This is a genomic window from Chryseobacterium herbae, assembly GCF_025154075.1.
GTDB classification, from domain to species: domain Bacteria; phylum Bacteroidota; class Bacteroidia; order Flavobacteriales; family Weeksellaceae; genus Chryseobacterium; species Chryseobacterium herbae.
The window spans coordinates 786,705-827,231 of record NZ_JAOAMU010000001.1; the positions used below are offsets into that span (position 1 = coordinate 786,705).

Consider the following 40,527-nt stretch of genomic DNA (forward strand, 5'->3'; position numbering starts at 1 on the left):
ACGGCCGGCTCTCATTCTATATTAACCTATGAACCAACGGACAAACTTTCTTTTGCTGTAACCGTTAATGGAGAAAATTTAGCCCACAATGATTTATACGTTGGAATTTTAAATCAATTGTATGGAAGAGATTATCAATATCCGTCATTTGATACAAAATCCGATGCTGAACTGGAAAAATATGCCGGAGAATATGAAACAAAAGAAATCCCGATTCCATTGACTATATTTCCCAAAGACGGAACCTTATATGCACAGGGAAAAGGACAACCTGAATTCCCGCTGGAAAATATTGAAAAAAATAAATACAGGTTTGAACAAGCCGGCATTGTCATTCTCTTTATCCTGGAAAGCAAGCAGATGCAATTGACTCAGAATGGAAAGACTTATTTACTAAATAAAAAATAGGTGCTATTTTTTTATTGAACCATTAAGTTTCTTTAAGTTTTTAAGAATAGTAAGCCGAGCTTCGCTTTAAGTATTGTCCTCAAAAAATCGTTTGATTGCATCTTAATTTTTCTTAATCTCTTCATTGCTCTTAATGGTTTACAATAATTAAGATTTAAAATTTGCCATAAAAAAATCCTTAGATTCATCGTCTAAGGATTTTATATGTAAAACAGTATAGTTTTCTTTTAACATTCAGGAACATTAACTGCAATGGCAAGTCCTCCTTCTGAGGTTTCCTTGAAACGATCACTCATCGATAAAGCTGTTTCCCACATAGTCTGAATCACTTCATCCAGGCTTACTTTTGCTTTTGCCGGATCACTTTCCAGAGCAATATTCGCTGCTGTGATTGCTTTCATCGCGCCCATTGTATTTCTTTCAATACATGGGATCTGTACAAGGCCTTTGATGGGGTCACAGGTCAATCCAAGGTGATGTTCCATCGCAATTTCTGCCGCCATCATAACCTGTCCTATACTTCCGCCTAAGATTTCCGTCAGTCCTGCTGCGGCCATCGCTGATGAAACGCCGATCTCTGCCTGACATCCACCCATTGCAGCAGAAATCGTAGCATTTTTCTTGAACAGGGTTCCGATCTCTCCGGCAACCAGTAAAAATCTTACGATATCATCTTCGCTGGTACATTCTGTAAATGCCTGTGAATACATTAAAACCGCAGGAATAACACCACTGGCTCCATTGGTAGGTGCCGTGATAATTCTTCCGAAACTCGCGTTTTCTTCATTTACCGCCAGGGCAAAACACGCAATCCATTTATTGATATTAGTGAAATTTTCTTCTGCATCAACAACTTGTTGAAACCATTCGTCGATATTTTTATAGATCTTATCTCCTAGAAGCTTCCGGTTGATTCCCGCAGCCCTTCTCGTCACGTTCAGGCCTCCGGGAAGGATCCCTTCTTTATTAACGCCTTTGTAGATGCATTCTTTAATATTCTTCCAGATATTCAGCGCTTGCTGTCTGGTTTCTTCCGGGGTTCTCCAGCTTTCTTCATTGATCATGATCAGATCTGAAAACCTCTTAAGCCCTAATTTATCACAGTATTTTACAATATCCGAACCGTGATGGCAAGGATACAATGTTCGTACACAATGTTTTTCTATTGAATTTTTTTCCTGACTTGCTATAAAACCACCGCCTACAGAATAAAAATCCTGAACAAGCTTAGTTCCGTCTTCGAAAACAGCCTTAAAGATCATTCCGTTGGGATGAAAATCAAGCGATTTTTGCATATTTAAAACCAAGTGATAGCCGTAGACAAAAGGAATTTCTTTTTCTCCACCCAGATTGATGATCTGGTCTTTTTTGATTTTCTCTATTTTTTCATCAATTTTTGAAGTATTGATTGTGGTAAAATCTTCACCATTTAATCCAAGCATTCCGGCAATATCCGTTCCGTGTCCGATTCCCGTTTTCGCTAAAGAACCGAAAAATTCAAGGAAAACCTCCTTCACTTCCGCGATGGATCTTTCCCTTTTTATAATTCTGATAAATGCAGCAGCTGCATTCCATGGTCCCATCGTGTGCGAACTGGACGGGCCTATTCCTACTTTAATAATCTCAAAAACCGATATTGATTCCATAGATAATTCTTCATTTTCCTCTTACAACAAAGATACGCGATAAATCCCAATAAAAGCATCCCCGGATCTTAGAATTAATAACACTTCACAAATCATGAGATGCCTTTGTAATAGGTATTTTTGTAAATTAGCAGATAGAGTGTTGTCTCCTCAACCTGTCACCTAAATTTCTCTCCTTTTAATCACTTCGAATGGAAACATTAATTAAGAATATTGTACAGCATGTCAGGTTAAGTCCGGAAGAAATTGCCATTTTTAAAAGCTTCTGGACAGAAAAAACATTGGAAAAAGGCGAATTTCTTTTAAGAAACGGAGAAGTATGCCGGTATGACAGCTATATTGTTTCAGGTGTTTTAAAAGCCTTTTGCATCAATTCAGACAATGGAAATGAAGAGATCCTTTTTTTAGCTATTGACCATTGGTGGGCAACTGATATCTCCAGTTTTTCTAAACAACAAGCTTCTATTTACAATATACAGGCTGTAGAAAAAACAAGTCTTTTACAGATCAGCCATCAGTCTTTTCAAAAAATGCTGCACGAAATTCCTTCCCTGGAAAGATATTTCAGGATTATTTTAGAAAGCTATCTGGGAACTCTTGAGAAGAGGATTGTATTCAACAATATGTACAAAGCTGAACAGAAGTATTATGATTTCCTTGATACTTACCCGGATATTGTCACCAGAGTTCCTCAATATTTAATTGCCTCCTATTTAGGCGTGTCAGCCGAATTTATAAGCCGAATCCGGAAAAAAAATAAATCCTCTTGAACTAGATCAATTTTTAAGAAATGAATAATCAGGAATTTTGTTGTTATACAATTTACAATAATGAAAGTATTGATTATCAACGCCAGTGTAAGAAATGAAAGATCTTACAGCCGAAAACTCACCCAGCTTTTTGTTGAAAACTGGAAAACCAAATATCCTCTGGATGTATTTACGTACCGGGAAACAGGTATTGACCCTATTCCAAACATTAACGAAGCCTGGATTGCAGGAGCATTTAAAAAGCCGGCAGACAGAACAGAAGAAAACCAAAAGGCATTAGAGATAAGCAATGAGCTGGTCCAGGAGCTCAAAGAACATGATATTTATGTCATAGGAACTCCAATGTACAACTGGAATATTCCAAGTGGTTTAAAAGCATATATAGACCAAGTGATGCGGATCAATGAAACCTGGAAATTCAGGTCAGGAGTTCCCGATGGTGACTATGTCGGTTTGCTCGAAAACAAAAAAGCATTTATACTATCTGCCCGAGGTGATACCGGATATGGAGAAAATGAAAAAAACGGGCATATCAATTTTCAAACATCTTATTTGAAACACATTTTCGGAATTATGGGGGTCAAAGACATTCGTATTTTCTCATTGGATAATGAAGAATTTGGAGGTGAAATCTTTGAAAAGTCAAAGAATACTATTTTCAGCGCCATCCAATCTATTGAGTAAGATCGGTAAAAAATCCTTTTAATTTTGAGTATTTCAACAGGGCATGGCTTCAATATAACCTTGCCCTGTTTTTCTTTTAGTCATCATCATTTAAAGCTCTCCTGATGCTGGGAAAGATCGAGTCCCATATCTTCAGATTCTTCGGAAACCCGAAGTGTGATGATGGAATCTGTAATTTTATATAAAAGCAGCGAACCAAAGAACGTAAAAACAGAAACAAGAGCCAAAGCCGCCATATGATGACCAAAAACACCTATTCCACCATGAAGGAGGCTGGCATTTTCACCATGGGCGAAAATAGCGGTTAGAATCATTCCCATAATCCCTCCTACTCCATGGCAGGCAAAAACATCAAGGGTATCATCTATTTTCTTCAGGGCTTTCCAGTTCATCATCATATTAGAAACAATAGCAGCTGCAAATCCTATAAAAAGACTTTCCGGAATGGTGACAAAGCCACAACCTGGCGTAATGGCGACCAAACCAACAACAGCTCCGATACACGCTCCTAATGCAGAAACACTTCTTCCATTGATCCTGTCGAAAAAGATCCAGGTCATCATCGCGGAAGCAGAAGCAATCGTGGTGGTTCCGAAAGCCATGGCTGCAGAGGCATTCGCGCTTAAAGCAGATCCGGCGTTGAACCCGAACCAACCGAACCACAACATTCCGGTTCCCAATAGGACATAAGGAATATTGGAAGGCTCATGGTGAGGTTTTTTTCTGTTTCCAAGAACCAAAGCTCCCGCCAAAGCGGCAAATCCGGCGCTCATATGAACTACGGTTCCGCCTGCAAAGTCTTTTATCCCAAAATATTTATTTAAAAGTCCATCCGGATGCCACACCATATGGCAGAGCGGTGTATAGATAAAAATACTGAAAAGCACCATGAACAGAAGATAAGAGATGAAGCGGACGCGTTCGGCAAAAGAACCGGTAATAAGCGCCGGCGTGATCACCGCAAACTTCATCTGAAAAAGGGCAAAAAGCACAAAAGGAATGGTAGAAGCCATCATTTTGTGAGGCAGGACACCTACACGGCTGAAAAATGGATAGCTCAAAGGATTTCCTACGATTCCGTAGTGCACACCATTGATCTCAAAGCCTAAAGAATCCCCAAATGATAAAGAAAACCCGACAACCACCCATAAAATAGAAATAACTCCGAGTGCAATAAAGCTCTGCAGCATCGTGGAGATTACATTTTTCCTGCCGACCATTCCTCCGTAAAAGAACGACAGTCCGGGTGTCATCAACAATACGAGGCCTGCCGCAGCCAGAATCCATGCTACGTCAGCTCCTACAATTTTATCTTCGCTAAGAAATTCTCCAGTGTTGGGAAAATCAACGATTGGGCTCCAAAAGAGTCCACCGAATGCGACAAGGGTAATGACCGAGAATGAAACGATCCATTTTAAACCAATTTTCATAAAATTCATGTTTAACCCCATCAAAATTAAACATAAATTTTATAAAAACACATGATTTTAAATTTTAACCCCTAAAAAAACAACACTAATTGTTACTTTTAACAAATTAAACAAACACCTCCTTCAATATTTTGGATACTTCTTTAGATTTTGTAGCCGGAAATAGATGAGTACCTCCTTTAATCACATAATCCGGTTTTGAATATTTGATAGGAAAAACAATATCCTTATCGCCTAATATCTGAATCACGTCCGGGATTTCTTCAAATTTCCATTCGGAAACCTTTTCTACAGACCATTTCAGATAGTATGGATCTCTGACCCTGAAGTACTGAAGGATTTTTGGATTCTTTGGATCGAACAGTTTTCTGACTACAGAATATACATTAGCCGCTTTGTCATTAAACATGCCTACAGGAAATATTCTCGGAATTTTCGTGATTTCCCCGGTCTTTATAAATTTAGATTTTTCTTTATCTGATTTGATGCTCCCCATGATGACCACCTTCTGGGCCGGTTTCAGCTTATTAATCTCCTGCACCATGATCCCACCAAAAGAATATCCCAGCAGGCTGAAAGGTTCGGATACGTCTACTTTCTCCGCCATTCTTTCGACGTAGGAATAAAACGGCTCATTTTTCTCGGGGATGAGCCAGTCTATAAAAATCAATTCACAGTTCTCGGGGAATTCCAGTCTTTCCAGTACTTTAAAGTCTGCTCCGAGACCGCTTACTACATAAATTTTCATAGGACTAATTTAGGAAAAACATGGTAAAAGATGCAGATTAAATTTAAGCTGTGTATTAAGTGTATTTTTTTTAACGCAAAGAAAAACAAATAATTGATTTTAATTATTTTAAAATAAGATAAACAAAGGCGTTTCACTTATTTCCGAAATACGATTTTTAGAATAAATTAAAGCTCTAAAATTCCTGATGTTTTGTTTTACTTTTGTTAAATGAAATGTCTTTGTTTATCTTTATTCGTTCTGTTTCATTTCAAAAAGCCTTTGTTTATCATTGCGATTATTAAATATTTAAAACGATATCAAATAATGTATGGGCATAAAAAATGGGCAGTTTATAAAAACTACCCATTGTATTATTAGATCGTATATTTTACTTATTTCTTTTTCTTCACAGGAACTCTGTTGTCGTTATCCAGTTTTTCCGTAGAAATTCTGAACTGGAAGTCCATTTCGTCCTTGATGAAATAATCTTTCAGAGAAGACTGGTAGAATACTTTAAAGTCTCTTCTGTTTAATGAGAACTTCGCAGATTCAATGACTACTGTAAACTGAGTAACATAAGCGTTCGCAGGGAAAGTGATCGTTTTTCTTACTCCTTTGATCGTAATATCTCCGTATATCGTAGAATTGTACTCACTGTTTGCTAAAGGAATAATTTTAGTCAAGTGGAATTTCGCGATAGGGAATTTTTTAACTTCAAAGAAATTGGTACTTTTCAATTCGTTGGTAAGCTTGATCTGATCTTCTTCGGAAACGTCTCCCGCCATCATGCTTCTCATATCTATAACAAACTCTCCGTCTACAAGGACTGTTTTGTCAAAATTGAATTTTCCACTTTTCAGCTTTACCGTCCCTGAATGCGAAGAAGCCTCAGTTTTTACGACTTTATACCCCCACCACCTGATCTCTGATGAAGTCACTTTTGAAACCTTATCAAATTTCTTCTGTGCAGAAACAAATGATATGCTCGCACACACCATAGCAAACAATAGTAATCTTTTCATTCTTTTTTATTTACAATTCAACAAAAATAAAAAAAAGTGTAGAACTTCTACACTTTTAACAATCTTTTTTTGATTAAATTATTTAGCAGTCACCTTAACAAGCATTTCGATGTCATCTTTCACAAAAACATCCTGCATGGTAGACTTGTAAGCCACATCAAATTTCTGTCTGTCGAAAGAGAATTTTTCAGAAACCAAACTTACTACTCCTTTGCTGTATGCAATTTTCGCAGGGAAAGTAATTGCGTTTGTTTTTCCTTTAACAGTAAGGTTTCCTGTTACTAAAGAGTTATAGATCTTATCGCTGTTTTTCTTTACAGAAGTAATTTTGAAAGAAGCAGTAGGGAATTTTTCAACTTCAAAGAAGTCACCGTTCTTAAGGTGTCCGTTCAGTTTCTGCTGATAATCTCCGGAAAGGTCAGTTGCGCTGATAGAAGTCATATCCAATACGAAGCTTCCTCCTACAAGATCATTTCCTTTCATGATCATGTCTCCAGATTTTACGTTTACAGTACCTTCATGAGAACTTGCCTCAGATTTTGCTACTTTGTACCCCCACCAGTGAACATCAGATGCCACTACTTTCTTAGACTGTCCGAATGCCAAACCGCTGGCAACAACTGCTAATAAGAATATTTTTTTCATTTTAAATAAAGTTATTTACTTGTTTAACGGTGCAAATATAGTCTACTTATCTGATAGATTTCATTGATGTATATCAATTAAAACAATTATTTTTATGAATAATATCATTCCATAAAAAAACTCCGAAAGTTTCGGAGTTTTGTATTTTAATTTTGATAGTAAGCGGTGTACAGGGCGGCACCTTTTAATGCCGTGTGATTCTGTTTGATGAGATAGATCGGCGTGTTTTTAAGCATTTCCTCCATCTTATCACTGATCTTGAACTTATCATAGAACTTCCCTTTATCGATATACTCTCTGATGGTCTGTGGAATATCTCCTGAGATCAGCAATCCTCCTGTCGCCTTAAGTTTCAGCGTAAGGTTGTTGGCTTCTCTTGCCAGGAATTCAATGAAAGTATCCAAAGCGATTCTGCAAATCATGACCTCTTCTTCTACCGCAGCTTTGTACAATTCCTGAACGAAATTCGGTCCTGCCAAACGTTCTGCCAGCCATTCCGGTTCCGGATGTCTTTTTACGTCTCTTAGGAATCTGTAGATATTGAAGAGTCCGGTTTTAGACAATACATTTTCCCAGCTTACAATACCGTAGATATTGTTCAGGAACTGGTAAAATTCAACCTCAACGTTTGTTCTCGGTGAGAATTCCGAATGTCCGCCTTCCGTTGCAAAAGGTCTCAGGTATTTTCCATCAAAGAAATATCCTGCTTCACCCAGTCCGTTTCCGGGAGCCAGGATCGCTACGTTTCCTTTTTCAAGATGTCCGCTGGTGTAGATAGGATCCAGATCGCTATCTTCAAGAAGACCCATTCCGTAAGCAGAAGCTTCAAGGTCGTTCAGCATATCTCCTTTTTCAAATCCGAAATCTCTGGTATATTCTTCGATATTCAGATCCCAGCCTAATCTTGCCGGGCTGCTTTTCCCATGGATTACCGGTCCTGGTACAGCTACAGCCAGACGTTTTACATTCTCCAACTGATTATCCTGAATAAATTTTCTTAGTATATCAGAAAATGAAGAATAGTCTTTCGTGCTATATTCATTTTGTATTTTTATCTCAAGACCTCCGTTACTGGAAACAAAATAGCCTAAGATGGTTATATCTTCACGGAGACTTGCTCCAATGATCGTAACATTATCATTATTACTGTTCTCTACTCCTGGTAAATAAAGCGGAAATTTTGGATTCAAAATCATAACCTCAAATTTTATCAAATATAATAATTGTTTTCGTAAATCCTGCAGGGAAGCAAAAAACCTTTTCATTTTCATAAAAAGGTTTTGGCTAATAATTGTTTATATATAAATCTAACTACTTCCCTAATGGAATATTGTATCCGAATCCTACTCCGATATTCCCCACATTGTAGTCCTGTCCGGCGATATCGCCTTTATCTCCTACAAAAACTTTTTGATATTGTACGAAGAAATTCCAGTCTCTGTTGTGGTATCCGATCTCCGGCTTGATATAGAAACCTCCGTCCGGTCTGTCAACAGAACTGTTGGAAGCTACTTTTTTATTTCCTACCAGAAATCCGTATCCTAAGTCAGTTCCAAAATAGAAACCGGTTTGTTTCGGATAGATTCTGATCAAAGCTCCTACAGGAACTACGCCTACATCATTGTTATCATAACCGTTGTTACTTTTTCCAAAATAGTGAGTATATCCTGTTGCAATACCTAATCCAAATCCGGGAGTGATCAGATTCTGATAAGATACATCTACGCCGGCAGCTGCAGAAACATTATCTGAAGGAACTGCTAAACCAACATTCGCTCCTACTTTGATCATATTGTTCATCTTTGAGTTCTGTGCACTTGCGATACCTGCTGTTAAGATTCCAGCGAGTACTATTGCTTGTTTTAACATTTTCATAACTCTAATTTTAAATTTTACTAATGCAGTAAGCTGTAAAAATCGTGCCAAGGGAAGCCATTTTTTTGATTTTAACACTCAGCAAAATTATAAAACAATGATTATCAATATGTTAATTTACGTTAAAATTAAATGATTGTTTAAATCAAATCATAAAAATAGTAATATTAAGAATTCTTAACCGTTATCATTTTAACCTTTTTCTTTCTACAGCATCAAAAAACTAAATTCTCTCAACATGGCCGATTCACTGTTACATAATAAACACCTTCTTTGGCGTGCCGGTTTCGGAGCCGGAATCAATCAGGTAGGTGAACTGAAAAATATTAATACAAAAGCGCTTGTCAATGAATTATTTAAAGACGGAACTGTCACGGAAATCGACTATGATACACCGGATATCCCTGTTTCTGATGATATGATGGATAGCAGAACTCCGGCAGACAAGAAAAAGGAAATGCAGAAACTCATCAGAGACCAAAACAATGAACTGAATCTGAATTTTCTAAACCAAATGGTGAACGGCAAAGATCAGATGAGAGAAAAGATGGCGTTTTTCTGGCATGGACACTTTGCATCCAGAGTGAACAATTCAAAATTCAGTAAACAGCTTTTAAATACGATCAGGAAGAATGCGCTGGGAAATTTTAAAGATCTGCTCTTTGAAGTGAGCCAATCTCCTGCTATGCTGAATTTCCTGAACAACCAACAGAATAAAAAGGATCATCCCAATGAAAATTTTGCCCGCGAGGTGATGGAATTATTTACTATGGGAAGAGGAAATTATACCGAAAAAGACATCCGGGAAGCCGCACGAGCATTTACAGGCTGGGGCTATGATAAGGAAGGAAATTTTAAGGAGCGAAAAAACCTGCATGATGAAGGCTCAAAAACATTTCTGGCAAAAACAGGAAACTTCACCGGAACCGACGTTTTAAATATCATCCTTGAAGAGAAAGCTACCGCTTCATTTATCACGACAAAAATATATAAGTTCTTCGTCAATGAAAATGCAGATTCCAAAATTATAGAGCAATTAAGTTCAACATTCTATAATTCCGGATATGACATTAAAAAACTGATGAACGATATATTTTCAAGCTCATGGTTTTACGATAAAAAGAATATAGGCAACAGAATAAAGTCCCCGATAGAACTGATGGCCGGAATAATGCGGATGCTTCCCATGAATATCCAGAACCCGGAAAACCTCATCGTTTATCAGAAACTGCTGGGACAAATGCTCCTTTACCCGCCCAATGTTTCAGGCTGGCCCAACGGAAAATCGTGGATCGACAGTTCTACCCTGATGGTGAGGCTGCAAATTCCACAGATCTGGTCAGGATTGCGTCCTTTGGAATACAGTCCGCGACAGGACGATGATATTGATATGGGAATGAAATCCCGTGAAACCGCCGTGAACAAATCTTTCAAGAATCCTAATATCACGATTGACTGGACTAGACTTGAAAAGGTTTTTGCCGATAAAAACTGCGAAGATTATCTTATCCAGAACACCAAAACGCTTGATATGGATACGGTAAAGAACTTTTCGGATAAAAGTATTAAGATGGGTATTATTAATCTGATGTCTACACCGGAATATCAGTTGTGTTAGGTGGCAGATGGTAGGTAGAAGGTTGCAGGTAATAGTTGTCACCGTTTGGCTCTGCAACCTCTGATTTATTATTTTTTGCTTTAAAAACATTGATAAAAAACACCTAATATTAATAAAACGCAGTCAAGTCCTGCTACCTGCAACCTATTATCTGCAACCTATTATCTGCAACCTATCACCTGCAACCTAACCCCTGCAACCTAAAAAAAGAAAAATCATGCTAATCAAAAGAAGAGAATTCCTGAAAATAAGTTCATTGGCTACCGCATCGCTGATGGTGCCCAATTTTCTGAAAGCAATGACCCTGAATGAGGCGTTAGAACCCAATCAGAAGATTCTTGTCGTGCTGCAGTTTACAGGTGGAAATGATGGTTTGAATACAATCATTCCCACAAAAAATGATATTTATTTTAAGGAAAGAAACAATATAGCCATCAAGGATTCTTTAGCGCTGAATGATGAAACAGGAATCAATCCGGCACTTTCCTATTTTAAAGAGCTTTTTGATAACGGTGAACTTTCTGTGATGAATAATGTCGGCTATCCCGACCCGGATAAGTCTCACTTCAGAAGCATGGATATCTGGCATTCTGCAAGCCGCAGCGACGAATTCCTGGAAACCGGATGGCTGGGACGTTTTCTGGATGAGGAATGTTACCGTTGTGAGCATCCTACACAGGCGTTGGAAGTAGATGACATGCTGAGTCTCGCGTTGAAAGGGGAAAACAACAAAGCATTTGCCTTCAAAGATCCGAAAAGACTTTATCAGACCAGTCAGGAGAAATATTTTAAATCTTTGTATGACCACCATCACGATGATGAAACCGTTTCTTATTTATACCAAACCCTTGGCTCAACGATCAATAATGCAGATTATATTTTTGAAAAGAGTAAATCACAAAAAACAGATCAAGTCTACCCGAATTCTCAGCTTGGAAAGGATTTTAAAACAGTCGCATCCTTAATCAAATCTGATATCAATACTCAGGTCTATTATCTTTCTGTGGGAAGTTTTGACACTCATGTCAACCAGAATGACAGACAGACAAAGCTGTTCAGCGACATCAATGAAGCCGTAAAATCATTTGTTGCTGATCTGAAAAGCAATGGAATTTTCAACGATGTCTTACTGATGACTTTTTCAGAATTCGGACGTCGCGTAGCTCAAAATGCGAGCAATGGAACTGACCACGGAACCGCCAATCAAATGTTCTTTATCAGCGGAGGACTTAAGAAAAAAGGCCTTCTGAATGCACTTCCTGATCTGCAGAAACTGAATGAAGGGGATCTTATTTATACAGAAGATTTCAGAAAAGTCTATGCTACGATTCTGAAAAACTGGCTTAAAGCGGATTCTTCCAAGGTGTTGGGCTGGAAAAACGGGATCTATGATTTTATATAATTGGGTTTAAAATAAAACCGCCATTCTGAGTATTAATCAAAATAGCAGTGTATTCAATGTGATAAAAAAACCTCATAGGTTTTTGAAACCTATGAGGTTTGGAGTTTATATCAGTTTATTTTTTATCTCTATTCAAAATCTCTCGCTGATTTTGCAGATTTAGGAGATGTTTACGTTACATTTTATATTACTTAAAAACCTTTGTAAAGCTATCTTTTTCAAGACTTTCAAGGGAGAAATCGAAGTCAGTGTCTTCTTTTTCAGAAGTAATTTCTGCTCCTAATTCTGCGACAAGTCCATTAAAGGAAATAGGTTCATACCATTGCTGATACAACGCTTCTGTAGCCATTACCGAAATCTCGGAATTTCCTGAAACATGGGTATGTCCGGCTCCGAAATTCAGAAGTACAAAACACTGCTTTTCTCCTTTCGGAAGCATTATTCCGAGAACAGTCTGTCTCTGGACAGAATTACATTTCACTTCGGCAAAAACATGATCCGGGTTCATCATATATTCTCTCGAAATATGATCTCCTTTTCCAATCACAATTTTATACCCGCAGTCAGAACTTCCGGAATAGACGTTGTTCATAATCAGGGTCGGAGCATTTAATCCTTGAGAAGCGTACAAATATTCTACGGCACCATTAGGCGCGGAGGTCATATCTCCGGAATACATCAGGTTTCCATTATCCTGATTATAAGCTGCATTCCATCCTGTCTTTCCTCCGATATTCAATCCGGAAAGGTCAAGATCATTAGCTCCCCATCCATCTTCCCAGTAAATTCCAACCGCCAGTTTTTCACCAAGAAATCTTGTTCCGGCAGGAATATTTCCTACAAACATCTTTTCAGAAGTAGGCAGCCCAAATTCTACATTTTCCGGGAAATAAAACTTCTTTCCTGAAAGATCAAATCTCGATTTCAAATAATTCAGGATAAAATCATAGTTTTTTTCACCTACTGATCCGGTTTTCCCGGTTTTTACCCAGGATTTTCCATTCCTGATTCTGTAAACGAAGGTATCTAAACCATATATTCTTAAATAACAGGCAGACAAAGCTTTAAACAACGCAAACGGCGTCGCATTATCCAGCCAGTGCAGATCATTTTTCTCCAACAATGTATGGGTCGCCTCATTCAACGGACTGGAAACCAATGGCTGATGATGAATTTTGGATAGTTTTGAAATCTTATTGATGGTTTTCGAAGATCTTTTTTTATACGCTAAAAACAGCGGTTTAAATCTGTTGAAAATTTGAGCAAGCCTTTCCAGTCCGTATTTTTCAAACAAAGCTGACGGATCAAATTTGCTTTCATTAATCGCTTTGATCAACTCTCCATTTTTAATCAGGAGTGTGGTATCCGTCGTTTTATAAATCACGTATCTGAAAAATTCTACGGGATTAACAGGATATACCTGATACAGATCTGCAATTTTGACAATAGCTTCCTTGTTTCTGATATTCTCTGTTCCTGTAAAAGTATAATGAAGCTCTTTCGTTAAAACAGAAAGCAGATCATTGATCGTTTTTTCATTCAGAGCAATTCCTGATTTCAACAGGGAAAGACATTTTTCAGTCATTTCTTCTGCAGAATAGGCTTTAACGACTTTAAAAATCAGTTTTGCATTGGGAACATTCAGCACTTCATCAGGAATATATATTTCATCCTGGAAATTGCTTCCATACGTAGAAATATAGTGTTTAAGCTGCTCGATGAACAACTCGAGTCTCGTGCTGTCTTTTATTTTCTGCCAGGATTTATGGAAGGTCTTATTCAGATCATTTCCGTTTAATTTTTCTTTCTCGTAAAATTGAATGATCTCGTCTTTAGCCCAAACGGCATCTGCTTCGATCACAAAACCTGCGTCAGAAATAAAAGGGGTACTTTCGGTTTTTTTGGCCAGTACGGCATTAAATAATTGAAGTGTTTTCATTGTAATAAAAATTAAATAAGTGAGGAGTAGGACTTTTTTTTTAAAAACGATATAGGAACTCCTTTTACCTATTATTTTGAAAAAGGCGGAGAGTAATACCAATATAGGAACTCTGTTTGCCTTATTATTTTTTACTGATGAAAACACTTCAATGGTATTCAAATATAAGTATTTTCCATCAGTATTTGTGGAGCAGACAGGAATCGAACCTGTGACCCGTAAGATAGGAACTTTGTCTGCCAATAGCGGAAAGTGATCACTGCTCTACCTTCTGAGCTACTGTCCATTGATTTTTTATTTTATAAACTTCGTTATAAGTTGATTATCGTCGAGAATATAAACCTTACAGGCTTTTGAAACCTATAAGGTTTAAGCATCGTTATCAATACTATGCTTTTCTAAACTTCTTCTTGTTCTTCCATGGTGCATTTTTCCCTACATCTCCTGCCATAATACATCCGTAAGGCATCACCTCATCCAGAACTTCGCAAAGTCCGTATTCTTCAATCTGCGCTCTCACGTTCTTCGCACTTTTATAAGCGCTTGGCAGTTCAGAAATATCAATCTCATTGGAGAAGAAACGGATATCCAATCCTTTCGTTTCTTCATCGAAAATTTCTTCAACCGTTTTATGGGCCAATGATCTTTTATGCTGTGTTCTGCTGAAATTTCTTCCGGCTCCGTGAGGCGCAAATCCCAGGTTTCTTTCGTTCGTTTTTCCCTGAACAATCAAAACAGGTTCTGACATATTCAATGGGATCAACCTTGGTCCTGTGATATCCGGCATAAATTTATCATCCAGCGGAGTGGCTCCTTTCGCGTGGTAAAACAGGTCACCGTCTTTGAAGACGAAGTTATGTTCGTTCCAATATCTATCTTTCTTTTCAGCATTCAGTTTGTTTAAAACTGCATCATGAATATTCGTATGATTTTCTTTAGTCCATGTTCTGATCAGTTGAAGAGCTTCCCAATAGGCCTGCCCTTCTTCCGTATCGAAAGGGATCCATGCATTTTCTCTCAATGTTTCAGGGGAAATATCCTGTCTGAAACGGTTAGCCACCTTCATTCCTTTATCATAAAGGGCTGCACCCGGAGCTCTAGATCCATGATGGGTAACCAGCATTGTATTTCCTGTATTTTTGGACTTTCCAACGAACAGGAAATGGTTTCCGTCTCCCTGAGTTCCCATATGATCGCGGGCAATACTGATCAGTCTTTCATCATTTAAAAAATAATTTTCTCTGAAAGCATCAATCAATTCCTTAGATACAGGCATCTGCTCACCTCTCGGTCTTCCTCCATATCCGAAATGCGTCACTGAGTGAGCGGCATCCAGTACTTCTTTAGGATCAGCATCTCCAAAATCCGTCAGCATCACAGAACAACAGATATCTGCGCTATGAAATCCCGGATGGATTGCGTTTTTAGCTACAACCACTCCACCTACCGGAATCAATCCTTCAGGTCCTGTAGGACAGGCATCCGGCATGAGGGCACCGGCAGTCAGCGTAGGCGTTTTCATTAAGACTTTCATCGTATTGATCACTTTCTCTACGTTATCAGTTTCACTTTCATGTTCTGCTCTGATGTTGATGATAAAATCTTTTGCTGTATCATGAAGTGGAACAATATCAGGCTGCTTGAACTGATCCAGATATTCTCTGATCTGAACTTCATCCAGATTATTTTCATTGATATGTGTAATGGCATCTTTAAACCATTTGGCTGGTCTATATCCTAATTCGATCAGGTGATTTCCGTTAAATTCCATCTGTTTATTCATTTTGATAATGCAAAGTAATACCACAAGTGCGCAATAATTCTGCGTAGATAAAATTATTTTAATTATTTTTGTTGAAAAGGAAGAAAAGCAAAAAAGACCAATTTGCATGATCTGCCCCCATCCAACGATTAAAATTAAAGAAATATGTTGTTAGAACAATTAAAAAACAACCCTGAAAACATTCAATTCAAAGAGGTGATTGCCCATATTGATGAACATTATGATTTTACCCCTACTGAATTTAAAAACGGAAATACCGTAAATGAAGCCGGTCAGAACAACGGTTCGTGCAAGGTTTTCAGTTTTGCAAAGCTTCAGAAATTATCAAAAGAACAGGTACTTCCTCTTTTCGGAGAATTCTACAGAGAAGATGTTTTAAAAAATCCTGAGGGAACCGACCATCAGAATATCAGAAACTTTATGGAGTTTGGATGGGAAGGAATTTCTTTTGAGGGAGAAGCATTGAAAGAGAAATAATTTTTTTAATGTCAATGGTGAATTTTGCTTCGCAAGTGAATCGTCAATTGATGGCGGACAGTAAGATTCAAAATCCAAAATCCAGAATCCAGAATCCAAAATTAAAAATTAAAAATTAAAAATTGACTTGCGAAGCAAAATTGACATTTCACAATTCACATTTATCCCCTCCAAAAAACCACACAACCATGTCATCTAATAAAAATGCACTTATTCGTTATAAAACATTAGACAAATGTCTTAAGAACAAATACCGGAAATATACACTGGAAGATCTTATTGATGCCTGTTCTGATGCCCTTTTTGAATTTGAAGGCAAAGAATCTTATGTAAGCAGACGAACGGTTCAGCTCGATCTTCAAAATATGCGGAGTGAAAAATTCGGGTACGAAGCCCCGATTGAAGTATTTGAAAGAAAATACTACCGCTACAGTGATTCTGAGTACAGCATACATAATATTTCAGTGAATGAAAGTGACCTGAAAGCGATGAATAATGCCGTTCAGATTCTGAAGCAGTTCAAGGATTTCTCTATGTTTAAAGAGATGAACGGGGTCATTCAGAAACTGGAGGATTCCATTCATTCTACGGGACAGAAATCAATCATTCATCTGGATAAAAATGAACAACTGAAAGGTCTTGAGCATATTGACATTCTTTATGAAAGCATTTCAAATAAAAAAGTTCTGAATATTCTTTACCGCAGTTTTACCGCCAAGGAATCTAGCAATTATGTGGTTCATCCCCAATTATTGAAAGAATTTAATAACAGATGGTTCCTGATCTGCCAGCACAAGGGTAAAATGTATAATCTGGCTCTGGACCGTATGGAAAGTATTGAGCTCGAGGAAAATGTTCCGTATATTGATAAAGATCTGGATGGTGATGAGTATTTCAAAGATATTGTCGGTGTTACGGTTTCGGATACCATGGCTCCGAGGAACGTCATTTTCTTTGTCGATTCCCACAACGCTCCCTATGTAAAGACCAAACCGCTTCACAAAAGCCAGGAAATCATAAGTGAAACGGAGGAAGGAACATTATTTAAGATCTGTGTACAAATCAATTTTGAACTGGAAAGGTTACTACTGGGTTTCGGAGAATCTCTGATTGTTCACAAGCCGAGAAAGTTAAGATTACGGTTGCAGGAAAAGTTTAGTGCTGGGTTTAAAAACTATGAGAAACTGGATATTCCTGATGAACATTGATGTTTTTTAGCACAAAAGGGACATTTTTTTTAACACTTAAGTTATCTTGAAGTGACAAGCTTTGTGGAAAGAAGATCACTTAAGTTCTTTGAAAATTAAAAATTTTCGTGAAGGCTCAATAAACACGAAGCTTTCGCTGTAAAAAATATCACATGCGCTAAAACACTGACCAACACTCAAAATTTTAAAATGGCTCAGAAATTGTATTAATCAGGACATTAAAAAATCTTACTATGAAATCAAGAATATTTAAAGCATTGATTGCAATTATAGCACCTATTGCGATAGAATATATCGTAAAAAAGATATCTGAGAGATTGGATAAAAAAGAACAAGATAAAGGAAAAGGACCTAAGCAGATTACTGCTTAAACCTATAAGTAGTTAGAATTTAATTTTATTGAAAAGAGGCTGTCATTCATATGTATAGCCTCTTTTTTATGTCTTTTTTTGTTGGAATATCGCAAGACGCTATTTTTTCACATGCTTTGTGTCGTAAACCGCTCAATTTAACGGTTAAATATGCTCAATACGCGAATCCCCTTCCCCATATCTTGTTAAACTCTCAAACCCTAAAACCCTTCCGATTCTTAAACTCAGCAAATCAACGCAAAAACATTGCGCACTTTCTCTTTTACTTTGCATTAAAATTAAAACAGAATGACACCAAAAATACTTGAAAAAATAAAGGAAATAGAGGCTGAACGCGGGATAGAAGTCCTTCTGGCCGTAGAATCCGGAAGCAGAGCCTGGGGTTTTGCTTCTCCGGACAGCGATTATGATATACGATTTATCTACCGTCATGAAAAAGATTGGTATCTTTCTCCTTGGGATAAAGATGAAACGATAGAATTCATGACAGAAGACGATCTTGACGGTTCCGGATGGGATTTGCGAAAAACTTTTCATCTGTTGTTGAAATCGAATGCGGCTTTATTGAGCTGGTTTTATTCGCCTATCGTTTACACGAAGAATGACCAATTTTTGGAACTGTTTACTCCTTTGGCAGATGCGTGTTTTTCACCGGTAGCAGTTTCTTATCACTATCTGAGCATGAGTAAAAAATACCTGGAAGCCTGCAGAAGCGATGAAGTGAAACTGAAAAGCTATTTTTACTGTCTGAGAACGGCACTGACCGGAAAATGGATCATCGAAAAAGGAACGGTTCCTCCGGTTTTATTCAGCGAATTGCTGGTTTTGACGGATGATTCTACCCGAAAAAAGATAGAAGACCTTATCGCTTTAAAAGCAACCAAAGGGGAATCCTATTATCATCCGAATGATTGGGAACTTTTCGGATTTTTGGAGAAAGTAGTTCTGGAAAACGAAGAGAAATCTAAAAGTCTTAGAGGTGGTAAGCCGGATAAAAGGGAGATGGAGAGGGTTTTTAGGGAGATATTGAAGCTGTAGATAAGTTATTAATTATGAGTTATGAAAATGGGAATATTTGATTTTTTTAAATGGAAAAGTAAACTTTTAATGGCAAAAAAAGAGGTGAAAAATGCTGCGCCGGTAATTCATCCTTTTATAAAGCAAAGCGAGTTTTTAAAAGAGGAATTTGGGTTAATTGTTCCACAGTCTTCCATTGATTGCCTGATTCGTTTCAATCTTCCGGGAGATCATTATTATTACAGCCTTTTTTGGCATTTTGACAATGATTTCCTTGAAGTATTTTATAATGAAAAATTTATTCAAGGGGTTGTAGACCGCTATCATCAAGTATATGGTGCAGATGCGGATTTAAAAAACCTACAGGATCAATTAGACGAGGCAAAATTTGAATTCAATCTCAGGAATGATTCCTTTCACAGTAATATTATGGACTTTGATCTTATCAATCAATGCTATACTGAATTTAAAGCTTCCGGTGAAGAACTCATGATCACGCTTAATTTCGATTATGAGAATCTGCTCCTTAACACAGAACTGAAAGGATATGTAGGACAGAATTATCCCAGTTTTAATGGACTTTATAAAACAACAGCAGGTATACAATATAAACAGCTGGAAGATTTTAAATTACTGGAAGATATTATCCAAAAATTACTGGATGAAAAGGAGAAAAATAATAACTTTCCTTTTTAACAGAATCTGTTAGTAGAAATAAAAAAACAGAACACATGAAAAATATAATAGCGCTTTCTCCCATGTATACGGAAGACAGCAACAATCTGAAAAAGGCATCCATCACTTCACCTTACGAACTGAACCGTTTCAATGCTAAATGGAATGTTCCGGAAGAGTTCCGGGAAGATGTTATTGCGGTATATGGTGAAGATATTTATGCTGAGATTGTTTCTGATCAGTGTGGACTGACGCTTATGAAACCTGACGACAATTGGCTTTCTCTTATTTCTGAAGAATTTACAAAACGTAAAATTTCTTACGGACAGATGAAAGACTATATTGATCAGGAAAATATGTTCATTAAATGTTCTGATTTTAAAAGTTTCAAGGCCGGAGTTTATCAAAAAGTTACGGATATCAAAGGTTTTGATACGGTAGACCTCAGTTCTACGGTTTTCACATCAGAGGTTGTTGAGTGGCAGCTGGAAGTAAGATGTTTTGTTTTACATGGTGAGATAAAAACCTATTCTTCTTATTGGCGGAACGATGCATTTGATATGAATCCACTTTCAGAAAAAGAGGAAAACGATATGTTTGTATTTTTTAATTTGTTTATCAAAAAATATGTTTCTACCCTTCCCGCAGCCATTGTTTTGGATTTTGGGATTATCAAAGAAAAAGGCTGGGCTTTGATTGAAGCAAATCCTGCTTGGTGTTCCGGTTTGTATGCCTGTGATGCAGAGAAAGCGCTGGAGGTGATTGTGGAGAGTTGTGTGAAGAATTAAACCCTTTCCCTAAATTCGAATTAGCGAAATCAATGGAAGGAGCAATAAAGTATTTATATTAATGCTCTGAAAAACTAATGCTTTTTCTGAATTGAACTAAGCATCCCTATTTTTATAAATGAAAAAGAAATTACGTCATATAACTATCGATGGAACTATATACAGATATGTAGTAAAAGGCTGGTGTATAAAATTTTTCGGAAAAGACAGTTCTCAGTTTGTAAAGGTAGATTTCTTCACCAAAGATGAAGAATATGCTACTGTTTTAATGTTTACTGGTTCTTTTAAGACTTTTGATAATGAACAATTGGTGTATCTCAATATCAACCAGCCGGGTTTTGTACGGAAAGTGATCAGTTTGTTTAACATTGCTGAATTTGATTTCAATATTCAAAGACAATATACAATCACAGAAGCCTGTAAAATGTTAGAAGTTATGGGCTATACAATAAAAAAAGAATCGTATTTTACTAAATAATTCCACCAATGACCATCCAAACCCTAAAAAGCAAAAACCTCATCCTCTTCGAAGCCATCTCCGGAAGCCGCGCTTTCGGGCTGGCCACAGAAAATTCGGATACGGATATCCGTGGGGTTTATTATCTGCCGAAAGAAGATTTTTTCGGACTGAATTATATCCCGCAGATTTCTAATGAAACCAATGATATCACTTATTATGAGATTGGTCGATTTGTAGAACTTCTGCAGAAAAACAATCCCAATATTCTGGAAATGCTGGCAAGTCCGGAAGACTGTATTATGCACAAAGATCCGCTGCTGGACCTGATCCGTCAGGAAGATTTTTTATCTAAATTATGTAAAGACACCTTTGCAGGATATGCGGTATCGCAGATTAAAAAAGCAAAAGGTCTCAACAAAAAGATTCTTAATCCAATAGAAAAGGAAAGAAAATCCGTTCTTGATTTCTGTTATATTCTGAAGGACCAGGGATCAGTTCCTCTGAAAAAATGGCTCTCCGACAACGGAAAAGTTCAGGAAAAATGCGGGCTGGTTAATATTGGGAATACCAAGGGAATGCATGCTCTTTTTTATGATGAATCAGGAGTTTTGGATTATAAGGGAATCATTCAGCACGAAGAAGCCAATCAGGTTTCGGTATCATCCGTTCCTAAAGATGAAAAACCGACAGCTTATCTTTTCTGCAACCTGGACGCCTACTCCACCTATTGCAAAGATTATAAGGATTATTGGAAATGGGTTTCCGAACGCAATGAAGACCGCTACAATGTCAATAAGGAACACGGTCAGAACTACGACAGCAAAAATATGATGCACACCATCCGTCTTTTGCAGTCGTGTGAGTATATTTTTAAAACAAACTCTTTACAGATCCGAGTAGACAACAGAGAAGAATTACTTGATATTAAAGCCGGAAACTGGTCTTATGAAAAAGTGATGCAAAAAGCTGAAGATCTGATAGATTCGATAGAACATGAGCATTCCGTTTCTCTCCTTCCCGATAATCCGGATATAAAAAAGACGGAAAAAATCCTAATAGAGATACGCGAAAAATTATACTGCTAGTGATCAATCTTAATATTCTTAATAAGAAGTTGTTTAAACTTTTATTTTCCTCAAGAGTGAAATAGAAAAAGTATTTCATGTACATTTATTCAATTGATATTTAAAGTTTCAAGCCTTCCTAATAGAGTCTTGAAACTATCCAGCTAGACTTTTATTATATTCTTTATAGTTGGAAAAACGCAAAGGAACGCAAAGCTTGAACAAAAATGAGGACATTTTAAGGCGCAAGAAAATCAGAGGTTTTCAGCAAGTCCATTGGCGTTTATTGAGCGGTCTACAATTTTATCGCAAATAAAATCCTAGCGCCTTATAGCATAATCTTTTCAAATTTCTTTGCGACCCTTCGCGCTTTCCAACAAAAAAAATTTAAACAAGTTTAACTCAAATTCACCTTAATGGTTAAATTTTAAAAGTGTCAGGAATATTAAGATTATTTTTTCTTTGAAGCTTTGGCTACAGAATTGTAATCCAGACATAATTTTATCCAGTACTCAAAATCAGCCTGCTTTTGAAAACCCACAGGTTCCACATGGCAATATCCTTTGAGCTGTTTTCCTTTCATGACCATGGGAAGAAACCCCATTCTTTCCGAAACTTCCTCTTCCAGATCGGGATGATAACGGCACATCAAATTATCATGGCTTATATTAATGCACATTTTATCATTGACCAAAAATGATAATCCGCTGAACATTTTCTTTTCCTTAATCTCAAGACCAGGAATTTCCGAAAGCCGTTCACGAATCCTGTCCGCCAATTCAATATTGTATGCCATTACAAATAATTTTATCATTTAAATGTAGGCAAAAAACAGAGTAAACAACGCATATTTTTTCATTTTCAATTTCAATTCAAACTTCGGTAAATATTTTTTTATTTAAAACAATTATTGTTTTACGATAATTAATTATACATTTGCAATACTTAAATGAGTATTGCCATGAACCAGACCAAAATTATTGCGAAGATTCTGTACTATATCTGCACCGTACTGTCGGCGGGTTATCTGATCACTTTTGTGTATTCAATTGTATGCCTGCTCACAGGCTATGCAATAACTCCCTATAAGGATAATATGTTTGTGCATATCAATTATCCTTTTACAGAACAGCCGTTTCTGAATATTGAACATAATTATTCGTATATCATCTTTTCATTTTCATTGGTTTTAATTTCCTATGGAATTTTTTTCTGGTTTTCGGCGAAAGTTTTCAAAGTATTTTTCCAGTCAAAACTGTTTACAAAAGAAAATATACTTCAACTTAAGCGATTTTACCTGTATAATATTTTCATTCCACTCCCCATAGTCATCCTAGCAAGTTTCTTTGTGGAAGTAGAAAGTATGATCTGGGGATTGGTGTTTATCCATTTTATGCTTGGAATTTTCTGTCTGTTTCTTGCGAATATCTTTAAGCAAGGACTACATTTGCAAAACGAACAAGACCTATTTATATAATGCCAATCATAGTCAACTTAGATGTCATGCTAGCCAAGCGAAAAATGCAGAGCAAAGAACTGGCAGAAAAATTAGGAATCACACCTGTTAATCTATCCATTCTTAAAACCGGCAAAGCAAAGGGGGTCCGTTTCGATACCCTGGAAGCCATCTGCAAAATTCTGGAATGTCAGCCCGGGGATATTTTGGAGTTTAGGGAATAGGTTTCGTGTTTGAGAGTCGGAGAGTTTGAGGGTATCAGTGTTTTAGTGTTGCCGGATGCGGGTTTTAGAGTTTCTGACTTCAAAGCTGAAGGACGAGGAAGCAACTAATTCAGAAAAGTTGAAAGCACAACAAATATCTGGTGGCTGAGGCCCTCGAAGCCACCAGTAGTAATATTCACATCTCATTCGCGAAGCAAAATTCACCATTGACATTCTATCAGCCTAAAATCTGACGTCTGATATCTGAAATCTAATATCTATACATAAGCAACCACAACGGTCTGTCTTACCCATCTATTATCCAAACCTTATCATATGAATACCTTATCTATCAACAATTTAAGCCTCATTTACAAGAATGGCTTTCAAGCGGTTAAAGACATATCGCTAGACATCGGGAACGGTATGTTCGGGTTATTGGGTCCGAATGGTGCCGGAAAATCCTCTTTAATGAAAACCATTGTGGGACTGCAAAAACCTACTTCCGGAAATATTATTTTCAACGGAAAGGATGTTTCAAAAGATCCCGATTACATTAAACAAAACCTCGGATTTCTTCCGCAGGATTTTGGAGTTTATCCGAAAATTTCTGCCTATGATCTTCTCGAACATATTGCTGTGCTAAAAGGGATCACAGACCATAAAGAGCGCAAAGAACAGATCATCGGCCTGCTGGAGAAAGTCAACCTTTCGGATTTCAGGAAGAAAGAAGTTCATACTTTTTCAGGCGGGATGAAACAGCGTTTTGGTGTTGCTCAGGCTCTCTTGGGAAATCCGAAGATCATTATCGTAGACGAACCCACAGCCGGCCTTGATCCCGAAGAACGCAACCGCTTCAACTCGCTTTTGAATGACATCAGTAAAGACGTTATCGTTATCCTTTCTACCCATCTGGTGGAAGATGTCAGGAATCTGTGCTCGGAAATGGCAGTGATGAATAACGGACAGATCTTAAGACAAGGAAAACCCGCAGAATTGATTTCTGAACTGGAAGACAGGATCTGGTCCAAACCTATTGGCAAAAACGAACTTGAAAATTACCTTTCCAGCCATGAGATCATCAGCCGCCAGCTGATTGAAAGAGAACTTCATATTACCGTATTTTCAGAAGAGCAGCCGAAAGATTTCAACGCAGTCCATCCGCTTCTGGAACACGTTTACTTCCGTACACTCACTCAAAAACCTTAGTCATGAACGCCATATTTTTATTTGAAGCCAGACGCATCACGAAGCACTGGCCAGCTTATCTTATAGCTTTAATCTTAGCAGGCATCGGTATTTTCTGCGGTAGCCAGTTCAATCTTACGGCTGGAGACCGAATCTATCTCAATTCACCGTACACCATAGGTTTTATGACCGGAATGATGAGTCTTTCCATCATATTTATGGCTGTTATTTTTGCTGTACAGCTGCTTTTTAAAGACACGGATTCAAAATTTGATCTTGTGCTCTTTTCCTTTCCTTTTTCTAAATGGACGTATCTCAGCGGAAAATTCAGCACCTATTTTCTGCAGAATTTCTTCAGCTTTTCCTTTTTAATGATGGGTTTCCTCATTGGTCAGGTCGCAAGAACCGGAAGTGAAATGCAGGAGGTGTTCAATTTGGGGTATTATCTGTATCCTATGTTGATTTTTGGTCTCATCAACACTTTTTTTGTTTGCAGTTTTATCTTTCTGATTTCATTAATAGCGAAGAAGAAACTGCTTGCTGTAGTTGCCGGACTTCTACTCTATGTCCTGTACATGGTGGTTCTGGTATTTTCCAACTCCCCATTTATGGCTGGCGGTTTGCCTCAATCTATAGAAACGCAGCAATTTTCTGCCTTCCTGGACCCTTTTGGGTTGTCATCGTATTTCTTTGAAGCCAGAACGCTTTCTGTAGATCAGAAAAATGCTTCATTAGTACCATTTTCGGGATATTTAGTCATCAACAGGGTCATTTTCTCAGTGGCGTCTTTATTATTTCTCTGGCTCACTTACCGACTGTTTTCTTTTTCGTCTGTCTCAAAACAAAAAGTAAAAAAAGTAAATTCAAGTTCAGAAATTAAAAGTAGCTCATCATTTGCTTACACCATATCCAAGGTGAATTTCGGTCATAAAAATGCTTTTAAATCAATCCTTTCTTATGCGAAAATTGATTTACTCTACCTCTTTAAAAGCATCACCATTCCTGCCGTTTCTATCCTGTTGCTTTTCTTCGTCGGAATGGAAATGTATGCTGAGATTGAAAAAGGAATCCGTCTTCCTCAGAAGTATGCCGGTTCAGGTCTTATGGCAACCACTATTTCAGAAAACTTTCCTTTGTTTGGACTTCTTCTTGTGGCTTATTTTATCAATGACCTGTATTGGAGAAGCCGTTCATCTGGATTTTCGTTGATCGAAGACAGTACTTTTTTCTCCAAAATAAGACTCTCGGGGCATTTCATTTCTATCAGTGTTTTGCTGTTCTTTTTTACCGGAATTTTAATCGTTCAGGGAATTGTCTTTCAGGCCATGTATCAATATCTTCACATCGATTGGAATGCTTATCTGGGCGTTTTTCTTTTCAATACATTCCCTTTGATTCTTTTCTCAGGACTCATCCTCCTGATCAATCATGCGATCAGAAATAAATTGATTGCTCTGGGAATTTCCGTTCTTGCGGTATTTCTGCTGGCTGGTCCTGCATCCGGAAAGATTATCCCTCATCCTTTATTCAGAATATTTTCAGATTTTAAAGGAAGTTACAGTGATTTTAGCGGTTATGGTATTTATATGTATGCATTTGCGGAACGGCTTTTATTCGGAGCTGGACTCATTGCCTTTTTATGGATGATAAATGGAGCGATCAAATCGAAAAAATTTAATCTGATCACCTTGATTCCTAGTCTTGCGTTGCTTATTTCCGGTATTTTTGCAGGAACACTTTTTATGAAAGGTTATATTCCTAAAAATGAAGACAAAGACTTAGCAACGGCCGTCCAGTACGAAAAGGTTTTTAAGAAGTATGAAAACATGCCTCAGCCGGAAATCACAGATGTTATCACTGAGATTACGTTAAATCCTTCCGAAAATTCCTACCGGATTACAGGAAAATATGTCCTGACCAATTTTACCGATCAGCCTATTGATAAGGTCTTGATTAATTTCAACCCTGATCTTACCACAGAATCCGCCGTTTTTCAGGCAGGCGTGGAGACCGTGAAAATTAATGACAATATTTCTGAAGTCCATTTAAAACAAGCCATCAAACCCGGTGGAATAGCTCACCTTGAATTCAAGCTTTCTTATAAATGGTATGCGGTTAACGGGCATCAGTCTTTCAATGCAGTGATAGAAAATGGTTCTTTTATGCGAATCAGCAGATATTATCCTGTGATTGGGTATCAGAAGGATGAAGAAATTCAGGATGAGCAGTTGCGGAAGAAAAACAACCTGGGAAAACTCGCAGAGCTGAAAAAACCGGAAGCTCCGGAAGTCTTTAAAAAGGATTTTATCAATTTAGAGATGACGGTTTCTACGGAAGGTGATCAGACTGCCGTTGGTACCGGAGATCTGGTAAAAAAATGGGAAAAGTCGGGGCGAAACTATTTTCAGTACAAAGCGGAAAGTATTCCGTTCCGGTTTGCAGTTTCTTCTGCGGATTATCAGATCAAAAGCGTGTTGTACAAAGGAATTACAGTAAATATTTTCTACCATAAAAAGCATTTCGAAAACGCAGACCATCTTCTTGAAAATGCTAAAATAACATTGGACTACTGTGAACAGAATTTTGAAAAATATCCTTTTAAAACGGTCAGTTTCGCTGAAATTTCATCTTTCACCAGAGGTTTTGCAGCAACAGCTTATCCGTCGGCTATATTTATGCCTGAGGATATGATTTTCCATGCCAATATCCACGCTGATAAAGAACAGGACGTGATCAATGAACTGGCAGGACATGAACTCTCCCATTTGTGGTGGGGAAATAGCCAGATCAATCCGGATGACAGAGAAGGAGCCGTCATGCTCTCCGAGACGCTTGCTATGTACACAGAGATGATGCTTTACAAAAAAATGCACGGCAAAGAAAAAATGAAGGAAAGGATCACCATGCATCAGCAGATTTATGACAACGAAAAAGGCTTGTCTGAAAACCGTCCGATCTACAGAGTAACGGGAGATATGGCTCATATTGCCTATTCCAAAGGTGCTGTAGCGATGGTGAAATTAAGCGAATTGATCGGGGAAGAAAAAGTGAATGAAGCATTAAGAAATTTCCTTCAAAACAATAAGTACCCTAAGAAGCCTTCTTCTTTAGATTTACTTAATGAATTTTATAAAGTCTCTCCGGATGCTAACACAAGAAATCAGATAGACAGGCTTTTCAAAACATTATAAAACATTCCATCTTCATCAATTTCATCCACAAAGATCTGCTTTATCTGTGTGATTGGCGAGAAAATATTAAGCTCGTGCAGATCAGGCAGATTTCTTTTTCTATTACTAATTAAACTGCAACTCATGCAGTTTTTTTGAATTTATACAAAAATATTTTCAGCGAAATGTAACAAAATAAAAACACTTACTACAAATTAATTGATATATCAATAATTGATTAATCATTTTAAATTTAATATAAGAAACATGGAAAAATTAAATTCAATCATATTCTACAATATCGATAAAGCGATCAGATCTTACAGAAATTATGCACAGCGTCAGCTTAAAGCTAATGGATTCATGATCACGATCGATCAGTGGCTGATCATCAAAGCGGTTCTGGAAAATCCGGGAATTACCCAGAATGAAATCGGGGATTTGGTTTTTAAGGACAATGCATCGGTGACCAGGATTATTGATCTTATGGTAAAATCAGCATATGTGATCCGGACTACCCATTCGGAAGACCGCAGAAAAACTAATCTTGAAGTCACCGAATCCGGGATAAAGATCATCAAAGACGTTCAGAAGCTGGTGGAAGGCAACCGAAAAACCGCCCTGCAGAATGTCTCAAAAGAAGAGCTGGAAATCATGAACAATGCCCTGCTTAAAATATCAGAAAACTGTAAAAAACACTAAAAAATAAAACAATGGCCAAACTATTTTTACTCTTATTGGCATGGACGCTGACTTTATTCAGCAGTCTGCTTTCGGCACAGAGCGTGCAGAATTTTTCACTTTCGGGAACTGTCAGTGGTGAGAAAACCGAACAGTTGGAACTCAATCTGTTTGACTCGGGAAATGCATTAGTCAAAACAGAAATTGCAGAACAGAATGGAAAATTCAGTTTCAATGATCTTAAAACAGGAAACTACAAATTAAAGATCAACAGAAACGGTAGTGAAGTCTATCAGTCTGACCCTATTCAAATTGCGGAAAACAAGTCGCTCTCTCCTATTGATCTCAATGTAAAATCCATTGAAGGAGTGACGATCACCAAGACGAAACCTTATATCGAAAGACAGGATGGAAAAATGATCCTCAACGTCGAAAACAGCATTGCCAGCACAGGAAATTCTGCTTTTGAAGTCCTGGAAAAAGCTCCGGGCGTGAATGTAGACAGCAATGACAACATCAGCCTGCGCGGAAAAGGAAATCTTCTGGTACAAATCGACGGAAAAAATACTCCGATGACAGGGTCTGATCTTGCGGCTTATCTTCGCGGCATTCCTTCTTCGACCGTTGAGAAAATAGAATTTATCACCAATCCGTCTTCCAAATATGATGCAGCGGGAACTTCGATCATTAATATCAAGCTAAAAAAAGACCAGCGTAAAGGAACGAACGGAAGTGTTTCCACGGCTCTGGGATCGGGAAAATTCATTAAAAACAACAACAGTTTCAGTATCAATCACCGGAATAAAAAGGTGAATGTTTTTGCGAATTACAGCTTTGCCTACAGAGAATTTTATAATCATCTGGTTTTAGACAGAAATTTCTACACCAACCAGACTTTCGATAAAGCCTATGTACAGGACAATTTTCTGAAATTCAACTTCAGAAATCATATCGCAAAAGCCGGAATGGATTATTATATGAATGATAAAAATGTTTTGGGTTTCTCCGTAGGTTTTATAAGCAACCGATTTGATCCAAAAGGTGACAATTCAAGTGTGGTTCTAGGCAGCGACCGTCTTCCGGCAAGCAGCTTTACTACGCAAAACCGTTCTCATGACCACTGGAAAAACGTTTCATTCAACCTGAATCATAAATATACCATTGATTCATTAGGATCTGAAATCACGACTGACTTTGACTTTATCAATTATTCGAATACCTCGCTACAGAATTTTGAAACGAGAAATTATGGATTGGCCGGAAACCTTACCAACCTTGATATTCTGCAAGGTGATATTGGCGGAAACTTAAATATTTATTCCTTAAAATCTGATTTAACGAAAACCCTGAAAAACAAATGGAAACTGGAAGCCGGGATCAAGACCAGCTTTGTGAAAGCGGACAATGATCTGAAGTTCTTTAATGCAACCTCGGGCGTTCCGGAGCTGGATCTTAATAAAACCAACCATTTTATTTATGAGGAAAACATCAATGCTGTGTATGGAAATGCTTCTAAAAAGTGGGATAAATTCAGTGCTACATTTGGTTTGAGAGCTGAAAACACCAATGTAACGGGAACTCAGATCACCACCAATCAGGTGAACAAAAAGAATTATACGCAACTCTTTCCAAGTGCGGTCTTCTCCTATGATTTAACGGATAAAAACAATCTGGAAATCAATTTTAGCAGAAGAATTACACGGCCAAGCTATAATCAGCTGAATCCATTTAAGTTTTATCTGGATCCCACGACTTACAAGGCTGGAAATCCTGAGCTGAATCCGCAGACCACGATGAATTATGAACTGACGTACAGCTTAAACAGTAAATATTTTGCCACAGTAAGCTACAGCAAAACGAATAATAATATTACAGACGTTATTAAGCCTGTGGTGGAAAATGGTGAAAATATTACCGTTCAAACCAATGAAAATTTAAGTTCTGCTTCGTATTTCGGACTTTATCTGATCGCTCCGGTGAAAGTGACGAAATGGTGGGATATGAACAACAGCGCGAATTTTTACTACGGATCTTATACCGGAAATGTTTCAGGAACACAGATCAATAATAAAGGGAATTTCACTTTTAATCTCAACAGTATCAATTCCTTTAAACTTGGAAACGGTTTCACCGCTGAACTTACAGGAAATTACAGAGGGAGAGAAGTGTATGCCTATATGGATGTACAGCCCAACTGGTACCTGAATATCGGCGCTCAGAAGAAATTTAAAAATAACAGCGTTCTGAAATTAGCATTCAATGATATTTTCTTTACGAGCAATCCGAAAGCGCAGACGACCTTTAATAATTATGTAGAAAACTTCGTGGTAAAAAGAGATTCCCGTGTAGCAACGATCTCTTATACCTACAATTTCGGTTCGTCTAAAAACGGTCAACCAAGAAAAACCGGTGGTGCAGATGATCTGAAACAGAGAATCGGAGCCTAATGAAATGACAACAACTAAGGATAAAAAAAATTAACCATAAAAAAACAGCACTATGAAAAAACTTAACATCACCCTATTGGCTATAGCTTCTTTGCTGGCCTTTGATACGGTAAATGCTCAGAAATCAGGACCAAATGCGACATCGGTGGTTTCTACCAACAGTGATCTTGGACTGGATATGTCTTTCATGGATATGTCCGTTCGCCCGCAGGACGATTTCTATAATTTCGTCAATGGAAAGTGGATGAAAACAGCCAAAATACCTTCTGACCGCTCGAGGTGGGGAAGTTCTGACCAGCTCAGAGAAAGTACGGATAACAATTCGATTTCTATTTTAAATTCGCTTTTAAAAGATAAGTTTGCGGATGGAAGTGAAGGTAAAAAGATCCAGAATCTGTATCTCTCTTATATGGATATGGATAAAAGAAATAAGGATGGCATCGCTCCTCTGAAGGAAGATCTTTCTAAAATTGATGCGATTAAAACCGTTGCCGATCTCAACCAATATCTGACTGCAGCAACAAAACAGGGTAACAATCCTCTGTACGGATGGGGAGTAAGCGCTGATCTTGCCAACTCAAAAATGAATGCCGTTTATCTTGGCGGGGGTTCATTGGGAATGGGGCGCGATTATTATCAAAAAGTCAATGAAAAGAATACGGAGGCCATCAAAGAATACTCAAAATATGTCGCTTCAATGCTGGATGTTCTGGGTTATAAAAACTCCACAGAAGCTGCCGGAAAAATTGTCGATTTTGAAAAGTCTATCGCTAAAACATTACTGACTAATGAGCAGATTCGTGATATCAATCTTCAGAACAATCCGAAAACCATGGCCGAGCTTTCGGCTCTAGTGAAAAATACAGATCTTCCGGCGTACCTTAAAAAAGCCGGTGTACAAACGGACAAAGTGATTATCGGGGAACTGAATTACTATAAGAATCTTGACAGCTTTCTCGTTTCTCAAAATATGAATGTCATCAAGGATTATTTAAAATTCAATCTTTTATCCGGAAACGCTTCTTTTTTGAGCCAACAACTTGATGAAACGAAATTCAATTTCTACAGCAAATATCTTCGCGGCCAAAAAGAGCAGAGAGCCCTGAACAAAAGAGGTTATGAACTAATCAACGGAAGTCTCGGTGAAGCGTTCGGTAAATTATATGTCGAAAAATATTTCCCTGCCGAAGCAAAAGCTCAGATGGTGGAACTGATTGATTATCTGAAGAAAAGTTTTGCCCTACACATCAATAATCTGACCTGGATGTCCTCTACCACAAAGGAAAAAGCATTAACGAAGCTTAATAAATTTACCGTAAAAGTAGCTTATCCTGATCAATGGAAAGATTATTCCAGACTCAACATTTTATCCGAGGCGCAAGGTGGAAACCTGTATAAAAACCTTCAGAATATTTCGGAATGGAAGTATCAGGAAGCACTTAATAAAGTAGGAAAACCGGTTGACAAATCCAGATGGACGATGTCTCCACAAACGGTAAACGCTTATTATAATCCGCAAAATAACGAGATCGTTTTCCCTGCCGCCATTCTTCAGGCACCGTATTTCAATCCAAAGGCTGATCCTGCCATCAATTTCGGGGGAATCGGAGCGGTCATAGGACATGAAATGACCCATGGATTCGATGATTCCGGAGCTCAGTTTGATGCAGACGGAAACCTTGCAGACTGGTGGACTCCTGAAGATAAAGCCAATTTTGAAAAAGCTACAAAATCTCTCGCTGCCCAATATGACAAATATGAGCCTGTAAAAGGAAATTTCGTCAACGGAACTTTTACCAATGGAGAAAATATTGCAGACCTCGGAGGCGTAAATATCGCTTACGATGCTCTTCAAATGTATCTGAAGGACAAAGGTCAGACTGCAAAGATCAGCGGCTATTCGCAGGATCAGAGATTTTTTCTGAGCTGGGCAACGGTTTGGAGAACGCTTTATACAGAACCGGCTTTAATCAATCAGCTTAAAACTGATGAGCATACACCGGGAATGTTCAGGGCTTTCGGACCTTTGGTGAATACTGAAGCGTTTTACAAAGCTTTTGATCTAAAAGCCGGAGATAAACTTTATAAAACCCCGGAAGAAAGGGTGAAAATCTGGTAATTCAATCTCTATGAATAAGCCCCGTTGGAATCTTTCAGCGGGGTTTTTACTTGAATATCGGTTTATAAATGTTTAAAAGTAGGTGTTCTGATTCTTCTATAATGCTAAGATTGTTTGAAACGCAACGGCGCAAAGGATAATTCACAAGCATGTTGTTTTAAGGCGCAAGGATTTTATCTCCGATAAAATTGTATACTGCACAAAAGTTATACGCCAAACCTTACTGAAAATATTCGATTTTCTTGCGCCATTGCGATGACTAACAACAAACATATCTCTATTATCCTAACAAAAAAAAAATCCCTCAAATTGAGGGATTTCATTTATATCTAAGATTTAAATCTTAAGCTTCAGTTGAAGGATTTTCATTTTCCTTTGGTGCCTGCTCGGTTGGCCTTCTGTCACCTTCCGGTCTTCTGTCACCTTGTGGTCTTCTATCTCCTTCTGGTCTTCTATCACCTTGTGGTCTGTCTTGACCTTCTGGTCTTGGCCTAGACTCAGGTCTTTCAGGTCTTGGCAATAAAACTTTTCTTGAAAGTTTCATTTTCTTACGATCATCGTAACCCATGAACTTCACCTCTACTTCGTCACCTTCGTTGTAAGGTACTTTATCAAGACGAGCCCATTCGATTTCAGAAATGTGAAGTAATCCTTCGGTTCCTTTTGCAATCGCTACAAAAGCTCCAAAATCCATTACTTTTACCACTTTTCCTTGATACACCTCACCTACTACCGGTACAAATGTAATCTCGTTGATTCTTGCAATCGCTGCATTGATTTTCTCTCTGCTTACACCAGAGATCTCAATTCTTCCGATTTCTCCTACTTCTTCAATAGCAATAACAGTATCTGTATCTTTTTGAAGTTGTTGAATGATTTTTCCACCGGGTCCGATAACAGCACCGATGAAATCTTTAGAGATCTCAAGCATTACCATTTTCGGAGCGTGAGGTTTCACGTCTTCTCTTGGTACCGCAATTGTTTCAGTGATTTTATCAAGAATATGTAATCTTCCGTCTTTAGCTTGTAAAAGTGCTTTCTCCATGATATCCATGGATAATCCCTGGATTTTGATATCCATTTGACAAGCAGTAATTCCGTCTGCAGTTCCCGTTACTTTAAAGTCCATATCTCCCAAGTGATCTTCATCACCTAAGATATCAGAAAGTACCGTGAATTTTCCAGTCTTAACGTCTGTTACTAATCCCATTGCAATCCCAGAAACTGGTTTTGTAATCTGAATACCTGCATCCATCAATGCTAAAGTTCCTGCACAAACAGTGGCCATAGAAGACGAACCGTTTGATTCTAAAATATCAGAAACGATACGGATCGTGTAAGGATTTTCTTCAGGAATCATGTTTGCCAAAGCTCTCTGAGCCAGGTTTCCATGTCCTACTTCTCTTCTTGAAGTTCCTCTTAAAGGTCTTGCTTCACCCGTTGAGAACGGAGGGAAGTTATAGTGTAAGAAAAATCTTTCATCATAATTTACCATTACACTGTCTACCATGTTCGCATCTTTCACAGAACCTAACGTTACTGCTGTTAAAGATTGAGTTTCACCTCTTGTGAAAATGGCAGAACCGTGAGCTCCCGGTAAATAATCGATTTCGCTCCAGATTGGACGAATTGTTTCAGGATCACGACCATCAAGACGGATTTTGTCATTCAAAATCATCTGACGCATCGCTTCTTTCTCTACATCATGGAAATATACTTTAGCGAAAGGGGTTACTCTTTCTAATTCTTCAGCATTTTCAACATATTGAGCTAAAAATTCAGCCAAAACAGCTTTGAATTTTTCACCTCTTTCTTCTTTTGCTGAAGGTTGCTTAGCAACTTCATATACTTTCTCATATGTTTCTTTCCACACTTTCTCACGGATAGCTTCATCGTGATTTTCGTGGCTATATTCTCTTTTTGGGAATGATTTACCTACTTTTTCGGCTAATCTTTCCTGAGCTTCAACTTGTTTTTTAATTTCTACATGAGCGAATTGGATTGCTTCAAGCATTTCCTGCTCAGAAATTTCTTTCATTTCCCCTTCTACCATTACGATAGAATCTTTAGTTGCTCCCACCATGATATCAAGGTCAGCAATTTTAAGATCTGCATAATTAGGGTTCACAGAAAGTTCACCGTTGATTCTTACCACTCTCACTTCAGACATTGGTCCATTGAAAGGAATATCTGTAATAGCGATTGCTGCAGATGCTGCAAGACCTGCTAAATCATCAGGAATTGACTGTCCGTCGTAAGAAATTAATGAAATCATCACCTGAACTTCCGCATGAAAATCTTCAGGGAATAAGGGTCTAAGAACTCTGTCTACCAAACGCATCGTTAAAATCTCCTGATCTGATGGTCTGGCTTCTCTTCTAAAGAAATTTCCAGGAATCTTACCTCCTGCGTAGAATTTTTCTCTGTAATCCACTGTTAAGGGTAGGAAATCTACACCTTCTTTTGCTTCTTTACTGGCTACAACCGTTGCTAAAAGCATTGTTCCGCCTATTTTTACGACTACAGAACCATCAGCCTGTTTTGCTAATTTTCCTGTTTCAATTGTGATTTCTCTGCCGTCTGCAAGAATAATCGTTTCTGTAATTGCTTGAGGTATACTCATAAATTGTTTTGTGTTGCACTCCGTATTGAGTGCTTTAATTATTGATAGTTCGTCTAAATTTTCGTTTGCAAAGATAACGTATAATAATGAGATATTAAATTTTCAATCTCAGAAATAGCATGAGGAATTATAAGATTTTACCTTCTTATTTTATTGATGAAGTAAGAATTACTTACGAAATGTTCAACTTATTCATCATATTTCATCAATAAAAATATTTTTTTCCTGAAAAAATTGATCAAAGAATCGAGTCATTTTCGTATTATTGTCTCAAAAAGTGTAAATAATATTTTCATCTCATTAAAGATGACTTATTTACATAAAAAACACCAAAAAAGTTGCAGAAAAACGGGCCTCTGCCTTATATTTGCCATGCTTCTCAAAATATATATGCAGCAGACGAAAACAACTGAAAGAGCTTAATAATTCTTTTCAAATAAATAAATGTTTATGATCAATAAAGAAGTGAAAACACAGAGCAGAAATTATACGATCCCGTTAATCACGATCACCCTGCTCTTTTTTATGTGGGGATTCATCACCTGTATGAATGATATTCTGATCCCCTATCTGAAACAACTTTTTAAACTCACCTTTTTCGAATCGATGCTGGTACAGTTCTGTTTCTTCGGGGCATATTTTATCGGTTCCCTGATTTATTTTCTCATCTCAATTTCAAAGGGAGATCCCATTAATAAAGCAGGTTATAAAAAGGGAATTATGTTCGGTATTTTCCTCGCGGCCTTTGGCTGTGTCTTATTTTATCCGGCAGCTACTTTTTCCTATTATCCTTTATTCCTGGGGGCTTTGTTTATTCTGGGACTGGGTTTTACAGTGCTGCAAATCACAGCCAATGCCTACGTTTCATTGCTCGGCAGCGAAGAATCTGCTTCCAGCCGTCTGAATATGACCCAGGCTTTCAATGCTTTCGGAACTACAATTGCACCGGTTTTGGGAGGGCATCTGATCTTTGAATTTTTCTCAGCTCCGGATGGTTCGTTCAGTGCTGTGGCGACAAGAATTCCTTATCTGATCTTCGCAGGTATCCTTCTGTTAGTAGCGTTATTAATTTCCAGAGTTAAACTACCTTCTTTCCAGACGCAGGAAGAAGAAATTGTAAAAGGTTGGGGAGCTCTTGAGTTCAGTCACCTGAAATTTGGAGTTTTTGCGATGTTCTGCTATGTAGGCGGAGAAGTGGCAGTGGGAAGTTTTATCATCAGCTTTCTGGAGCAGCCTCAGATCATGGGTTTCAATGAAATCATCAGTAAAAATTATCTTTCCCTGTACTGGGGAGGTGCAATGATTGGGCGTTTTCTTGGTGCTATTTCCTTAAACCAGTCACTAAGCCAAAGCAAAAAAGCAATTTATATGTTGGGAGCGGCGGCGGCTGTTTTCCTGGTAATTTTCAGTATTGTAGATTTAAGCTTTGCGCAGATTAGCTTTTTCATTGTATTTATTATACTTAATTTCATCGCTTTCTTTGTGGGTAAATCAGCTCCGGCAAGGACGTTATCTATTTTTGCAGCCATCAATGTTGTGCTGCTTATCTCCGCAATGGTTAATCATAGTGAGCTGGCGATGTACAGCATTTTAGGAATCGGAATCTTTAACTCCATTATGTTCTCCAATATTTATACACTGGCAATTTCCGGTTTGGGTAAATATACCAGCCAAGGGTCTTCTTTGGTGGTTATGGCTATTCTGGGAGGAGCTATTGTTCCAATTTTCCAGGGGTATCTTGCCGATCAGTTCGGGGTACAGCATTCATTTATCATTCCGGTATTCTGCTATCTCGTGATTCTGATCTTTGGAGCGTATTGCACCAAATATTTGGGGCATGTGGAAAGTACAGAGGCCAAATCCGGACATTAATTGAAGCTTAAAAAATATAAACTTCAGTTTCGTTTACGCCATGAATAATGCCTAAATGAAGCTGAAGTTTTTAATTTCTGACCTTTTTAGAAAAAGTGTAGCCAAGCTTCCACTCCAGATAATTGGCAGCATGCAGATCATAAGCATTGATACCGAACGAAGCAAAAAACCTGTCTGTGATCTGACATTGCAAACCTATTTTCTGAAAAAATATAGAATTATCATATTTTCTCTGCTTTTTTAAGACATAATATCCAGCTCCGATATTCAGATATAAACGGCCCATCATCAATCGGTAAATGGGTATTATACTCAACAGCAACTGGTCGTTTGAAAAACGTTTTTTCTGATAAAGCGCCTTGTCCGAAACATACATCGTATGATTATAATGTTCATCCATTGTCATTCCCATCCCTATTCCGTATGCTGATTTTGGAGAATATCGGCGCATATAAAACACTTCCGTCCCGTAAACGGAATAATTGAAACCTTGATATAATTTCAGGTCTTCGCGATGATCTCCTTTATAAAAAACTTTTTTCCGACCTCCGAAAGCTGAAACCTCAATATGGTCTGATTTTTTATAATCAGCAGATACAATACCCGATTTTCCTATAACTGCTCTATCAGGATGATATACAAGACTTAATTGTGACGAAATCATATTTAATCCTTTATTGGGCATTTGTAAGGCTCCGTTGGAAAGATGGTTGAATTTTACATGTAAGCCAACATCAAAGTGTTTATCCAACTCATAATACATTCCAGTTCCAAGACTGATGAACATGTTGGTTTTAGATCCCAATGAAATATTATGATAATCTCGGTCAGTATCAAATCGGTTTGAATTAAATGAAATTCCAAAATTTACATTATGATACCATTTCAAGTGCCCCCACTGTCTGATTTTGGTATTGTAAATCCCATATATTCCAAAAGGGCGTCCCATTTTTCTGTTTTCAACAAAATCAAAAGCAAAAATCCCAATTCCATATTGTGGATCATTAAACCGTCTTCCCCAATTATTTTTACCGGAAGTCTGTTTGAGTATCTGTAAAGAATATCCTGCGTAATCTCTATGCTTATCATTTTTCAAGCTGACATTGGTGGGCAGAATTTTCCCATATTCAGATCCCATAGAAAATGATAAATAATTTTTTGACAAGGAGTCACTTTTTTGCGACTGACAAGTAACCGATAGAAAAAAACCAATAAATAAAAACACTTCAAAACGATCAATATATTTTATAAAAATCAAATTTAACTATTAAATATTATATTATTCGTAAAATATGAATTAATTTATTGCGATATTGATTTTATACAATACATTAACGACAACGTAAAATATATTAAACATTTATGTAAAAAAAGCAGAAAGAAATAAAGCTCCGGGACAAAAGATATAGAGACTAAAACAAAAAAAGCAACCTCTTTCGAAGTTGCTTTTATTTGAAAATCTTTGTAGATTATTTTCTTAAACCTAGTTCAGCAATAATTGCTCTATATCTTGCGATATCTTTGTTTTTAAGGTAATCTAGTAAACTTTTTCTCTTACCTACCAATTTCACTAGAGATCTCTCTGTGTTGAAATCGTGACGGTTAGACTTTAGGTGTTGAGATAAGTGATTGATTCTGAAAGTGAAAAGAGCGATTTGTCCTTCAGCACTTCCTGTGTCTGTTGCAGATTTTCCATGTTTTGAGAAAATTTCCTGCTTTTTTTCTGTTGTTAAGTACATTCCAATATTGTTTAATGATTATTATGTAACGGGTGCAAAATTACAACTATTTTTTAAATCAGCAAAACATTATTGATTTCATGTATCAAAATTGATAGAAAAAAATGTTAAAAATTTCTTAATAAATTGTATGAGATCCAACGAAAAGGCAGTAATTTTGCATACGAATTACAAATGAGAAAAATTTTATTCTTTACAGCAGTCAGCACTTTTTTACTGGTCGGCATTATTTCAGTGAAAGCACAGAAAAATCCGGACCATAAAGTAAAAAAAATCCTTTACTTCAATCCCGAGGTAGAACCTGACATTGAGGAAATTAAAGAACCTACCAACCATGCTTTCTTTAGCGCGGTTTCCGATAATTTTAGTGGCAGAAGAAATAAAATGCTCAGAGCAGAGGTTCAGCTCCCCTTCGACAGCATAGAAAAACAGACCATCACGGATTACTGTGTCAATAACGATGCTGATTTTGCCATTGTTCCCAAAGTAAGATATTTCAAAGTAGGAATCGGAAAATATGTGTTTTCCAATCAGGTAGTGGTCAGCATGAAGCTTTTTGATGCTGAAGGAAATTTGGTGACCGAATCGGATTACGATACTTACCGCAAAAACATGCGCCTTTTGGGCTCTACTGAAAACTCTGTTAAAATTGGTACAGACGGGGCGATAAAGGGGATTTTGAAAAAGCTTAGAAAACTAAAACCTTCTGCTGGGACGGAGCTTTAAAGTGAATGGTCAATTTTGCTGCGCAAGTCAATAGTCAATTGAGGGCGGATAGTAAGATTCACAACTGACGATTCACAATTCACCTTCTTTCAATATTCCTCGACCGTCAATGGTCAATTTTGCTGCGCAAGTCAATAGTTAATTGAGGGCGGATAGTAAGATTCACAACTGACGATTCACAATTCACCTTCTTTCAATATTCTTCGACCGTCAATGGTCAATTTTGCTGCGCAAGTCAATAGTTAATTGAGGGCGGATAGTAAGATTCACAACTGACGATTCACAATTCAC

General features: G+C 37.6%; 35 protein-coding genes and 1 tRNA gene (1 of these 36 cut by a window edge). 22 read left to right on the top strand and 14 right to left on the bottom strand.

The features are described from left to right. Nucleotides 1–408, top strand: the 3' end of a protein-coding gene (locus N0B48_RS03275; protein ID WP_259836728.1) for a serine hydrolase domain-containing protein. Its footprint begins 1,224 nt before the window's first position; only the last 408 of its 1,632 coding nucleotides appear in the window; its start codon lies off the left edge, out of view; its stop codon occupies nucleotides 406–408. Between the two features lie 227 nt (nucleotides 409–635). Here the strand turns inward: N0B48_RS03275 and N0B48_RS03280 are convergent, their stop codons facing one another. Continuing rightward, nucleotides 636–2,054, bottom strand: a complete 1,419-nt coding sequence (locus N0B48_RS03280) for an L-serine ammonia-lyase (RefSeq protein WP_259836729.1) — start codon at nucleotides 2,052–2,054, stop codon at nucleotides 636–638. Nucleotides 2,055–2,245: 191 nt separating this feature from the next. On the opposite strand from N0B48_RS03280, the gene N0B48_RS03285 reads away from it, so the two are divergent. Next, entirely contained in the window at nucleotides 2,246–2,824 is a 579-nt protein-coding gene (locus tag N0B48_RS03285) for a Crp/Fnr family transcriptional regulator (protein ID WP_259836731.1), read from the top strand. 60 nt (nucleotides 2,825–2,884) lie between these two features. Next, a complete protein-coding gene (locus tag N0B48_RS03290; protein ID WP_259836732.1) occupies nucleotides 2,885–3,508 on the top strand; it encodes an FMN-dependent NADH-azoreductase in 624 nt (207 codons plus the stop codon). Nucleotides 3,509–3,594: 86 nt separating this feature from the next. Here N0B48_RS03290 and N0B48_RS03295 read toward each other — a convergent pair whose 3' ends face one another. The 6 genes from N0B48_RS03295 to N0B48_RS03320 form a co-directional block, all read right to left on the bottom strand. Then, on the bottom strand, nucleotides 3,595–4,938 hold the full coding sequence (locus tag N0B48_RS03295) for an ammonium transporter (protein ID WP_259836734.1): 1,344 nt from the start codon (nucleotides 4,936–4,938) through the stop codon (nucleotides 3,595–3,597). Between the two features lie 106 nt (nucleotides 4,939–5,044). Continuing rightward, a complete protein-coding gene (locus N0B48_RS03300; protein WP_259836737.1) occupies nucleotides 5,045–5,686 on the bottom strand; it encodes an alpha/beta hydrolase in 642 nt (213 codons plus the stop codon). Nucleotides 5,687–6,060: 374 nt separating this feature from the next. Next, the gene (locus tag N0B48_RS03305) at nucleotides 6,061–6,690 is read right to left on the bottom strand and encodes a YceI family protein (protein ID WP_259836739.1); all 630 of its coding nucleotides are present in this window, start codon (nucleotides 6,688–6,690) and stop codon (nucleotides 6,061–6,063) included. A 78-nt stretch (nucleotides 6,691–6,768) separates the two neighbouring features. Further along, on the bottom strand, nucleotides 6,769–7,335 hold the full coding sequence (locus tag N0B48_RS03310) for a YceI family protein (protein WP_259836740.1): 567 nt from the start codon (nucleotides 7,333–7,335) through the stop codon (nucleotides 6,769–6,771). Nucleotides 7,336–7,481: 146 nt separating this feature from the next. Further along, nucleotides 7,482–8,531: a glucokinase gene (locus N0B48_RS03315; protein WP_259836741.1), complete on the bottom strand. Its 1,050-nt coding sequence runs from the start codon at nucleotides 8,529–8,531 to the stop codon at nucleotides 7,482–7,484. Nucleotides 8,532–8,646: 115 nt separating this feature from the next. Beyond that, nucleotides 8,647–9,210: a hypothetical protein gene (locus N0B48_RS03320; RefSeq protein ID WP_259836742.1), complete on the bottom strand. Its 564-nt coding sequence runs from the start codon at nucleotides 9,208–9,210 to the stop codon at nucleotides 8,647–8,649. 238 nt (nucleotides 9,211–9,448) lie between these two features. On the opposite strand from N0B48_RS03320, the gene N0B48_RS03325 reads away from it, so the two are divergent. Together N0B48_RS03325 and N0B48_RS03330 are read left to right on the top strand one after the other, a co-directional pair. Then, complete coding sequence (locus N0B48_RS03325) at nucleotides 9,449–10,828, top strand: DUF1800 domain-containing protein (protein WP_259836743.1); 1,380 nt, start codon at nucleotides 9,449–9,451, stop codon at nucleotides 10,826–10,828. Nucleotides 10,829–11,045: 217 nt separating this feature from the next. Then, on the top strand, nucleotides 11,046–12,230 hold the full coding sequence (locus tag N0B48_RS03330) for a DUF1501 domain-containing protein (protein ID WP_259836744.1): 1,185 nt from the start codon (nucleotides 11,046–11,048) through the stop codon (nucleotides 12,228–12,230). A 187-nt stretch (nucleotides 12,231–12,417) separates the two neighbouring features. Here the strand turns inward: N0B48_RS03330 and N0B48_RS03335 are convergent, their stop codons facing one another. From N0B48_RS03335 to N0B48_RS03345, 3 genes are all read right to left on the bottom strand, one after another. Then, the gene (locus N0B48_RS03335; RefSeq protein WP_259836745.1) at nucleotides 12,418–14,169 is read right to left on the bottom strand and encodes a hypothetical protein; all 1,752 of its coding nucleotides are present in this window, start codon (nucleotides 14,167–14,169) and stop codon (nucleotides 12,418–12,420) included. A 188-nt stretch (nucleotides 14,170–14,357) separates the two neighbouring features. Continuing rightward, nucleotides 14,358–14,454 (bottom strand) — tRNA-OTHER (locus tag N0B48_RS03340). A 103-nt stretch (nucleotides 14,455–14,557) separates the two neighbouring features. Next, complete coding sequence (locus N0B48_RS03345; protein WP_259836746.1) at nucleotides 14,558–15,940, bottom strand: RtcB family protein; 1,383 nt, start codon at nucleotides 15,938–15,940, stop codon at nucleotides 14,558–14,560. A gap of 156 nt (nucleotides 15,941–16,096) precedes the next feature. Here N0B48_RS03345 and N0B48_RS03350 point away from each other — a divergent pair, with 156 nt between their 5' ends. From N0B48_RS03350 to N0B48_RS03385, 8 genes are all read left to right on the top strand, one after another. Next, nucleotides 16,097–16,429, top strand: coding sequence for a HopJ type III effector protein (locus N0B48_RS03350; protein ID WP_259836748.1), 333 nt, complete (start codon nucleotides 16,097–16,099; stop codon nucleotides 16,427–16,429). A 188-nt stretch (nucleotides 16,430–16,617) separates the two neighbouring features. Further along, the gene (locus tag N0B48_RS03355; RefSeq protein WP_259836749.1) at nucleotides 16,618–17,637 is read left to right on the top strand and encodes a helix-turn-helix transcriptional regulator; all 1,020 of its coding nucleotides are present in this window, start codon (nucleotides 16,618–16,620) and stop codon (nucleotides 17,635–17,637) included. Nucleotides 17,638–17,870: 233 nt separating this feature from the next. Continuing rightward, on the top strand, nucleotides 17,871–18,008 hold the full coding sequence (locus tag N0B48_RS03360) for a hypothetical protein (RefSeq protein WP_223607246.1): 138 nt from the start codon (nucleotides 17,871–17,873) through the stop codon (nucleotides 18,006–18,008). Between the two features lie 288 nt (nucleotides 18,009–18,296). After that, on the top strand, nucleotides 18,297–19,046 hold the full coding sequence (locus N0B48_RS03365) for a nucleotidyltransferase domain-containing protein (RefSeq protein WP_259836750.1): 750 nt from the start codon (nucleotides 18,297–18,299) through the stop codon (nucleotides 19,044–19,046). A 69-nt stretch (nucleotides 19,047–19,115) separates the two neighbouring features. Further along, on the top strand, nucleotides 19,116–19,721 hold the full coding sequence (locus N0B48_RS03370) for a hypothetical protein (RefSeq protein WP_259836751.1): 606 nt from the start codon (nucleotides 19,116–19,118) through the stop codon (nucleotides 19,719–19,721). A gap of 35 nt (nucleotides 19,722–19,756) precedes the next feature. Next, complete coding sequence (locus N0B48_RS03375; protein ID WP_259836752.1) at nucleotides 19,757–20,488, top strand: ATP-grasp domain-containing protein; 732 nt, start codon at nucleotides 19,757–19,759, stop codon at nucleotides 20,486–20,488. Between the two features lie 118 nt (nucleotides 20,489–20,606). Further along, nucleotides 20,607–20,966 (top strand): hypothetical protein, encoded by a 360-nt coding sequence (locus N0B48_RS03380; RefSeq protein ID WP_259836753.1) that lies wholly within the window; start codon nucleotides 20,607–20,609, stop codon nucleotides 20,964–20,966. Between the two features lie 8 nt (nucleotides 20,967–20,974). Beyond that, nucleotides 20,975–22,033, top strand: coding sequence for a nucleotidyltransferase domain-containing protein (locus N0B48_RS03385; RefSeq protein WP_259836754.1), 1,059 nt, complete (start codon nucleotides 20,975–20,977; stop codon nucleotides 22,031–22,033). A gap of 430 nt (nucleotides 22,034–22,463) precedes the next feature. Here N0B48_RS03385 and N0B48_RS03390 read toward each other — a convergent pair whose 3' ends face one another. Beyond that, nucleotides 22,464–22,808 carry a TfoX/Sxy family protein gene (locus N0B48_RS03390; protein WP_259836756.1) on the bottom strand — a complete coding sequence of 115 codons (345 nt, stop codon included), beginning with the start codon at nucleotides 22,806–22,808 and terminating at the stop codon, nucleotides 22,464–22,466. A 165-nt stretch (nucleotides 22,809–22,973) separates the two neighbouring features. On the opposite strand from N0B48_RS03390, the gene N0B48_RS03395 reads away from it, so the two are divergent. The 7 genes from N0B48_RS03395 to N0B48_RS03425 all read left to right on the top strand — a co-directional run bounded on the left by N0B48_RS03395 (nucleotide 22,974) and on the right by N0B48_RS03425 (nucleotide 33,276). Beyond that, on the top strand, nucleotides 22,974–23,489 hold the full coding sequence (locus N0B48_RS03395) for a DUF2975 domain-containing protein (protein ID WP_259836757.1): 516 nt from the start codon (nucleotides 22,974–22,976) through the stop codon (nucleotides 23,487–23,489). Next, nucleotides 23,489–23,692: a helix-turn-helix domain-containing protein gene (locus N0B48_RS03400; protein ID WP_034726695.1), complete on the top strand. Its 204-nt coding sequence runs from the start codon at nucleotides 23,489–23,491 to the stop codon at nucleotides 23,690–23,692. The genes N0B48_RS03395 and N0B48_RS03400 overlap by 1 nt, the downstream gene beginning before the upstream one ends. A gap of 315 nt (nucleotides 23,693–24,007) precedes the next feature. Then, nucleotides 24,008–24,880 (top strand): ABC transporter ATP-binding protein, encoded by an 873-nt coding sequence (locus N0B48_RS03405; RefSeq protein ID WP_259836760.1) that lies wholly within the window; start codon nucleotides 24,008–24,010, stop codon nucleotides 24,878–24,880. Nucleotides 24,881–24,882: 2 nt separating this feature from the next. Then, nucleotides 24,883–28,050 carry an ABC transporter permease/M1 family aminopeptidase gene (locus tag N0B48_RS03410; RefSeq protein WP_259836762.1) on the top strand — a complete coding sequence of 1,056 codons (3,168 nt, stop codon included), beginning with the start codon at nucleotides 24,883–24,885 and terminating at the stop codon, nucleotides 28,048–28,050. A 246-nt stretch (nucleotides 28,051–28,296) separates the two neighbouring features. Next, a complete protein-coding gene (locus tag N0B48_RS03415; RefSeq protein WP_259836764.1) occupies nucleotides 28,297–28,731 on the top strand; it encodes a MarR family winged helix-turn-helix transcriptional regulator in 435 nt (144 codons plus the stop codon). 11 nt (nucleotides 28,732–28,742) lie between these two features. Further along, a complete protein-coding gene (locus N0B48_RS03420; protein ID WP_259836766.1) occupies nucleotides 28,743–31,157 on the top strand; it encodes a TonB-dependent receptor in 2,415 nt (804 codons plus the stop codon). 52 nt (nucleotides 31,158–31,209) lie between these two features. Beyond that, complete coding sequence (locus tag N0B48_RS03425) at nucleotides 31,210–33,276, top strand: M13 family metallopeptidase (RefSeq protein ID WP_259836768.1); 2,067 nt, start codon at nucleotides 31,210–31,212, stop codon at nucleotides 33,274–33,276. 343 nt (nucleotides 33,277–33,619) lie between these two features. Here N0B48_RS03425 and N0B48_RS03430 read toward each other — a convergent pair whose 3' ends face one another. After that, the gene (locus tag N0B48_RS03430) at nucleotides 33,620–35,899 is read right to left on the bottom strand and encodes a polyribonucleotide nucleotidyltransferase (RefSeq protein WP_259836770.1); all 2,280 of its coding nucleotides are present in this window, start codon (nucleotides 35,897–35,899) and stop codon (nucleotides 33,620–33,622) included. Nucleotides 35,900–36,349: 450 nt separating this feature from the next. On the opposite strand from N0B48_RS03430, the gene N0B48_RS03435 reads away from it, so the two are divergent. Beyond that, nucleotides 36,350–37,771, top strand: a complete 1,422-nt coding sequence (locus N0B48_RS03435) for a sugar MFS transporter (RefSeq protein WP_259836772.1) — start codon at nucleotides 36,350–36,352, stop codon at nucleotides 37,769–37,771. A 70-nt stretch (nucleotides 37,772–37,841) separates the two neighbouring features. On the opposite strand, the gene N0B48_RS03440 is transcribed toward N0B48_RS03435, so the two are convergent. Both N0B48_RS03440 and rpsO read right to left on the bottom strand, forming a co-directional pair. Beyond that, nucleotides 37,842–38,936 (bottom strand): acyloxyacyl hydrolase, encoded by a 1,095-nt coding sequence (locus N0B48_RS03440; RefSeq protein WP_259836773.1) that lies wholly within the window; start codon nucleotides 38,934–38,936, stop codon nucleotides 37,842–37,844. Between the two features lie 304 nt (nucleotides 38,937–39,240). Beyond that, the gene (gene rpsO / locus N0B48_RS03445) at nucleotides 39,241–39,510 is read right to left on the bottom strand and encodes a 30S ribosomal protein S15 (RefSeq protein ID WP_047448908.1); all 270 of its coding nucleotides are present in this window, start codon (nucleotides 39,508–39,510) and stop codon (nucleotides 39,241–39,243) included. A gap of 174 nt (nucleotides 39,511–39,684) precedes the next feature. On the opposite strand from rpsO, the gene N0B48_RS03450 reads away from it, so the two are divergent. Beyond that, on the top strand, nucleotides 39,685–40,236 hold the full coding sequence (locus N0B48_RS03450) for a pyruvate decarboxylase (RefSeq protein ID WP_259836777.1): 552 nt from the start codon (nucleotides 39,685–39,687) through the stop codon (nucleotides 40,234–40,236). The last annotated feature ends 291 nt before the right edge of the window (nucleotides 40,237–40,527 follow it).

Bases quoted from the DNA above. Each gene is read 5' to 3' on its own strand.
- N0B48_RS03430 (WP_259836770.1), bottom strand. From the start codon at position 35,899: ATGAGTATACCTCAAGCAATTACAGAAACGATTATTCTTGCAGACGGC.
- N0B48_RS03345 (WP_259836746.1), bottom strand. From the start codon at position 15,940: ATGGAATTTAACGGAAATCACCTGATCGAATTAGGATATAGACCAGCC.
- N0B48_RS03400 (WP_034726695.1), top strand. From the start codon at position 23,489: ATGCCAATCATAGTCAACTTAGATGTCATGCTAGCCAAGCGAAAAATG.
- N0B48_RS03300 (WP_259836737.1), bottom strand. From the start codon at position 5,686: ATGAAAATTTATGTAGTAAGCGGTCTCGGAGCAGACTTTAAAGTACTG.
- N0B48_RS03390 (WP_259836756.1), bottom strand. From the start codon at position 22,808: ATGGCATACAATATTGAATTGGCGGACAGGATTCGTGAACGGCTTTCG.
- N0B48_RS03365 (WP_259836750.1), top strand. From the start codon at position 18,297: ATGACACCAAAAATACTTGAAAAAATAAAGGAAATAGAGGCTGAACGC.
- N0B48_RS03425 (WP_259836768.1), top strand. From the start codon at position 31,210: ATGAAAAAACTTAACATCACCCTATTGGCTATAGCTTCTTTGCTGGCC.
- N0B48_RS03395 (WP_259836757.1), top strand. From the start codon at position 22,974: ATGAACCAGACCAAAATTATTGCGAAGATTCTGTACTATATCTGCACC.
- N0B48_RS03355 (WP_259836749.1), top strand. From the start codon at position 16,618: ATGTCATCTAATAAAAATGCACTTATTCGTTATAAAACATTAGACAAA.
- N0B48_RS03410 (WP_259836762.1), top strand. From the start codon at position 24,883: ATGAACGCCATATTTTTATTTGAAGCCAGACGCATCACGAAGCACTGG.
- N0B48_RS03450 (WP_259836777.1), top strand. From the start codon at position 39,685: ATGAGAAAAATTTTATTCTTTACAGCAGTCAGCACTTTTTTACTGGTC.
- N0B48_RS03370 (WP_259836751.1), top strand. From the start codon at position 19,116: ATGGCAAAAAAAGAGGTGAAAAATGCTGCGCCGGTAATTCATCCTTTT.
- rpsO (WP_047448908.1), bottom strand. From the start codon at position 39,510: ATGTACTTAACAACAGAAAAAAAGCAGGAAATTTTCTCAAAACATGGA.
- N0B48_RS03415 (WP_259836764.1), top strand. From the start codon at position 28,297: ATGGAAAAATTAAATTCAATCATATTCTACAATATCGATAAAGCGATC.
- N0B48_RS03305 (WP_259836739.1), bottom strand. From the start codon at position 6,690: ATGAAAAGATTACTATTGTTTGCTATGGTGTGTGCGAGCATATCATTT.
- N0B48_RS03285 (WP_259836731.1), top strand. From the start codon at position 2,246: ATGGAAACATTAATTAAGAATATTGTACAGCATGTCAGGTTAAGTCCG.
- N0B48_RS03295 (WP_259836734.1), bottom strand. From the start codon at position 4,938: ATGAAAATTGGTTTAAAATGGATCGTTTCATTCTCGGTCATTACCCTT.
- N0B48_RS03380 (WP_259836753.1), top strand. From the start codon at position 20,607: ATGAAAAAGAAATTACGTCATATAACTATCGATGGAACTATATACAGA.
- N0B48_RS03335 (WP_259836745.1), bottom strand. From the start codon at position 14,169: ATGAAAACACTTCAATTATTTAATGCCGTACTGGCCAAAAAAACCGAA.
- N0B48_RS03325 (WP_259836743.1), top strand. From the start codon at position 9,449: ATGGCCGATTCACTGTTACATAATAAACACCTTCTTTGGCGTGCCGGT.
- N0B48_RS03435 (WP_259836772.1), top strand. From the start codon at position 36,350: ATGATCAATAAAGAAGTGAAAACACAGAGCAGAAATTATACGATCCCG.
- N0B48_RS03420 (WP_259836766.1), top strand. From the start codon at position 28,743: ATGGCCAAACTATTTTTACTCTTATTGGCATGGACGCTGACTTTATTC.
- N0B48_RS03360 (WP_223607246.1), top strand. From the start codon at position 17,871: ATGAAATCAAGAATATTTAAAGCATTGATTGCAATTATAGCACCTATT.
- N0B48_RS03320 (WP_259836742.1), bottom strand. From the start codon at position 9,210: ATGAAAATGTTAAAACAAGCAATAGTACTCGCTGGAATCTTAACAGCA.
- N0B48_RS03330 (WP_259836744.1), top strand. From the start codon at position 11,046: ATGCTAATCAAAAGAAGAGAATTCCTGAAAATAAGTTCATTGGCTACC.
- N0B48_RS03385 (WP_259836754.1), top strand. From the start codon at position 20,975: ATGACCATCCAAACCCTAAAAAGCAAAAACCTCATCCTCTTCGAAGCC.
- N0B48_RS03350 (WP_259836748.1), top strand. From the start codon at position 16,097: ATGTTGTTAGAACAATTAAAAAACAACCCTGAAAACATTCAATTCAAA.
- N0B48_RS03280 (WP_259836729.1), bottom strand. From the start codon at position 2,054: ATGGAATCAATATCGGTTTTTGAGATTATTAAAGTAGGAATAGGCCCG.
- N0B48_RS03375 (WP_259836752.1), top strand. From the start codon at position 19,757: ATGAAAAATATAATAGCGCTTTCTCCCATGTATACGGAAGACAGCAAC.
- N0B48_RS03315 (WP_259836741.1), bottom strand. From the start codon at position 8,531: ATGATTTTGAATCCAAAATTTCCGCTTTATTTACCAGGAGTAGAGAAC.
- N0B48_RS03405 (WP_259836760.1), top strand. From the start codon at position 24,008: ATGAATACCTTATCTATCAACAATTTAAGCCTCATTTACAAGAATGGC.
- N0B48_RS03310 (WP_259836740.1), bottom strand. From the start codon at position 7,335: ATGAAAAAAATATTCTTATTAGCAGTTGTTGCCAGCGGTTTGGCATTC.
- N0B48_RS03290 (WP_259836732.1), top strand. From the start codon at position 2,885: ATGAAAGTATTGATTATCAACGCCAGTGTAAGAAATGAAAGATCTTAC.